Source organism: Enterocloster citroniae, assembly GCF_040545455.1.
GTDB lineage: Bacteria > Bacillota > Clostridia > Lachnospirales > Lachnospiraceae > Enterocloster > Enterocloster citroniae.
In genome coordinates this window covers 230,685-273,709 of the sequence record NZ_JBEPLZ010000008.1, presented here as the reverse complement: position 1 = coordinate 273,709, position 43,025 = coordinate 230,685, and the positions used below count along the sequence as shown (strand labels likewise).

Annotated in this window: 30 protein-coding genes (1 of these 30 only partly in view); 25 read left to right on the top strand and 5 right to left on the bottom strand. The window is 49.8% G+C overall.

What is annotated here, in order from left to right:
• The first annotated feature begins 98 nt into the window (after window positions 1–98).
• The 7 genes from ABID13_RS13655 to ABID13_RS13625 are packed head-to-tail and all read left to right on the top strand — an operon-like array spanning window position 99 to window position 7,254.
• On the top strand, window positions 99–1,445 hold the full coding sequence (locus tag ABID13_RS13655) for an ABC transporter substrate-binding protein (protein WP_048930805.1): 1,347 nt from the start codon (window positions 99–101) through the stop codon (window positions 1,443–1,445).
• A gap of 11 nt (window positions 1,446–1,456) precedes the next feature.
• On the top strand, window positions 1,457–2,215 hold the full coding sequence (locus ABID13_RS13650; protein ID WP_048930804.1) for an SDR family NAD(P)-dependent oxidoreductase: 759 nt from the start codon (window positions 1,457–1,459) through the stop codon (window positions 2,213–2,215).
• A 23-nt stretch (window positions 2,216–2,238) separates the two neighbouring features.
• A complete protein-coding gene (locus ABID13_RS13645) occupies window positions 2,239–3,171 on the top strand; it encodes an RraA family protein (protein WP_007868640.1) in 933 nt (310 codons plus the stop codon).
• A 22-nt stretch (window positions 3,172–3,193) separates the two neighbouring features.
• Entirely contained in the window at window positions 3,194–4,021 is an 828-nt protein-coding gene (locus ABID13_RS13640; protein WP_007868631.1) for an SDR family oxidoreductase, read from the top strand.
• On the top strand, window positions 4,002–4,796 hold the full coding sequence (locus tag ABID13_RS13635) for an SDR family NAD(P)-dependent oxidoreductase (protein WP_007868629.1): 795 nt from the start codon (window positions 4,002–4,004) through the stop codon (window positions 4,794–4,796). Before ABID13_RS13640 ends, ABID13_RS13635 begins: the two co-directional genes overlap by 20 nt.
• A 45-nt stretch (window positions 4,797–4,841) precedes the next feature.
• Entirely contained in the window at window positions 4,842–6,206 is a 1,365-nt protein-coding gene (locus ABID13_RS13630; RefSeq protein ID WP_007868627.1) for a mandelate racemase/muconate lactonizing enzyme family protein, read from the top strand.
• A complete protein-coding gene (locus tag ABID13_RS13625) occupies window positions 6,163–7,254 on the top strand; it encodes a lactonase family protein (protein WP_197092206.1) in 1,092 nt (363 codons plus the stop codon). The genes ABID13_RS13630 and ABID13_RS13625 overlap by 44 nt, the downstream gene beginning before the upstream one ends.
• A gap of 14 nt (window positions 7,255–7,268) precedes the next feature.
• Here ABID13_RS13625 and ABID13_RS13620 read toward each other — a convergent pair whose 3' ends face one another.
• Complete coding sequence (locus ABID13_RS13620) at window positions 7,269–8,132, bottom strand: AraC family transcriptional regulator (protein ID WP_048930802.1); 864 nt, start codon at window positions 8,130–8,132, stop codon at window positions 7,269–7,271.
• Between the two features lie 193 nt (window positions 8,133–8,325).
• Here ABID13_RS13620 and ABID13_RS13615 point away from each other — a divergent pair, with 193 nt between their 5' ends.
• The 6 genes from ABID13_RS13615 to ABID13_RS13590 all read left to right on the top strand — a co-directional run bounded on the left by ABID13_RS13615 (window position 8,326) and on the right by ABID13_RS13590 (window position 14,701).
• A complete protein-coding gene (locus ABID13_RS13615) occupies window positions 8,326–9,426 on the top strand; it encodes a TRAP transporter substrate-binding protein (RefSeq protein ID WP_048930801.1) in 1,101 nt (366 codons plus the stop codon).
• 96 nt (window positions 9,427–9,522) lie between these two features.
• Window positions 9,523–10,023, top strand: coding sequence for a TRAP transporter small permease (locus tag ABID13_RS13610; protein WP_007868617.1), 501 nt, complete (start codon window positions 9,523–9,525; stop codon window positions 10,021–10,023).
• On the top strand, window positions 10,020–11,300 hold the full coding sequence (locus ABID13_RS13605) for a TRAP transporter large permease (RefSeq protein ID WP_007868615.1): 1,281 nt from the start codon (window positions 10,020–10,022) through the stop codon (window positions 11,298–11,300). The genes ABID13_RS13610 and ABID13_RS13605 overlap by 4 nt, the downstream gene beginning before the upstream one ends.
• A 22-nt stretch (window positions 11,301–11,322) precedes the next feature.
• Window positions 11,323–12,402, top strand: a complete 1,080-nt coding sequence (locus tag ABID13_RS13600) for a Gfo/Idh/MocA family protein (protein WP_048930800.1) — start codon at window positions 11,323–11,325, stop codon at window positions 12,400–12,402.
• A gap of 4 nt (window positions 12,403–12,406) precedes the next feature.
• Window positions 12,407–13,564, top strand: a complete 1,158-nt coding sequence (locus ABID13_RS13595; RefSeq protein WP_048930799.1) for a Gfo/Idh/MocA family protein — start codon at window positions 12,407–12,409, stop codon at window positions 13,562–13,564.
• A 156-nt stretch (window positions 13,565–13,720) separates the two neighbouring features.
• Window positions 13,721–14,701 (top strand): tRNA dihydrouridine synthase, encoded by a 981-nt coding sequence (locus tag ABID13_RS13590; protein WP_048930798.1) that lies wholly within the window; start codon window positions 13,721–13,723, stop codon window positions 14,699–14,701.
• A 146-nt stretch (window positions 14,702–14,847) separates the two neighbouring features.
• Here ABID13_RS13590 and ABID13_RS13585 read toward each other — a convergent pair whose 3' ends face one another.
• Window positions 14,848–15,360: a superoxide dismutase family protein gene (locus tag ABID13_RS13585; RefSeq protein ID WP_007868598.1), complete on the bottom strand. Its 513-nt coding sequence runs from the start codon at window positions 15,358–15,360 to the stop codon at window positions 14,848–14,850.
• 302 nt (window positions 15,361–15,662) lie between these two features.
• On the opposite strand from ABID13_RS13585, the gene ABID13_RS13580 reads away from it, so the two are divergent.
• From ABID13_RS13580 to ABID13_RS13565, 4 genes are all read left to right on the top strand, one after another.
• On the top strand, window positions 15,663–16,778 hold the full coding sequence (locus ABID13_RS13580; RefSeq protein ID WP_048930797.1) for a hypothetical protein: 1,116 nt from the start codon (window positions 15,663–15,665) through the stop codon (window positions 16,776–16,778).
• Window positions 16,779–16,819: 41 nt separating this feature from the next.
• Window positions 16,820–17,323 (top strand): transcription elongation factor GreA, encoded by a 504-nt coding sequence (gene greA / locus ABID13_RS13575; protein WP_048930796.1) that lies wholly within the window; start codon window positions 16,820–16,822, stop codon window positions 17,321–17,323.
• Window positions 17,324–17,360: 37 nt separating this feature from the next.
• The gene (locus tag ABID13_RS13570; protein WP_007868585.1) at window positions 17,361–18,686 is read left to right on the top strand and encodes an MATE family efflux transporter; all 1,326 of its coding nucleotides are present in this window, start codon (window positions 17,361–17,363) and stop codon (window positions 18,684–18,686) included.
• Window positions 18,687–18,856: 170 nt separating this feature from the next.
• Window positions 18,857–20,074 (top strand): AfsR/SARP family transcriptional regulator, encoded by a 1,218-nt coding sequence (locus tag ABID13_RS13565; protein WP_007868583.1) that lies wholly within the window; start codon window positions 18,857–18,859, stop codon window positions 20,072–20,074.
• Window positions 20,075–20,090: 16 nt separating this feature from the next.
• Here the strand turns inward: ABID13_RS13565 and ABID13_RS13560 are convergent, their stop codons facing one another.
• Window positions 20,091–21,368: an AAA family ATPase gene (locus tag ABID13_RS13560; RefSeq protein WP_048930795.1), complete on the bottom strand. Its 1,278-nt coding sequence runs from the start codon at window positions 21,366–21,368 to the stop codon at window positions 20,091–20,093.
• Window positions 21,369–21,822: 454 nt separating this feature from the next.
• On the opposite strand from ABID13_RS13560, the gene ABID13_RS13555 reads away from it, so the two are divergent.
• The 6 genes from ABID13_RS13555 to ABID13_RS13530 all read left to right on the top strand — a co-directional run bounded on the left by ABID13_RS13555 (window position 21,823) and on the right by ABID13_RS13530 (window position 39,880).
• Entirely contained in the window at window positions 21,823–28,149 is a 6,327-nt protein-coding gene (locus ABID13_RS13555) for a doubled motif LPXTG anchor domain-containing protein (RefSeq protein WP_354021041.1), read from the top strand.
• Between the two features lie 279 nt (window positions 28,150–28,428).
• Window positions 28,429–35,256: a doubled motif LPXTG anchor domain-containing protein gene (locus ABID13_RS13550; RefSeq protein WP_048930791.1), complete on the top strand. Its 6,828-nt coding sequence runs from the start codon at window positions 28,429–28,431 to the stop codon at window positions 35,254–35,256.
• A 246-nt stretch (window positions 35,257–35,502) separates the two neighbouring features.
• Window positions 35,503–35,715, top strand: coding sequence for a ferrous iron transport protein A (locus ABID13_RS13545; protein ID WP_007868571.1), 213 nt, complete (start codon window positions 35,503–35,505; stop codon window positions 35,713–35,715).
• A gap of 257 nt (window positions 35,716–35,972) precedes the next feature.
• Window positions 35,973–37,304, top strand: a complete 1,332-nt coding sequence (larA, locus tag ABID13_RS13540) for a nickel-dependent lactate racemase (RefSeq protein WP_082082640.1) — start codon at window positions 35,973–35,975, stop codon at window positions 37,302–37,304.
• Window positions 37,304–38,347 carry an alcohol dehydrogenase gene (locus ABID13_RS13535; RefSeq protein ID WP_195415740.1) on the top strand — a complete coding sequence of 348 codons (1,044 nt, stop codon included), beginning with the start codon at window positions 37,304–37,306 and terminating at the stop codon, window positions 38,345–38,347. Before larA ends, ABID13_RS13535 begins: the two co-directional genes overlap by 1 nt.
• A gap of 102 nt (window positions 38,348–38,449) precedes the next feature.
• A complete protein-coding gene (locus tag ABID13_RS13530; RefSeq protein ID WP_007868561.1) occupies window positions 38,450–39,880 on the top strand; it encodes an MATE family efflux transporter in 1,431 nt (476 codons plus the stop codon).
• A gap of 133 nt (window positions 39,881–40,013) precedes the next feature.
• On the opposite strand, the gene ABID13_RS13525 is transcribed toward ABID13_RS13530, so the two are convergent.
• Together ABID13_RS13525 and ABID13_RS13520 are read right to left on the bottom strand one after the other, a co-directional pair.
• Window positions 40,014–41,279, bottom strand: coding sequence for a sensor histidine kinase (locus ABID13_RS13525; protein WP_045093165.1), 1,266 nt, complete (start codon window positions 41,277–41,279; stop codon window positions 40,014–40,016).
• On the bottom strand, window positions 41,279–41,950 hold the full coding sequence (locus ABID13_RS13520) for a response regulator transcription factor (protein ID WP_045093164.1): 672 nt from the start codon (window positions 41,948–41,950) through the stop codon (window positions 41,279–41,281). Before ABID13_RS13520 ends, ABID13_RS13525 begins: the two co-directional genes overlap by 1 nt.
• A gap of 177 nt (window positions 41,951–42,127) precedes the next feature.
• Here ABID13_RS13520 and ABID13_RS13515 point away from each other — a divergent pair, with 177 nt between their 5' ends.
• Window positions 42,128–42,655 carry a hypothetical protein gene (locus ABID13_RS13515; protein ID WP_045093163.1) on the top strand — a complete coding sequence of 176 codons (528 nt, stop codon included), beginning with the start codon at window positions 42,128–42,130 and terminating at the stop codon, window positions 42,653–42,655.
• Between the two features lie 64 nt (window positions 42,656–42,719).
• A protein-coding gene (locus ABID13_RS13510; RefSeq protein ID WP_048930790.1) for a hypothetical protein crosses the window boundary here: on the top strand, window positions 42,720–43,025 show its 5' end (the start). It continues 432 nt past the right edge of the window; the window shows 306 of its 738 coding nt (coding positions 1–306); its start codon is at window positions 42,720–42,722; its stop codon lies beyond the right edge, outside the window.

Here is a 43,025-nt window from a genome sequence, read left to right as displayed (position 1 = left end):
TTGCTCTTACATTCTAACAGCTTAAGCAACAAGATGGATAATTCCTTACTGGATGTAAGGGATATTAACCATAAATATATTGTAGTAGGAGGAATATTATGAGGAAAAAACAAATTGGTCAAAAGGTCGCGGTGGCTCTGTTTGCTGCAATGCTGGCACTGTCAGGCTGTTCAAAGCCGGTTGATAGTCCTAAGCAGGATCCGGGGGCACAAAGTTCTCCAGGCGCAAAAACAGAGGGGCAGCCGTCAGGCGGCGCTTCCAACCTTTCTATTTTCTGGTGGGGCTCGGACAGCAGGCATGAAGCCACTCAAAAGGTACTGGATCTTTACTCTCAGGATACAGGCGTTACCTTTGATGTGGAATTTACGGGATGGGATGGATACTGGCAGAAGCTGCCGGTGTTAGCTGCCTCAAAGGAGGTTCCTGATGTTCTCCAGATGGATGCAGCCTACATAGAGCAGTATGTTGACAATGGAACGCTGGCGGATCTGTCGCCCTATATTGATCTGGCAGAGTTTGTGGGCGAGGATGAAAAACAGAATTATCTGATCGATGGAAAACTCTATGGAATCCCCCTGAGCCGCAACGGACAGGGCGTTGTCTTTAGCAAAACCAGATTGGCGCAGCTGGGCATTGAAGAGCCGAAAAACGGATGGACCTGGGAGGAGATGATCGCCTGGGGCCGTGAGGCAAAGAAAAAATGCCCGGACGGAGTGTATCCTTTATGGGATATGTGTAACTGGTACCAGTATTACCAGGAATATGTGCAATCCCACGGGGGAGAAAAGACACTGGCAGGAAATGAGTTCAATTTTAATAAAGAAACCTATAAGGAGTACATGCAGCTCTATCTGGATCTGGTAGAAGAAGGGGTATGCCCTCCTCCTGAGGTGATCCTTTCCTTTGTGGAGTATGATCCCATGAACGATTATTTCCTGAATGGGAAAGTGCTGACCCGCAGCATCTCCGTGGGATCTGTTATGACCATTGGGAAAATGCTGCCGGATGATGAACTGGGAGGTGTATGCCTGCCTCAGGGCGAGGGCGGTTCCGGATGGGTACAGTCCACGATCTTCTTCTCGGTAAGCGCCCAGTCTGAGCACATCCAGGAAGCGGCGGACTTTATCAAATGGTTCCTCTCCGATGTGGAGGCAGGGAAGATCCTTAAAACCACCCGGGGACTTCCGCTTTCGGATGAGGTATATGGATCCATTGAGCCGGATCTGGATACTTATGAGAAGCTGAACATGATGCTGTATAAGATCATCACAGCGGATGAGGTAAATCCCACCCCTTACTGGAGTGATGTTCCGCCTGCATTTTCCACATGGAATACGGAGTTTAAGTCCACGGGAGAGGCGGTTATGATCGGAGATATGTCTGTGGAAGACGCGGCGGAGTATCTGTATTCCCTGGGAGCGGAAGCTGCCGCAGAGGCAAAATAAAAGGAGAAGGAATGGACGGACAAAATTTGTCGGGGAAGGTTGCTCTGGTGACAGGTTCCACGTCCGGGATCGGACGGGGGATCGCCCTGGAGCTGGCCAGACAGGGGGCATATGTTCTGGTGACAGGACGCAGACACCAGCGGATCCAGGAAACGATCCGGATGATACGGGAAATGGGAGGGGATGCAAGGGGATGCCCTCTGGATGTCACTGACAAGGATGAGATTTTCAGGTTTTTTAATACCTTTGTCAAGGAAACGGGTATTGATATTTTTGTAAATAATGCAGGAATTACCACGGTAAAGGATTTCCTGGAGAATACATCAGATGAGATCGAATCCATTTGCCGGACAAATCTGCTGGGGGCGGTTTACTGCACCCAGCAGGCCGCCAGACTTATGACTGACCAAAAGAGGGGCGGGACGATTATTATGATCACCTCATGCAACGCCCATGCCCCTCTTCCCGGGCAGTCGTTCTATTCAGCCATCAAATGTGCTCTGGAGGGGTTGGTAAAAGGGATCGCCTGGGAGCTGGCCCCTTACCGGATCCGGGTAAACGCAGTGGCGCCCGGCGCGGTGGTATCGGAATTAACGGGAATAAAGACGGAAGAAGAACAGACAGCGGCTGGAAAAGGGATCCCGATCCCCAGAATGGGACAGCCGGACGAAATCGGAAAAGCAGTCTGTTTTCTGGCCTCAGATGACGCTTCATACATAACGGGGACTTCTTTGTTGGTAGACGGAGGGATTATCCTCCGGAACGCATAATAAAAAAAGTGAGGGTAATAGGTATGAGATTTAACAGGAAAGAGGATATTGAGTTTCTCACAAAGGATTGGCAGGGGGAGCGCTTTGAGGACGGCCGTCCAAAGGTCAGCGACCAGCTTTTAGACCGCCTGAAGGAAGTGACAACCGAGGAGGCTGTCATGGCCCTGATCAATAAGGGTTACATGCATCAGTTTGAGGGCGATCTGCAAAGAAGCAATCAGGACAAAGAAAAGGGCCGTCTGATCGGGCGCGCGGTGACAACGGTTATGGTCCCCACAAGGATTGATGTCCACAACAATCTGCTTGACGAGGGGCGCAATGTAGAGGGAAAACGGGGATTCTTTAATCAATGGGTGATTGAAACCCTGGTAAAGCGGGATGTGATCGTGGTTGATATGTGCGACCAGATCTTATTTGGAACTTATGTGGGAGGGAACCTTTCCACGGCAATCAAAACCCGGACGGAAACAGGCGGCGCTGTGATCTGGGGAGGGATCCGTGATCTGGAGCAGATTGTGGAGATGGATGATTTCCAGGTGTATTACCGCGGGGTTGATCCCACGCCCATTGGCGATGTCATGATGAGCGGGATGAACACGCCGGCACGGATCGGCCGTGCGGTGTGCCTTCCGGGGGATGTGGTGCACGGAACCATCAGCGGGATCACATTTATCCCGGCCCATTTGGCGGAGCATGTGGCGGCAACGGCGGAAAAGTCCCATGTAAAGGATATCTTTGGTTTTGAGCGGTTAAAGCAAGGAGTGTATACATCCGCCCAGATCGATAATGCATGGACCATGGAGATGATGGAGGATTTCCTGGGGTGGTACGGGAAGTCTGAGGAGGCTGAAAAATATCGCGGCTATGGACTGGATTGGACAGAGGAACTGGGGATTGCGAAAAACCCGGAAAGACCCAAGCAGTCAAATGGGCTTGTTGACTATAAACTGCACTGACCCTATGAGAGGAAAGGACATAATGGATGATCAGCGTCTGAAGACGGCGGTTATTACAGATGTTACAACTGAAATTGGAAGGGATGCCGCAATGCTGCTGGCTGAAAATGGGTATCGGTTAATGCTCTGCGTCCCCAAGGGAAAGAATGTTAGACCGGAGGACCGGTTTCAGTTGGAGGACCGGTTTCAGTCAAAGGACCGGTTTGGGGAAAGGAGCTGTTTCTGTCAAACGGAGGAGGTTGACTTTGCGGATGAGGCAGAGGTGCTGCGCCTGTTTCAAAGCCTTACATCAGTTCGGGTGCTTTTCTATAATAACCTGCCCGAGATCCTGTGCAGACCGGTGAGCCAAATCTCCCATGAGGAGTTTGGCCGCTTGGTGGAGGAGGATATTACATCAGTTGTTACAACTGCAAAGGTGTTTGGCTCTTTGATGAAAAACGGCAGCCTGATCTTTCTGGGGTCGGTCCATTCTGACAAACCAAGTGCTGCAGCGCCTTTGAACAGCATGTACATGGGAGCGTTAAAAAACATGGTCCGGGAAGGGGCGGTCAGCTTTGGGACCGGAGGAAACCGCTGCAACCTCATTGAAGTGGGGGCCATGGGAGGAGAAGACCGGCTGTACCAAAATGAAATTTCTCATTTTTATGACGGATATTCCTTCAAAATCCCCAACGGACATATCCCTGTCTCTCGGGATATTTCTCAAATTGTATGTTTCCTGGCCGAGGATGCTGCTGCCGTCAATGGGGAAGCAATCCGGGCGGACAGCGGATTGGTCCTGGAATATTTAGACAAACTGGCCAATGCACGGGCTTATGAAAGGATGAGCGATGAAGGATGTGGAGGTTAAGAGCCTGAAAGGGAAGACAATACTGGTGACCGGATCGGGAAAAGGACTGGGCAGCGCCATCGCAGTGGAGGCGGCGCGGCAGGGGGCAAAGGTTGCGGTCCACTACCGGTCAAGTGAGAAAAACGCGTATCAGGTATTTGAGGAAGTCAGGGCCTTCGGTCAGGACTGTACCCTGATACGGGCCGATCTGTCCATCCCGGAGGAAGCCGAGCGCCTGTACCAGGAGACGGTCCGGGCATTGGGGGAAATTGATATTCTGGTGAATAATGCTGCATTGCAGTATAATCTTGACTTTTCAGGTTATGACGCGGCTAAGATCCGCACGATTTTCCAGGTCAACCTGGGCGGATACCTGCGGATGAGCCAGAGGGTGCTTTCGCCTATGCGGCAAAAGGGCTGGGGAAGGATCATTCATATTTCTTCCGTACACGCAAAGCGGCCAACAACCTTTGACTTCTGTTATTCCATGACAAAGGGGGCGATCAAAATGCTGACCCGGGAATTGGCGCTGGAGTGCGGAGGGACGGGAATTACAGTCAATTCCCTTGAACTTGGAGCAGTGGAGATCGGAGTTAAAAGCGGGAACCCGCAATCAGTGATCACTGGTGAACAGGCGGGCCTAAAACCCCTGTTTCCCTACCGGCCGGAACGGCCGTGGGGACGTATCATCCAGCCGGAGCAGGTGGCTCCTGCTGTCATGTTCCTGGCTTCGGAGGGGGCAGACTGCATCAATGGCGCTGCATTGCGTCTGGATGATGCCGCCATGTTGTTGTGAGAGATCAATGTGAGAGATTAAAAAGAATTGGGAGGTTAATAAACTATGTTGGACGAGCGAGAGGCATTAGACCATGTGAAGACAGGATCGCGGCCATCTGATTTAAAGATTACGGATATCCGTTTTGCGGATATCTGGAAAGCTCCTATGCAGTGTATTATGGTGAAGGTATACACCAATCAGGGACTGGTGGGATATGGAGAAGTGCGGGATTTTGCCGACAAACGTTATGCTCTGATGCTGAAAAGCCGCCTGATCGGAGAGAACCCATGTAATGTAGACAGGATTTTCCGTAAGATCAAGCAGTTTGGCGGGCAGTCGCGCCAGGGCGGAGGCGTGTCCGGGATCGAGGTGGCATTGTGGGACCTGGCAGGCAAGGCATACGGGGTCCCGGTATACCAGCTTTTAGGCGGCAGATTCCGCGATGAGATCCGCCTTTACTGCGACACGGATGTGGCTGGAAAACCGGACGGAAAAAAGATGGGAAAGGCATTAAAATCAAGGATGGAAAAAGGTTTTACAATGCTTAAGATGGATTTGGGCATTGACCTTCTCTATGATGTGCCGGGAGCCCTGAACGCGCCTCTGGGGTTTGTGGAACAGCTTGCAGCGGCAGGGGAACAGCACGAGCATATGCACGGAACCATGGATACGCGCGTTGCAGCCCAGAAGCGCAGGGAGATCACCTGTGTGGAGCATTGCAGGACCGGGATCCAGATCACACAAAAAGGAATGGAGTGGCTTGAGAATTATGTGGCGGAAGCGAGAAGCGAGATCGGTTATGAGATACCGCTGGCGGTTGACCACGTGGGGCATATCGGACTGACTGAGTGCATTAAGCTGGGAAGAATGCTGGAAAAATATAACATTGCCTGGATGGAGGATGCGCTTCCCTGGCATTATACGGATCAATATGCGATCTTAAGAAGGTCGGTCAATGTGCCGGTCGCCACTGGCGAAGATATTTACTTAAAGGAGAACTTTAAACCGCTTCTGGAAGCCGGCGGAGTGTCTTTGATCCATCCGGATATCCTCACTTCAGGAGGAATTTTGGAAAACAAGAAGATTGGAGACCTGGCCCAGGAATACGGGGTAGGAATGATCGTCCACATGGCGGAGACGCCTATTGCCTGCCTGGCTGCAGTCCACAGCACGGCTGCTACGGAGAATGTTCTGGCGCTGGAGTTCCACTCCAATGACATTCCTTGGTGGCAGGACCTGGTTGAATATCCCTATAAACCTATTGTAAACAATGGTTATATTAAAGTGCCGGATCTTCCGGGACTGGGGATTGAAGGGCTGAATGACGAAGTGATTAAAGAACACATTGACAATGACCGTATTCCTGGATTATGGGAGGCAACGGATGAATGGGATTCCACATTTGCGCATGACCGGTTATGGAGCTGATGATAAGGAACTGATCATAACCGGTTCCTACACTGCTCCGGGGCAGCCTGGAGGGATACGGATCTATGAGCTGGATGAAAAAAGCGGGGAACTGACCCCGCTTTTTGAAGGCGGACGGGACATCAATCCTTCTTTTCTTGCAATCCGGGACGGCATGATCCTTGGGGTGAGCGAAGTCAGCCGCGACAGCCAGATCACTCTGTACCGCTGGCTGGAACATGAAAAGCGCTTGCTGCCTGTGGATCATCTCCATGTTCCGGGCGCATCGCTTTGCCATATTACCCCCTGGCCGGGTACGCCGTATTTCACCGTATCCGGCTATAACAGCGGAAGCTTTTTGCTCTGCCGGGAGGAACATGGAAAATTATATCTGGACAGGGAAGAATTTCCCGGGGATGATTATTTTGAACCCGGGTTTGAGGGAAGGGTCTCCCATGTCCACTCCACGCTTTTAAGCCCTGACAATTGTTTTTTATATGTCGCGGACCTGGGGCTTGACCGGATCTTCTGTTACGGAGTCCATGAGCAGGGAGGCATAAAGCTTCTGGAAAAAAAGCGGCAGATCATATTTCCTTGGGGTGAGGGGCCCCGTCACATGGCCGTTTCAAAGGACGGAAAAAATCTTTATGTTGTCACGGAACTAAACAACCATGTTTTTACATTTTCCATGGACGAAGAACGGAATGCACAGCAGCGGCAGGTATTGCCTGTTGGGCATGAGCTTTTTTCACAGGAAGCAGCAGCCGGGGCGGATATTAAGATCAGTGATGATGGGCGCTGTGTTTATGTATCTGACCGTGGGCCGGATACGGTCACGCTGTTCGCCCGGGATAGAGAAACCGGAGACCTGAGGCACGTTAAAACGTATGACAGCGGCGGACACTGGCCGAGAAACATCTGCCTGTCACGGTCGCAGCGCTTTTTGCTGGCTGCGAATGAGCGGAGCGGGGATTTGGCTGTGTTTGCGCGGGATCCCCGGACCGGTGTTTTAAAGGGGCGGGTTTGCAGCATTCATGCACAGCAGATTTCCTTTGCTGCCCCCATGTGATCCCTTCCCTGTCCTTATCCCGGCTCGCTTTTAAAATACTCCCGCGGGGATACCCCGTATTCCTTTTTAAAGCACCTGTAATAATTGGAATAATCCCCGAACCCGCACTGCTGGCTGGCAAAGATAAAAGAGGCTCCGCCGCGGACCATGGCTTCGGCTTCATTTAAACGCAGGCGCAGGATATATTGGTAAATGGTCATTCCGGAAATCTCCTTGAACCGGTGCATGAAGTAGTACCGGTTCATATAAAAATATTCAGACAGCTGGGCCACGGTGATCTGCTGGTCCATGTGGTCCTTAAAATATTGGTCCACCAGGGCCATAAGGCCCATTTCCTTGTTGTCCCGGCTGAATGAGAAGATGTGAGGGTCGTTGTTGTGTTTGTTGACTTCCACAAAGAATTCGGCAAGGCAGCTGCGGCCCAGGATCCGTTTACCGTAAATATCCTCGCTGTTGTACAGGAAGGTCAGCTGGTCCAGAAGGCTGCTGAGCCGGGAACGGATGGGATGGGGATAATGGTAGACCCGGAAGGTGTCTGTTGTAAAACATTCCGACAGATCCACCCCGTCCATGGACAGTTCCTTCAGTACCTGGGGGGACACCTGGAGCGCCATCCTTTCGTAGGGAATGGAGAAATCCAGCATTTCCGGAAAATGCTCCTGATGCCTGTTGATAAACAGAAAATCACCGGGCTTCAGATAGAAGGAAGTTCCCGCCGTATTGTATACGATTCTGCCGGAGATCAGCAGGAACATTTCAAAAAAGTTATGGGAATGACTGTAGATATTCTTGTTGCTGGTATCGGAGTAGAGCATGACCCGATAATCGCAATCTAATTCATATAAGTGTGCTAAAAATGGATGCTTTTCAAATTTCATCTCATAAGAACCCCCTGTTTATTATATAATTTATCACTTAATCTCAACAAATACAACTAAATACTATAGAACTTGGCTAAAAATCAAAGCACGAATCACAATGTTTTCCGCATTAATAACTATGGGATTCGTTCCATTGGGTTGTTATAATTATGTCAAACAATTGAATGCAACATAAACAAAGGAGGACATTATGAGAAAAGCAGTATTACTGTCGCTTTCAGTGGCCGTTACAGCAGCCCTGATGGCTGGATGCGCATCCAAGCCGGCACAGACCCAGACCTCTGCGGCGCAGACCCAGGAGGCACAGACCCAGGCGGCCGGTCAGTCGGAGGCGCCAAAGGAAGAATCCAAGGAAACAGAGGCAAAGGCGGATGACGGCAAGGTCTATGAGCTGCGCACCTCATCCAACCAGGCCCAGTCAGGAACCATAGGGCGTGCCCTGGAGTTTTTCTGCAAGACAGTGGAGGAGAAATCCGGGGGAAGGATCAAGACCACGGCTAACTTTGGGAATGAGCTGGGAAGCCAGTCCGAACAGGTGGAAATGTGCCAGGCAGGCGCTCTGGAGATGGTGGCGGCAGCGCCGGGAACCGGACCAGGAGTGTGGGTGCCTGAGCTTCAGATGTTTGAGTTCCCATTCCTGTTCAAGGACAATGAGGAATACCGCGAAGTTATCAAGGCCATGGAGCCGGAGGTATCCAAACGCCTGGAGCAGCATGGATTTGTAGCCTGCGGCGGACAGTCCATGGGCGCAAGGGACATGCTTACCGTTGCCCCTGTTACCAAGCTGGAGGATATGAAGGGGCTTAAAATGAGAGGTCCCAACAACATTTACATTTCCATGTTCGACTGCCTGGGAGCGTCCGGCACCACCATGGACTGGAACGAAGTTTATACAGCTCTTCAGACAAAGGTAATGGATGGGATGGAGGCGTCTCCGTCCATGATCAACTCTATGAAATTCCAGGACAACGCCAAAAACCTGGCCGTGACCAACCACTGTATGGCCTGTATCATGTATTTCTTTAATAAGGACTGGTATGATAGCCTTCCCCAGGATCTGCAGCAGATCATCATGGAGTCGGTGGATGAGACGGTTGCCTATCAGGCGCGTATTGATGATGAGGACAATGATAAGGCGCTGGAAGAGATGAAGGCAGAGGGCGTTGTGATCACTGAGATCCAGGACATCGACAAGTGGAAGGAAGCGTGCGCACCAATGCTGGAAGAATACAGGGCAAAGGGAGACAACTGGAATTCCTTTATTGATATGATCCTGGAAGCGCAGAAGTAAGGAGTGGACTTTAATGGATTGCCGCCCGGCTGGCTCTGGCCAGTGATACCGGGCGGCAATTTTTAAAAACAGTGCTCAATGTATGGGAGGCAGGACATGTTTAAGAAAATATACTGGATATTGGATAAGATCCGGTCCGTTGCAATTATCGGTATGCTGGGATACATTGTGATCCTCAGCTTTGTGCAGATCGTTTTGCGGTATTTTACTTCCGCGGACTTAAAGCCCTTTGCCTGGGGGGATGAAATCATACGGCTTATGGCCATCTGGGTGGCATTTCTGGCGGCCAGCGTGGGAGTAAAGCAGGAATCCCACTTAAGCGTACAGTTTTTCCTGGACCGTTTTCTCTCGGAGTCCCAGATGAAGATCGCCAAGAAGTGCGCCACCGCGGTGGTGATCGCTGCCCTTGCTGCGGTGACCTATGCCGGGGCCATGCATGTGATGAAAAATACCACCAACATGCTGCAAAATCTTCCTGACATAACCATTGCCTGGTTCTATGCGGCTGTTCCCGTGGGAGGATTTTACCTGATACTGGAGTATGCAGTGCAGCTGTTTGGATGGAAGGACGGCGCCGAAGAGGAGGTGGGAAAATGATCCAGGCCACGCTTGTGTTTTTAGTGCTTTTATTTTTTATATTTCTGGGCTTTCCCATTTTTATGTCCACCCTTATCACGGCCATTATTTTTATCGTAGCAATGGACATCCCCTTTTCGCTGGTGATCATCCGCATGTTTGGAAGCATCAACTCCTTTTCCCTGATGGCCATTCCCTTTTTCGTACTGGCGGGAAATATCATGATGAAGGCCCAGATCACGGATAAGCTGGTGGACTTTGCCAATGCGGCCGTGGGGCAGTTTAAGGGCGGATTGGGATATGTAAATATCCTGACCTCCATGCTTTTTGGCGGTATCCAGGGCTCCGGCGCCGCGGATGCCTCGGCCATCGGGGGAATGCTGATTCCTGCCATGGAAAAACAGGGATATGACAAGGATTATGCGGTTGCTGTTACAGCGGGATCATCCATGCTCAGCCCCATCATTCCGCCCAGCATTGCCATGATCCTGTATTCCTTTTACACTGAGACACCGGTTGCAAAGCTGTTCCTGGGAGGGCTGGTGCCCGGAATCCTCATTGGTATCATGCAGTGCGGTGTCAACTATGTATCCTACAGGAAACGGGGATATGACATTCCTATTACCCGCTTTTCCATGATCCATTTCATAAAGACCTTTTGGAAGTCCCTGGGTGCCCTGATCATGCCCCTCATTATCCTGCTGGGTATTGTGTTCGGTATCGTAACCCCCACTGAGTCAGGAGTCCTGGCAATTGCCTACGGCCTGATCTACGGATTCTTTGTATCCAGGAAGCTGAAGGTAGGGGACCTTCCAAAGATCATTGTAGATTCCGCTGTGACCACCGCCGTGGTATTCATGACCATTTCAGCCGCAGGCGTCCTTGCCAATGTGCTGGTGCGCATGCAGCTTCAGCAGGAAGTGCTGAACTTTGCGGTGAACACGCTGGGCAATCCCTATCTGGCCACCCTGTTCCTGATCATTGTGTTCATGATCCTGGGATGTTTTCTGGATCCCACCATACTCATTGCCATGTTTGCGGGAATCGTGGTATCGGTTGGGGGTGCATTTGGGTTTGATCCCATCCATTACGGCGTTATCATGGTCATTGTGATGCAGATCGGCGCCATCACGCCGCCGGTGGGAACCTTCCTGTTCATCGCCTGCGGAGTGGCGGGCCTGCCGTTGGAAAAGAGCGTTAAGCCATTGATGCCATACATATTGGTGATCCTTGCGGCTATTGCACTTATGATATTTGTGCCGGGCATTGTGACATTCCTGCCCGGACTTATGAGATAGAAATGGGATAAGGGAGGACATCATGCAGATAAAAGCAGACGGACAAAATTATGCGCCCAGGGGACATGCGGCCCCTGTGTGCGGCAAGGATGATTTTCATGTGGGAGTAGTGGGACTGGACCACGGACATATATTCGGAATGAGCAACGGACTCACTGAGGCGGGTGCTGTGATCGATCTGGTCTATGACCCGGACACGGAAAAAGCAGAGGCATTCTGCAAAAGATACCCTGGGGCCAGGACCGCTTCCTCCCTGGAGGAGATCCTGGACAATGAGAGGATCAAGATGATCGCCTCGGCCTCCGTGCCGTCAGAGCGCTGTGACCTGGGGATACAGGCCATGGCCAGGGGAAAGGATTACTTCACGGACAAACCGCCCCTGATCAACAGGGAACAGCTGGACAGGGCCAGACAGGCCGTGAAAGCATACAACAGGAAATACGCGGTGTATTACAGCGAAAGGCGTCACGTGGAGGCCGCGGTATATGCTGAAAAGCTATTGAAGGAACAGGCCATCGGACGGGTGATCAATATCATGGGCTGGGGACCTCACCGGGCCTCTGTCTCCACCAGGCCGGGCTGGTTCTTTGACAAATCCAGGTATGGGGGGATCCTGGTGGACATCGGCTGCCATCAGATTGAACAGATCCTGATTTATGCGGGAGCCAGGGACGCGGTGGTGGAAAAGAGCAGGGTTGCCAACTATGGTCATAAGGAGACTCCCGGATTTGAGGATTTTGGGGACATGATGCTGACCTGCGACAACGGGACCACGGCTTATTCCCGTCTGGACTGGTTTACGCCGGACGGCCTGGGAGCCTGGGGAGACGGGCGGACCCTGATCGTGGGAACGGACGGATACATTGAGATACGCAAATACCTGGATGTGGCAAATGACAGGGAGGGGGATCACCTGTACCTGGTCAACCACGAAGGGGAGCGGCACATAAAGGCAGCCGGACTCATCGGCTTCCCATTCTTTGGAAGACTGATCAGGGATTGTCTGGACAGGACAGATACGGCCTTTGACCAGGATACGGAATTTAAAGCCATTGAACTGGCCATTGAGGCGGAATTGGCGGCAGAGAGAATTGAGGGGTGAGCGGATGTTGGGTATTGCAATCGTGGGAGCCGGAGCTATCGCAGGCGTCCATATTGATGCGTACAAAGAGTTTGTCGGGGACTGCGAGATCAGGGCGGTCTGCGATCTCTATGTGAATAAGGCGGAGGAACTTCTGGAAAAAAAAGGAATACAGAACGCCCGGGCGTATAAGAGTCTGGAGGAAGCCCTGGATCAGGGGGGGATCGATGTGGTATCTGTCTGCCTTCCTCCTTCGGCCCACTGTGAGGCGGCCATCCATGCCCTAAACCATGGGTGCCATGTGCTGGTGGAAAAGCCCATGGCCAGCTCCCTGGAGGAATGTGATAAGATGATCCGCGCTGCAGGGGAAAACAACAGGCTTTTAAGCGTGGTGTGCCAGAACCGCTTTAAGACGCCTATGGAGAGAGTCCACCGCATGCTGGAGGAAGGGACGGGCGGCAGGGTGACCCATGCGATCGTCAACTCCCTGTGGTGGAGAGGAGAGAACTACTATGACCTGTGGTGGAGGGGAACCTGGGAGAGCGAGTGCGGGGGAAGCTTTACCAGCCACTCGGTCCATCACATCGACCTTCTCCAGTGGATGATGGGAATGCCGGAATCAGTGATGGCATGTATGAGAAATGTGGGACACCACAATTCGGAACTGGAGGATGTGGGGGTAGCCGTATTCAATTACCCGGAAGCAATGGCCCAGCTGACCACCTCCATTGTGGACCACGGGGAGGAGCAGGAACTGATCTTCCAGACAGAGAAGGGACGTCTCTCCATTCCCTGGGAACCGGCTGCCTCCAAGCCCCTGCCCAACGGTTTCCCTGAGCAGGATGAGGAAGGGCTGAAGATGCTGGAGCAGGCATACCTGAGCATACCGGAACTTAAACGTGAAGGCCATGAGGCCCAGATCGGAAATTTCCTGGGAGCCATCCAGGGCGGGGAAGCGCTTCTTACCAGCGGTGAGGAGGGCAGGAAATCCATTGAGCTCATTGCCGCCATCTATAAATCAGCGGCCACCCAAAGGACCGTAAAACTGCCGCTGGCCTGCGATGACCCGTTTTACAGCAAATCCACCATGATCCGGGAAATGCCCCACTTTTTCGAGAAGACAAAGAGTGTAGAAAATTTTGAGAAGGTGGAGATCACGCTGGGAAGGGATGTTGGTAAGTAAGGAAACAGACAACCGAGAAAAAAATCCGTGCCCGGGCTGTAAAGTTAAAACAGTCCGGGCATATTTTTGCATTTGGGGTCCGGATATGCTATACTTGCTATGCGCCCGGCAGGATGCCGGGGGACCATAAACCAAAGACAGGACGGATCTCATAGAATGGAATTTTACATGGCTCCCATGGAGGGGCTTACAGGATATATATACAGGAACGCGTACCACGCCTGTTTCCGGCCCATGGACCGGTACTTTACACCCTTTGTATCGCCCAGGGCACAGGGAGGGATGAAGGGCGGACTGAGCTCCCGGGAGATAAACGATATACTGCCCGAACACAACAGGGGGCTTTGCGTGATACCTCAGATCCTTACAAACAGGGCGGAAGACTTCCTGAGGGCGGCCCTGATATTAAAAGAATACGGTTACAGGGAAGTGAATTTGAATCTGGGGTGTCCCTCGCCGACTGTGGTATCCAAGAACAAAGGGGCGGGATTTCTCAGTATGCCCCATGCGCTGGATATGTTTTTGGAAACCGTGACAGAAGAACTGGACAAGATGGGGATGGAAATGTCGGTCAAAACACGGCTGGGCATCTATTCCTCAGATGAGTTTTACCACCTTTTGGAAATCTATAACAAATATCCCCTGACCCAGCTGATCATCCATTCCAGGGTCCGCACGGATTATTACAAGAATACCCCTGACAGGGAAATGTTCGGCTATGGCCTGGAACACGGCAGCAGCCCGGTATGCTATAACGGGGACCTGTTCACGGCAGAGGATTTCAGGGGGCTGACTCAGCAATACCCGAAACTGGGGTATGTGATGATGGGGCGGGGGATCATAGCCAATCCTGGTCTTGTGGAAGCCATAGAGACAGGGACACCTCTGGATAAGGTCCGGTTAGAGGAATTTCACCAGCGGATCTATGAGGGATACAGGGGGATCATGTCCGGGGACAGGAATGTGCTGTTTAAAATGAAAGAGATATGGGCATCCATGATCCGGATATTCTCTGATGACGGGAAATACGGCAAAAAGATAAAAAAGGCCCAGCGGCTCGGCGAATACGAAGCCGCGGTCAGCCAGGTGTTCAGGGATCTGGATATTGTGGAAGGGGCCGGGTTCAAATTGTATTAAACTGGAATTTGTGTTATACTCCAGAGTGTGTCTGGAGGTGGTATTCAGACACACTCCGGGGAGCTTTGTGCATACTCCGGGAAGCTTTGTGCATACTCCCGGAAGTTCCGTACACACTCCGGAAAAACGGCCCCCAGATGTAAGAATCAGACCTGATCCGTATAATCCGCTTTCATAATGGTGCCGCAGGCGATCTTTCCGCCCGAATTGCCGGAGGGCTGGGTGGTAAAGTCATCGGGATGGCTGTGGATGACAACGGACCGCCCCAGGATATCTTCTATTTTAAAGCGTTTGTCATAGAACGCCGTCCATGCATAGCCCTCATTTCCAAGAAGGGGGACCATGTCGCCCGCATGGTTGGGGTGGGCGGCGTTGGTGGGATTATAATGCTCTCCCGTGTTGGCGAAATTGTCTGAGCAGTCGCCGTTCTGATGGATGTGCATGGCGTAGAAATCCGTGGCGCCAGGCATATTCTTGTTGGGAAGGTTGAATATCTCAGCTTCCACCAGCACACCGCCGTAAGGTGTGTGATAGAATTTCACAAGGCCGCTTATTGCGGGAGCGGATGCCCCGCCTCTTACCCAGGCAACGGCGGAAGGGGCCCGAAAGCGCAGTAGATCTGCGAAGATATCAGCAGGAGTGACAGATTGGTTATCCATAATGGTCTCCTAAAAAAGTTTATTCTTTACAGCATATGCAGATAAAAAAAGAATGTGACCAAACATGCGCTGCCATAGCATGTCCTGGTCACATCCGGCTTATAAAATGGAGGGGGCCGGCAGAAGGGGAACTGCCGGCCAATAGGTATGAAAAAGTGTCTTCCTGTATATTTAAAAGGTCTATCACCTTACAAGTAATACTATACAGGGAAAATGTGGCCAAAGTTTGAGCACACGCTAAAGAATCGATAAAGAAACTAAAGTGAAAATAAAGAATTTATAAAAGGCAGGAGTGAATTGCTATGAAAAGACATTTTTTAAAAATCCTTGCCGTATCAGCGGCATTGAGTATCTTTATTTCAAACGCAGCGTATGCCGGAACCTGGACAACGGAATCTGGTCAGTGGAAATACAGACAGGATGACGGGACCTATGCAAAGGGATGGCTTCAGGACACAGATGGGCGGTGGTATTATTTTGATGCCAACGGCCGGATGCTTTCCAATACCGCCACGCCGGACGGATACCAGGTAGGGGAGGACGGAGCCTGGGTGAACCATGACCCATATGCTTCGTACGATGCGGATTATCCCCTAAAGGATTATGCGGACAAGGCCGGGCTGCAGTATGTGGATGTGATCATGAGCTATAACTCAAAGGGGGATCCCGTGATGGAGCGCCGCCTGAGACAGGACTACAATTATGGGCTGTACAACTACTTCGGCCTTTCCGATAACCTGTGCAAAGCGTTATACGGGGAGAGCGACCAGATCGGGACCGGGGAAATGGCGGTGGATGGCGACAGCCTTCTGGTGCTGGCCGGGGTGCCCCTCTACCAGGAAGGGGTGGGGAGCGATACCTATAAGCAGCAGCGCAACCGTATTGCCCTGGTGATACGGGAGTATCTTAACAGTTATCAGTGGAGAAATGCAAGCGAACTGGAGCGGGCCAGGAATGCGGCCTTTTATATTGCCTCCGGCTGTACCTATGATAAGGATCTTTATAACCGGTTTGTGGCGGGAGAAGACACCACGGGCGATCCCTCCTTCACGGCATATGGGTGCCTTGTGAACCATAAGGCGGTGTGTGAAGGGATCTCCGTGGCCTACCAGCTTCTTGCCAGGTCCATGGGACTGAACTGCTTCTGTGCTCCGGATGATGAGGACAAGGACCATATGTTTGTCTATGTACAGGCGGATGGAAACTGGTACAAGGTGGATCTGTCCGTTACAGGCCTGGCCCCCCAGGCCATGGTAAGGCGCTGCTTTACTGACACGGCCAACCAGGAGGTGGAACGGATCATGAAGGCATATTATAATGAGGAAAATCCTCACATCAAACACATCCAATACGACAGTCTGGCTCCCGGAGCCGTATACCAGCTAAAAGGCGGATGGCAGTACCGGGAATACCAATAAAAACTGATGGAAACATTTTTGGGGAAAGGCAGTGGCAAATCATGTATGATAATCTGACGAAAAGTGATATTAAGAAAATGGAAGAGGAGATAGAGTACCGGAAACTGGTGGTGAGAAAAGAAGCGCTGGAAGCGGTGAAGGAGGCCAGAGCCCACGGGGACCTGAGCGAGAATTTTGAATACAAAGCAGCCAAGCAGGACAAAAACCGCAATGAAAGCCGCATCCGTTACCTGGAGAAAATGATAAAGACGGCCAGGATCATCTCCGACCAGTCCGGGGCAGATGAGGTAGGGCTGGGAGACCGGGTGAGCGTATACATTCCGGATGATGACGAGACGGAGGAATACAAACTGGTTACAACCGTCCGGGGAAATTCCCTTCAGGGCCTGATCAGCATAGATTCACCTCTGGGAAAGGCCATCAGGGGCCATAAAGTGGGGGAACGGGTCCACGTTAAGGTGGACGACCGCTTTGGGTATGAAGTGGAGATACGCTCCATCGATAAGACTGCGGCAGATGAGGACGACAAGCTCCGCAGCTTCTGACAGGAAAAAATCAGTACCGGTATAAGGAGAGATCATCATGGCTGCTGTAAATATGACAGAAGGAAAAATAACAAATCATCTGGTCAGGTACTCGGTACCGCTGATCCTTGGAAACCTGTTCCAGCTTACCTACAATGCTGTGGACTCCATCATAGCGGGGCGGTTTATCGGAAAACAGGCATTGGCGGCGGAAGGGACTGCCAGCCCGGTCATGAATATTGTGATCCTGGGCATTTCCGGTATTTGTATGGGGGCCTCCGTCCTGATGAGTGAGTTTTTTGGCGCAGGCCACCAGGATAAACTGAAAAGGGAAATGTCCACCACCGTGATATTCGGCTGTTATTTCTCGGTTATTGTTGCGCTTCTCGGAGTTTTTTTCTCACGACCGCTGCTTAAAGCGCTTCAGGTGCCGGAAGAAATACTGGGCATGGCTTCCACCTATCTGTCCATTATATTCCTGGGAGCTCCATTTACATATTTTTACAATGCAGTTTCCGCTGCCTTAAAAAGTGTGGGGGACTCCAAGACGCCCCTTAAATTCCTGGCATTCTCATCTGTTCTCAATGCCCTGTTGGATCTGATCTTTATAGGCGGCCTGGGCTTTGGCATCGTGTGCTCGGCCACCACCACGGTGATCGCAGAGGCGGCCTCGGCGATTCTGTGTATCACCTATGTGTATAGGAAGATACCCATGCTGCAGCTGAGAAAAGGGGAGTTCACCATGGACCGCCAGCTGCTGCGCCAGACACTGCGCTACGGCAGCGTCACAGCGTTGCAGCAATCCTGCCAGCCCATTGGAAAGCTGCTGATCCAGGGAGCGGTCAATCCTCTGGGGGTTGATATGATCGCGGCCTTTAACGCAGTGAACCGGATTGATGATTATGCCTTTACGCCGGAGCAGAGCATTTCCCATGGCATCACCACCTTCGTGGCACAGAACCGGGGAGCCGGAAAAAAGGAGAGGATCCGGAAGGGCTTTCGCCATGGGCTGACCCTGGAGTTTTGCTACTGGGTATGCATTGCTCTTGTGATCCTGCTGTTTAGAAAACCGCTGATGGGACTGTTTGTCACTGCCGGGAACCAGGGCATCATAGGACTGGGCAGCAGCTATCTGGGACTTATGGCCCTATTCTACATTTTCCCGGCCTTTACCAATGGAATACAGGGCTTTTTCCGCGGCATGGGGAATATGAGCATAACCCTTCTGGGAACCTTTGTACAGACCAGCCTTCGTGTGGTATTTGTGTATCTTCTGGCGCCTGTTATGGGAATGCAGGGCGTTGCCTATGCCTGTGCTGTTGGGTGGAGTGTAATGCTCCTGGTGGAGATTCCGTACTATTTCTGGTTTATGAGAGGAAAGTGATGGGGCATGGGAAGTCCGTGGGGAAGTCCATGGGAAATTTATGGGAAGTCCATAGGAAGTCCGCGGGGAATATGTGGAAAATTGGAAAAATCTGTGGAAATATCAGATGGAATGTTGTAAAATAGCGTTATGAGGCGTGTAACGCTCTTGCAACGGGGGTAGGGGAAACAATGAACGCAGATCAGGGGAATGCCCGTATATTGGGCGAAAGTGAAGGCTTAAATGTATTTATGATGGGAACGGTTATGGTGGAGTATAACAGGAAACCGCTGTCCGTCATGGCAAATCCGCTGGGTAAGATGCTTCAGCTCTTTCTTATCCTTTTATATGCCGGTGAGAAGGGGGTCCTGAGGGAAGAACTGCTGGATATGCTCTACGGAAACGGTGAGAACACCAACCCATCGGGAAGCCTTAGGGCGGCTGTGTTCCGGCTCCGCAAAATACTGGAGGGCAGCGGTCTGCCGGAACATGAGTATATCCGGACCGAGGGCGGGGTGTACCGGTTTGACAAGGGCAGCCTTTCTGTGTACATAGATGCAAAGGATTTTGAGGAAACTGCCAGGAAAGCGCTGAAGACAAGGGATGAAAACCTGTTAAAGAGGGCCTGCCGCCTGTACCAGGGGGAATTTATGGCCCAGCTGGCAGGAGAGAAATGGGTGTCTGTTATCGAAGTGCGGTGCCAGGAACTGTACTTCCAGTGTCTGAGGGTGGCCAGCCATCTGATGAAGGCCAACCGCGAGTACACGGAACTGCTGGAGCTGTGCTCCGCTGCCTGTAATCTTTATCCCTATGAAGAGTGTCAGATCATGAAGATCGACTGCCTGATCGCCATGAAACGCTTTAAGGACGCCATGCAGGTTTACGACCAGGCGGTTGCCCAGTATTTTGAGGAACAGGGTCTTCCTCCCTCTGAGAAGATGCTGGAGCGGTTTAGGACCATGAGCGGCCAGATCCGTTATACTTCAGACACCCTTAAGGACGTAAGGGAAAGCCTGCAGGAGCGGGACCGGGTCAATGGACCTTACTATTGTTCTTATCCTGCCTTTATCGACTGCTACCGACTGCTGGTACGCATGTCGGAGCGGATCGACTTCACCAGCGTGATGCTGTGCTGTACGCTGCTGGATGCAAAGGGAAAACCCCTGGATGCCGCTGGGGATTTGCTGAAGACAGCTTCGGCCAGGCTTCATGAGGCCATCGGAACGTCCGTGAGAAAGGGAGATTTATTTACCTGCTACAATCCAAGCCAGTACCTGGTAATGCTCAACGGCACCTCCCAGGAGTATTGTCTCAGGATATTTGAACGGATAGACCGCACCCTCCATCTGTGGGACGGAGGGCGCAAGGTGAAACTGAACTATCAGGTAATGCCTGAAAGTCTGCTATAAGGTATTCCGCTAAGAATTAACCGGTTATCTTGGGACTGGCCCCATAACGGCCTTCCAGATACTGCTTGCCATAGGCCTCATCATTTCTTGGGATGAGGCCGTTTTCTTTTTTGTACCAGGAAAGAGGATAGAGCTGCGCATCCTCTCCTGATGGATGGCAGCAGAGCCAGATCTCATCCCGGCGGAGAACAGTGGGCATCAAAACAGCGGTATTATGGCTGGAGAATATAAGCTGAGCACCGTGAGGATTTTTCTCTGCATTTGTATAAAGGCTTATGATATAACGCAGCAGATGGGGATGCAGCCGGCTGTCCAGATCATCCGCCACGATCAGGCTGCCCTGCTTTAAGCTGGCGATGACAGGGGGGAGGACGGATAAAAGTTTTTTTGTGCCCTCTGATTCATCCTCATATGGGAGTTCGTAAGGTTCAGAACCTTCCGGCGTATGGGTCAGCCATAGCCCGGAAGCGGTTACGCCTCCCTGGGGAACGGACCTGATATTGGTGATATCCAGTCCCATGGACTGGAGCAGGGTACAGATGTCTTTGCAGATGCCGTCATAGATGCCGCCGGAGATACCGTCACCGATATGACCATATGCATTGCCATCGATATCGCCGTATGTATTGCCGCCTATAGCATCATATATATTGCTTCCGATCCTGCCGGCCTGTTCCGCTGATTTTGGTAACGGAGCATCCGAAGGAGAGGAGGAAAGAAAATGCGTCTCCTCAAACCAGGAGTATGCGGCCTGGATGGTTTCGGACTGGGATGAACGTGCCAGGAGAGAGAGCAGCGGCTCTGAGGGAGACACGTGATTAACCGGACAGGATGATACGATCTTGCCCAGATGAAAATCGGATTCCTTCCTATTAAAAAGTATTCCGGCATCATCCTTTCCAACACGGCCGTAAAAAAGGGTCTCTTCTGCAATGATCCCCTTTAGGAGGCGAAGCTGATAACGGAACAGGAAGCCTCTGTGCCGGTACAGTACATCAAACTCAGAGGGCATGCCCGAGCAGACCGGTGACATGCGGTGATGGACTGGCCGGGAAGCAACGGTTTCCGGCCTGGCGGCGGTAAGAAGATCTGTTAGGAATCGTAAGCCGTACAGCACCGTTGATTTGCCACCTCCATTGGGGCCGTAGATAGCAATAACCGGGAGAAACTGTTCCCCATCCAAAGCATCCTTGATCAGGGATGCTTTGTGTTCGTTTATGGGACCAGGTAAACAATCTAATAAAGTTTCTTCTTTGAAAATCTTGAAATTCTTTAAAATCAGCTGAACCAGCATAAGACACCTCCATATCTGCGAGAAAAAAACTCATAATAATCCATTGGATTCATTGTACCATGGAGAGGGGAGAAAATGCAAGATGAAATGAGGAAAAATCTCGCAAGAAATCTTAAGAATTGACGTTAGAAACAGGCGGAAGAAGTATGGAAAAATCCAAAGAAAAGCTGTCTGATAATATTACAAAAAAATGAAAAATAGGTTAAAAATAAAATCGAAAAATGCAGATAAAAAAAGAAATAGTAACGAAAAAAGTGGTCGAAATAACGCTTTTGGTAACGCCCCATCTGATATGATAAGGGCATAGGTTAAAAGCGGGGAATAGATTATTTAAGAAAAATTTTAATAAATCTTAATTTGTAACCCGTTTGTAACTGCCATTTGATATACTTGTTCCAGACAATAGCAAATTATCCCTGTTTTGGAAAAGAAATATCTTGAGAGGAGAATATGTATGGAAGGAAGAAAAAGGTCTAGGGCGCTGTCGCGGACAGTGTACAGTGCTCAAAAACGACTTCTGGCGTTCCTGCTTGCAATGGCCATGATCCTAACCAATGTTGGTGCGGATATGAATACGGCCCTGGCAGCCAGTTCGTCAGAATCCGTCACCTTCACGATGAGCGGTTCACAGCTTGTCAAAGCCATTGATGAAGCAATCGCTGATGGCAATGAAGTGACGGCAGAGGATCTCGATTTCACCAATGGAAAGATTGCTGAATTTGAGAAACTCTTCTTCGGTGAGGGAAAGATCTATGAAGTGTTCCCTGATCCGGAAGGCGGAAGTATGGACGCAGAACTACGCGTGTTCGTTCGGCTGCCGGAAGATGCTGATGACATGTATATGGTAACCGGCGATGAGGAGATTATCTTCTTATACGTAAATAACGGGGAAGATACCATCAGCTGCACCACTGAGATCACAAGAATGGATGATGGTGTAGAGAAGGTTAAAAAGACCAAACGCGTTACTGTAAAGAGTTATGAGGCAGCATACGGCGATGAGGAAGTGAATCATATTTCCAAGCCGGCAGAAACACCCGCACCTGCACCTGAAGATACAAACGGGCCAGGGGCACAGGAGACAACTGCTCCATCAGAAACCGAGAGCCAGGTAGAGACCACGGCGCCAGCAGCGGATGAGACCACGGCAGCGGATGAAACAACAGAAGCTCCTGATGAAACAACATCTGATGAAACAACAACACCTGATGAGACTCAGGAAACCGATGAGACCCAGGCTGCTTTACCGGAGGATACAACAGAGGCCCCGGCTGAGAGTGAGACTGAGGCTTCCACAGAAGAACCGGCCACAACGGAAGCAGCTGAGGAAAAAACTCAGGAAGCAACCGAACCAGAGAAGACCGAGGCCCCTGAGACGGAAGCTCCTGAACCAGAGGCGACCGAACCTGTGGCGTCCATCATTCGTCACTACGCACCGGTAGTTGCTGATAATGAGAATAATGATGGGGCAGATGCAGCAGAAGTTAAAGAAGAGACAGAAGCTCCCGAACCTGAGAAAGAGGAAGAACCAAAGGAGACCGAGGCTCCCACAAAGAAAGAGGCAACAGAAGCAGAGCAGACGGAAGCAACTGAGGCTCCCAGCAAGGAAGAGTCAACAGAAGCAGACCAGCCAACTGATCCAACCGATTCCACACAGGCTTCGGAAGATGAGACTACCACGGCAGCTGACGGCGAGACCGCTGTACCTGATACAGACGAGACAACGGCAGCACCGGTAGAGAGCAGCACTGCAGACGAGAGCGAGGGCAAAGCCGAGACTCCCACCCAGAAAGTTCCTGACGTGGCTTCCTCATCAGAGGCAAAGCCGACACAGGCGCCTGAGAAAGAAGACAATGTTTCAGCAGCAGGTTCAACGGATCTGGTTGGAATAGGCTATTGTTCCACAGCTAAGATTTATGTGACTACGATCAATCAGCTGAAGGCTTTGGATGACTTTGAGGGGTATAAGATCTCTTATGCAATCTATCCGGAAGCCAGCGCCCGTATCGTGGAAGGGCCGAGAGGCGTTGAGGAAGGTCAGGCATTAACATTCGGCGTTAAGAACCAGATTGGTTATGCGGTAGAGAATGTGACTGCGAATGGAGAGATCCTTTCGGTTGATTCTGTGGCGGATAATGATGACGGTTCACAGACTGCCTGGTACTCTGTTCCTGAGATTTATGAGGAGCAGGAAGTTGAAGTCTATATGACGGAGACGGGAGAGCATCCGGAGTTTGATTTAACCTTGCCTCCTATGAAGGATGGTATGATTATTCATATTCATGCCGATGAAGGTGTTTTACCTGCATATGTGACGGCTGTTGCAAGTGCTGTTCCAGGAATCGAAGATGCTGTAAAAGCAAATGTTGAGGCAGATGCAGTGGCATCTGGTGAAGAAAAGAAAGTTATTTCAGCATTATCGTATAATATTGATCTGCTTGATCAGAATGGGAATAAACTTGACGATCAGATTTGGAGTGGATCAGTAGAAGTTACATTCACTGGAACTCCACTAGAAGAAAATAGCAAAGTGGCTGATACAATAGAAGTTATGTATGTGGCTACTGGAAAGGAGAATGTACCTCAGGCCAATATTACTGCGAATGATGTAATTTCGGTAGAACCGGTTCCTGAGATGATTAATGTTACTGAAAACCAAGTTACATTTGCAACAGAACATTTTTCTATCTACACTGTTGTAACATCTGTTACTCCACCTGTAACTGGAGATGTTAAACTTATTACCGTCCAACCACTTTATGAAAATGGATTGGTTGCGGGAGAAACATACAAAGAGGAAGTGATAGCTGTTGATGGCGAGTATAACTTTAGTTACTCAGTACCCGCTATTGAAGGCTATTACGTAGAATTAGCAGAAAACTCCCCAAGTGGTTTTGAAGTATCTGATTGGAAGTTGACGGGTAGCTTTTCAGATAATTCATCTGTGACTGTGACTGTAATATATATAGCGAATGCAGCGGATTATACAGTAAAACATTTTTTTCAGAATTTGGATGATGAAAACTACACTGAAGATACAGGGGCAGAAGCCCATGTAAACGGAAAAAACGGTGAATTGACAGACGCGCAGCCAATTCATAAAGCGGGATTTACTGTTCAGAGGCCAATTGAGCAAAAAGAGATATCGGCGGATGGACAGACGGTAGTAAATGTATATTACAATAGGAATGCATATAGACTAACCTATGAAACAGATGGCGGTTCTTATGTGCCATATCAAAAGGGGCTGTATGAAAGTAAACAGTCTGTTGCTGCTGGATCTGAGAAAGAAGGGTATACCTTCGGTGGATGGTATGCAAATCCGGAAGGTATAGGTAATCAGATAAGAGGTACAATTGATTTAATATCAGATATTACATTGTATGCAAAATGGACGCCTACACTTGTTGATTATACAATCGTATATTTGATAGAGAATGCAGATGATGTTAATTATTCTTACCTTACCAGTAGTGTGAAAAAAGCTGAGACAGGGTCAACTGTTACTGTTAAGGCAGGAGATGGTAATCCGTCACAGTTGGATTCGGCTAATTTTACATTTAAGGAAGCTTCAAGCGCGGTGGTTAAGCCAGACGGTAGTACGGTTATTTATGTACGGTATTCAAGAAATGAGTATACAATATGGTGGCCGTCTGGAAATGCTACATGTGGATTGAGTGAACATAACCATGGATCATGGTGTTACGACCGGCGTGGGAATCTAACATGTAGGAAAACAGAACATACACATAGTGACAGCTGCTATGAAAGTGTGACTTTAAGTGCAAAATATGGTGCAAACATTACACAGCTTTGGAAGGATACATTCAATATTCCATATCCTCAGCATGCATGGTCTTTTACAAATGTAAATAACGATAAATTTGTTAATATTGATACCATGCCATCGGGGAACAGAAGGCTATACTCTCACACTTTTTCAACCAATAAAGTACAGACACTTCATTATTGGCTGGAGAATTACAGCGGTGATGGAGTTGAAACCAAACTGTATAATGGGGTGACCTATGGGCTGTATAAGGCCATAGATGTTAGATTCAATTATCTGTATAGAGATTCTGAATTTTATGATATAGTAGGATATACGCAAGGAGATCATGAAGGGTGTACGTTTGGAAATTCAACGAGAGATGGACAACAGGTACACTTCTACTACAAGGCAAATTCATATGCTTTGGATTTATACGGATATAATGGTCAGAAAATAAGCAGTAATTCAGTAAAGATAGGAACTGATTTAACTAAATACTTATCAGAACCTTCAGTTCCGATTGAAGGGGCCGTGTTTAATGGATGGTATGTGGATCCGGAGCATACAGAACTTAATACTATAACAAAAATGCCGGCCGGCCTTGCTCTTTATGCTGATTGGGTATTGCCCAATTTTACAGTTACTTTTATGAACCAGTCCGAAGTTGCTGCGGTGAAGGATGTAGAATATGATAATACGGTAGAAGCACCTGCAACACCATCTCGCCAGGGATATATATTTACTGGATGGTTTGATAATGAGGATGGTACAGGTAGGGAATTTGATCCGGCAATGAAATTTACTAGTAGCGCTGTTTATTATGCTGGTTGGGATGAGGACATTAATACTACGTACTCTGTACATTATATTGCATCAAATGGAGATAAAATAGCTGATGATAAGCAGGGGAGCGGTGTTATAGGCGAATCTATATTAGAAAAAGCTATTGTTCCTACAGGTGAATTTGCAGGATATGTAGTGGATGCAGTGAGTAAACATTTTGTGTTAAAGAGCATCGCATCTGAAAATGTTATTACATTCACTTATTATGCACCAGGTGAATTATCATTCAATTATACAATACAGTATGTAGATGATGATGGGGATGTAATTCATAGTGTGCCTAATCTTACTAGTGAGGTAAATAAAATTACTGTTTACCCGGATTTGAGCTTATCGGAAATCGGTGGGTATGAGGTACAAGAAGGATTTGTTGTATATGAATTGAGCAAGGAAGAAGATAATATTGTGATTTTCCATTGTATTTCAAAAACATTTTCAATTACTTATGAAAATGTTGATGGCGTAACATGGGGAGAAGATAATGATGTTGACAATCCTAACCCAAATCAATATACACATAAGAGTCTGCTTGGTAATCCAATAACATTGATCAATCCTAACAAAATCGGATATGTTTTTACCGGTTGGGAATATGATGAAAATATGGTTGTAAGCGGAAGGCCTCATGATGAGATAACAACCATCATTGAATATGGTTCTTATGGCGATTTGATTTTTACTGCAAACTTTGAGAAAGATTTGAGTCAGAAGAAAACCATCAGTTACACGGTAGAGCACTGGGTGGTAGGAGAGCAAACAGCCCGCGATACTGAAACTGTAAGCGAGACCAAATGGGTGAACGAACCTGATACTTTAACAGTACAGGAAATCACGCATAAGGACTACACCGGCTACAAGTTCGGAAGCTATGACCCGGAGACCCTGCCAGAGATGATTGCAAAGGACGGCGTGATCAAGGTTAACTATGTGAAGGACGACAGCCAGACAAAGACTATCAGCTACACAGTAGAGCACTGGGTGGTAGGCGAGCAGACAGCCCGCGATACTGAAACTGTAAGCGAGATCAAGTGGGTGAACGAACCTGATACCTTAACAGTACAGGAGATCACGCATAAGGACTACACCGGCTACAAGTTCGGAAGCTATGACCCGGAGACCCTGCCAGAGACGATTGCAAAGGACGGCGTGATCAAGGTCAACTATGTGAAGGACGACAGCCAGACAAAGACTATCAGCTACACAGTAGAGCATTGGGTGGTAGGAGAGCAGACAGCCCGCGATACTGAAACTGTAAGCGAGACCAAGTGGGTGAACGAACCTGATACCTTAACAGTACAGGAGATCACGCATAAGGACTACACCGGCTACAAGTTCGGAAGCTATGATCCGGAGACCCTGCCAGAGATAATTGAAAAGAATGGCGTGATCAAGGTCAACTATGTGAAGGACGACAGCCAGACAAAGACTATCAGCTACACAGTAGAGCACTGGGTGGTAGGAGAGCAGACAGCCCGCGATACTGAAACTGTAAGCGAGACCAAGTGGGTGAACGAACCTGATACTTTAACAGTACAGGAGATCACGCATAAGGACTACACCGGCTACAAGTTCGGAAGCTATGATCCGGAGACCCTGCCAGAGATGATTGCAAAGGACGGCGTGATCAAGGTTAACTATGTGAAGGATGACAGCCAGACAAAGACTATCAGCTACACAGTAGAGCATTGGGTGGTAGGCGAGCAGGCAGCCCGCGATACTGAAACTGTAAGCGAGACCAAGTGGGTGAACGATCCTGATATCTTAATGGTACAGGAAATCACACATAAGAGTTATTCGGGTTATAGGTTTGGAAACTATAATCCAGAGCAATTACCAGAGACAATTGCCAAGGATGGAATTATTAAGGTTAACTATGTAAAGACATCCTCTGGCGGTTCCTCCGGAGGCGGCGGTGGTTCTACCCCAGGCCGTGTAACCCCATCTGAAGGTGGCCCAGGCGTAACCATTATGCCGGAAGACGTACCATTGGCACAGCTTCCAGGATCACCAGTTGACACAACGCTCATTGATGACGGAGAGATTCCGTTAGCAGGGCTGCCAAAGACAGGACAGAGTTCTGTTAAGTCAACACTTACAATGATGATGTCCGGTATCTTCCTTGTGCTGACGGCTATGAGCAAGAAGCGAAAAGAAGAGGATTCCTGATAATCGGAAGGTAAACAAAAATTAAGTATTAAATAAGAAAGAAGGCGGCATCTGACGGCTGAGAAATCAGCCGGAGGGTGCCGCCTTCTTTGCGCTTTGAGGTGAAAAAATCTCATATTACTCATACAAAAATCAACACATGTCTAATAATACGATTACAAAACAAATTTACGTTTTTCCTAAAAATGTAACTGATTTGTAACTGTGGTTTGATATACTGTTTTTAGAAAATAAAAACCTGTTTTTGGAAAATAAAGATCTTAAGAGAGGAGAAACAATATGGAAAGAAGAAGTGGAGCCAGGGCAATTGTAAGAAACATGCACAGTGTGCAGAGAAGATTTCTTGCATTTGTACTTGCGGCAGCGATGATCTTCACAAATGTGGGCGCAAATATGAATACAGCATATGCAGCCGGCTCATCGGAATCAGTTACATTTTCAATGAGCGGTTCACAGCTTGTGAAAGCCGTTGAAGAGGCGATTGCCGATGGTAATGAAATTACAGCGGATGACCTCGATTTCACCAATGGAAAGATCGCTGAATTTGAGGAATTATTATTTGGGGAAGGTAAGATATACGAGGCGTTCCCCGATCCGGAAGGCGGCAGCATGGATGCTGAACTGAGAGTGTTTGTACGTCTGCCCGAGGATGCCGATGACATGTACATGGTAACCGGCGATGAGGAGATTATCTTCTTATATGTAAACAACGGAGAGGGGACCATCAGCTGTACCACAGAGATCACAAGAATGGATGATGGTACGGAAAAGGTTAAAAAGACCAAGCGGGTAACTGTAAAGAGTTACGAGGCAGCATACGGTGATGAGGAAGTCAATATTATTTCCAAACCGGTTGAGACACCTGCCCCCGAGGAAACACAGGAACCATCTGCAGAAGAGACAACTTCTCCCGCAGAGACCGTGAATCCGGAAGAAACAACCGTACCGGATGAGAATGTAACCGTACCGGAAGAAACAACTGTACCGGAAGAAACCACTGCCGCAGAAGAAAGCACTTCTCCGGATGAGAGTACAACTGCTCCGGAAGAGACAGATGCAGCAGATGCAACCACAGCAGCTCCGGAAGAAAGCCAGACAGAGGCGCAGCCGGAAGAAACAACAGAAGCCGCTGAGGAAAATACTCCTGAAACAGAGGCTCCCGAAACAGAAGCTCCTAAGACTGAATCAGCTGAACCGGTGGCATCCATCATGCGTCATTACGCTCCGGTAGTTGCAGACAGCGAGAACAGCGAAGCAGCACCTGAGGCAAAGGAAGAGACAGAAGCTCCTGAACCGGAAAAAGAGGAAGAACCTAAGGGTACAGAAACTCCTGAAAAAGAAGATGCAGCCGAAGTAACAGAAGCAACAGAAGCAACCGAGGAGATTACAGACACTTCGGAAGCAGCTGATCCCACCGAGTCCGCACAGGCTCCCGAGGAATCAGCAGAAGATACAATCGCTGAAGCTGACGAAGAGACCACTGTACCGGATACGGAGGACACAACACCGGCAGAAAGCGATTTTGCAGACAGCAGCGAAAGCAAGGCAGATGTGCCTTCAGAGCCGGAAGAAACGGTTGGAACCGCTACATCATCCACCGCAGAGCAGACAAAGGAAGCTCCTTCAGAGGAGACCCATGTTTCCAAGGCCGGAACAGCGGATCTGGTTGGAATGGGGTATTGCTCCACTGCAAAGGCATATGTAACTACCATCAACCAGCTGAAGGCTTTGGATGATTTTGACGGGTACAAGGTTTGTTACGCTGTTTACCCCGAGGCAAGCGCACGGATCGTGGAAGGACTCAGGGGCGTGGAAGAAGGCGGAACATTAACCTTTGGCGTTAAGAACCAGCTTGGTTCCGCAATTGATTATGTTTCTGTCAATGATGAGATCATTGAGGCTGACGCAGTTGTTGATAATGACAATGGTTCTCAGACAGCATGGTATTCTGTTCCGGATATCTATGAAGAGCAGGATGTACAGGTTTATATGAATGAAACCATGGCGCATCCGGCAGTTGAGCTGGAACCCATTGTGATGGAAGACGGCGTGATCATTTATATCAGTGCAGACGAAGGCGTTCTCCCTGTTGGAGTGACGGCATCCGCTGCAAGGGTAAATGAAGATGTTGAAAATGCAGTAAAAGAAACCGCGCAGGCAGATGCGGATGGCGCAGTTGTTTCATCCGTTATGGCTTATGATATTAACCTCTGGTTAGGCGATAAGCTGCTGGATTCCGACATCTGGGGCGGAAGCAAACGGGTAAAGGTAACATTTGCGGGAGCTCCTGTACAAGAGCAGAATGCCCAGTCCGACAACGTTGAGGTTATGTATGTTGAGACTGTTCAGGACAATGACAAGAATGAGAAAGAAAAGGCAGCTGCACAGGAGATCGATATTACGGCAGCGGATATTGTGAATGTGGAAGCGGTTGGTACATCCGTTGATGAGGCATCCGTATCATTTGAAGCAAAACATTTTTCCATCTATGCAATTGTTGGTACAGAATATCATAAGGACTCCTATACAATGTATGCGGGGCAGACCATAACCCTTCAGGCACGCAATGCCTTCACTGGGGGAACATGGACTTCATCTGATCCCAGTATAGTGAGCGTGACAAAGAGCGGAACTGACTGGTATCCATATGCGCTTGTTCATGCCAATGATGCCGGCAGCAAGAAGGTGACTATTACCTATTCATATTATGCATGGGGAAGCCGGCGCACACAGGAATTTGAAATTACCGTTAAACGGAATGAAGTAAAAGCATATTTCTATGTTCAGAGGCCCGGCATGGATCCTGGTTCATTGCTGGATAAGGATTGGAAGTATGTAGGGCAGGGAAATATTGATGTAAGCGGTATTAAGAATCAGTATGGAACGGATATGGCAGGAGGAAAGGGACATTACAGTCTTGATGATCCGGCCAGCAGAGTCATTACCTACCCGGCTGATGCCAATATTAAGAAAGTCATAGCAGACCTTTACGGAGTTTCGGTTAATGACATTGATGTGGAAATTTCATACGCACCTTACAAAATAACCTATCCCATGGGATGGGTGGATGCAAATGGAACAGGACATGACGCAAACAAGGCAGTCTACCATGTGGATATGACAGCCAGCGTAACCACCAAAGAGAAGGCTACGGCAACCTATTGGCTGTGGGATGCAGGTGAAAGCGGATACCAGCCCGTGGAGAGCTATGATGTAAAGATTGGTGATACTACATCACCTAAGAAGAACTATCCTGCTTCTAAGACAGCAGACGGTGTGGAGTATGTATTCAGCGGATGGTACACAGACGCTGACCGCAGCCAGACAGCCGAATTCCCGTATCAGGTTGACAAGATGGCTAACTTCTATGCCAAGTATATTCCGAATCCATCCATAACGGTTCATTACGAGGCCATAGGGGGAGGAAGCGTATCTCGAACCAAGGAACATTTTAAGGCGTATACTGAAAATCCAAAGGGATCAACAGGAACAACACCTTCAGGATACGTGTTTAAGGGATGGTTTGACAATGACGAGGGTGCGGGAGAACCTATTTCTGCCGACCTTAAGTTCACACCCAGCAAGCCGGAAGGCGGATGGATTGACGGAATGACCTTCTACGCAGTGTGGGAGGGAGCTATGGATACCCTTACCTACGATGCAAATAAAGGCGCCGGAACCATGGAACCAAGTAAAGGAAACGTGGGCGGTGGTGTCATTGTAAAGGAAAATGAGTTTACCAGAGACGGATACTACTTTGCAGGTTGGAAAACAGAAGCAGACGGAACAGGCGCCGCCTATGAGCCGGGTGAAACATATACTCTGACCGCAGGGGATGACATTCTGTTCGCAGTGTGGAAGGAAGTAGGAACCTTTAAGGTTTGGGCATATTATCCTGATATAAATCCTGATCTCAGCTATGGCGACTGGATTGAAATGTATGAGGACTACGGCCCTGATAATGCTCCATTGACCTACAAAAAGAATGGAACCCAGAGCGGTGAGGACCTGACCCTTGATGGGGTAAATGAAATTCTGGCATACAGCAAAGCTCAGACTGAATTGGCCCATGAAGGGGCTCAGATCAGTTCCGTATACCTGCAGTATGAGACAGATGAAACAGACACAGGGTGGTCTGCTGCAATTTATGCCACATTAAGAGACAGCAAAGCTATTGCATTTGAAGGATTAAGTGACGAAGTATTCCATGAAGGCAAAGAGTCGCGCCTGCACATCACCTACAGACTTCCAAGAACCGTTGAGGTGGAATACTGGAAGAGTACGGGAACAGGCTATGAACAAGTGGCTGATGAAGGATACAAAGTAGGTCCGGCATATGTATATGCGTATGATGATATTAACATTTCAGAGACCTCCACGTCCCAGCAGGATATCTTAAAGATAGTTCCGGATTCCCTGCCAGGATACAGTGTGGATAAAGCAGTCTATCTGACGGGAGACAGCGTTCCCACAGGAACAGAGAATGCATTAGCTGGTAAGTACCGCGTGAAGGATACCAGAGCAGTCCAGAGGATCTGTATATTATTAGAAGAAAATGAGGATGTAACCTTAACTTATGTGGCAGGCATTGGCGGCAGTGTGAACCCTGAAAGCGAAACGGTCGCTCCGGCAACCGGTATTGCAGAAGGTTCCGAAGCAACACCATTGCCAGGTTACCACTTTGTGAACTGGACAGTGAATGACCGGGAGGTGGGAACCACCCCAGTCTTAGACACTCAGGAAATCGATGCAGTGGCAAAAGCCGGCGGCATTTATAAAGCAACTACGTTTAAGGCTAATTTTGAAGAGGATGCGGATGTAACCATCAATTATGTGGCAACAGCGGGCGGAAATGTCAGTGTACCAAGTGAAACCCTTGCCCCTGTTACCGATGACGCGGCTGGCTCCACCGCAAGCTCCCTGCCCGGATATCACTTTGTGAACTGGACCAATGAAAAGGGAATCGAAGTCAGCAAAGACTTAAAGTATGTGCCGGCGCGGGTGAATGGCTTGAATGTAGCTGCTACCTATACGGCGAACTTTGCAGAAGATTCTAATATTACCATTTTATACAGGGCAACAGAAGGCGGAACTGTGAAGCCATCCTATGAAACCCTTGCACCTGTAAGCGGTAATGCAGCAGGTTCCGTGGCGGAAGCGCTGCCCGGTTACCATTTTGTAAAATGGACCAACACAGCAGGCGATGTAGTGGGCGAAGACCCGGCATATGTGCCTGCCAAGATAAACGGAATGAATGTGGCAGCTATTTACACAGCCCATTTTGAAGAAGATGCGGATGTTACCATCAAGTATGAAGCAACAACAGGCGGAAGCGTAGATCCTGAAAGCGAGACACTTGCACCGGTGAAAGATGATGCAGCAGGTTCCGAGGCAAAGGCACTGCCGGGATATCATTTCGTAAACTGGACCAATGCGGACGGAGAACAAGTCAGCACGGATCTGAATTATGTACCTGCCAAAGTAAACGGACTGAATGTGGCAGCTACTTACACAGCCCATTTTGAAGAGGATGAAGACGTAACGATTGAATACAGAGCAACAGCAGGCGGAAATGTAGATCCTGGAAGCGAGACACTTGCACCGGTGACAGATGATGCAGCAGGTTCCACAGCAGCAGCATTGCCGGGTTACCATTTCGTGAAGTGGACCAATGCAGCCGGAGAAGAAGTCGGCACAGACCTGAAATTTGTACCTGCCAAAGTAGATGGACTGAATGTGGCAGCCGTTTACACAGCCCATTTTGAAGAGGATGCAGATGTTACCATCAAGTATGAGGCAACAACAGGCGGAAGCGTAGATCCTGAAAGCGAGACACTTGCACCGGTGACCGGTGTGGCAGCAGGTTCCGAGGCAAAAGCACTGCCGGGTTACCATTTTGTAAACTGGACCAATGCGGCTGGAGAAGAAGTGGGAACGGATCTGAACTATGTACCTGCCAAGGTAAACGGGCTGAATGTAGCAGCCACTTACACGGCACACTTTGAAGAAGATGAATCAGTGACAGTCAACTATGTGGCTGACATTGGAGGAACCGTTAACCGGGCAGAGGAGACTCTGGCACCGGCAACCGGCAAACCGGAAGGCGCAAAGGCAGCTGCGGAAGATGGATATGTATTTACCCATTGGACTAATGAGGCCGGTGAGAAGGTAGGAGTGGATGAAACCTTTATTCCAAAGAAGAATTCTGAAACTCAGGTATTTGAAGCAGATACCTATACAGCCCACTTTGCCATGAGAGGCGATTTAAGCTACAGGGTTGAATACTACTATGACGGAGTCTTAGGTGAAGTTGATACCAAGGACAATGTAACATTCGGAACAGAAATTCCATTTACCACAGTGCCAAGAGACTTTAACGGCAGGAACTATATCTTTGAAAGCGCCAACGGCCCCAGGACAGCAGGTTCTGACAGCAACGCCAATCTTGTGAAGGTATATTATGTATTAGATGATATTGGCGGGAAGGACCCGCAGACCCCGGATGGAATACCTGATAAATATCAGATCACCTTTACGTATGTGGCAGGCAATAACGGAACCGTCAGCGGGACCACCAGTGAGGTTCACACCATCCAGCAGATCACCAGGGATCCGGAGACCAATGAGATCATCAAGGTTGGCAGTGTAACACCGGCTCACCCAAGGGCAGATGTTACCACAGGCGCCAACAGCGGATACACGTTCAACAACTGGAGTATTGATGGAAATGCAGGTAAGACCTACATTAATACAGATGCAGTGAAAGCTGATTCATTTGTACAGGATACCACATTTATTGCAAACTTCAGATCCACCGGTGGAAGCGGCGGAAGCAGCGGCGGTGGAGGCGGAAGCACTTCCGGCGGAGCCGGACGCTATACTCAGACAGACGGAGGACCGGGAGTAGTAAGCATTAATCCCCAGGATGTACCATTGGCACCACTTCCCGAAACACCATTTACTACCATCGAGGATGATGAAGTACCGCTGGCACCACTGCCCAAAACCGGTCAGGGTTATGCCAAATCAACATTAACCATGGTGATGTCCGGTATCTTACTGATGCTGACAGCCATAAGCAAGAAGCGGAAGGAAGAAGAGTCCTGATAATCGGTAAAAATGGAATCAAACATGGAGTGAAATAAAATACAGGCAGCGCCCAATGGCTGGAAAACCAGCCGGAAGGCGCTGCCTTTTTGCCGCCAAGATATCCAAAAAAAGATTAAAATCGCCTAACCCATATTGCCATTGACTAACAGCCGTTGTGAGAATTAAACTATAATCAGACCAGGATAATACCGGAAAAGCAGGGCACAATAAATCTGACAGATCAAGATACATGGAGGTAGGGCTATGCAGTCATTGACAGAAGTTAAGGCAGGAACTGAATGCACCATTAAGTGGATGTTTGGGGCGCCCCAGGTGATGGAGCTCATGAACCAATATGATATAAAGGAAGGAAGCACCATCAGCGTGTTTGGCCAGGGATGGAACAGCACCATCATCGGACGGGATGATGTACGCCTTGCCATCGGAAGTGAGATCGCGGCGCGCATTAAGGTGTAAAGCCGGATGGAGCGTTTATAAGAAGAGATAAGCTGATACAGATATTGCGGATGCCGGGTTCATATCCCTTTCAGGATATGGATCCGGCAATCTTGTTGTCCCTGTCTTTCCCGCCATAGGGATGGAACGGATGTAATCTGATGACATATCATCTATAAAAATACGGGATTTAATGCTATAATTGAACACAGGTACGAATTTGGAAAGGGCAGGAGTGAGATCCGGTCCGGGAATCGCCGCAATAAAGGAAAAGGGGTATGGAAGGTATGGAAGAAATTACAGAACAGATCAGCCTTCCCTATGGAAGGGGATTGCTGCAGGCAGACATTTCCAAGAAACGGATCAGGGCTGTGCTGAACACAAAGCTTAACCGGTATGTGCCGGAGTTTTCTGAGGAGGAGCTGGTCAGGAAATCCCTGGAGCATCCCATAGGGAGCAAACGGTTAAGGGAACTGGCCCGGGGCAGGCAGAGGATCGTGGTCATTACCTCGGACCACACAAGGCCGGTGCCCAGCAGGATCACCATGCCTTTGATCCTCAGTGAGATCCGGGAAGGGAATCCCGGGGCGGATATAACCATATTGGTGGCCACCGGCTGCCACCGTGGCATGACGGAGGCGGAGATGAGCGCAAAATTCGGCGGGGACATTGTGGGAAAGGAAAAGATCGTGGTCCATGACTGTGACGACAGGGAACAGCTGGTGGATCTGGGTTATCTTCCTTCAGGAGGGCGTCTGATTCTGAACCGGCTGGCAGCGGAGGCGGATCTGCTGGTTGCTGAGGGGTTCATTGAACCCCATTTCTTTGCCGGATTTTCAGGGGGACGAAAAAGCGTGCTTCCCGGCGTGGCGGCCAGGGAAACAGTACTGTATAACCACAATTCCGCCTTTATTGCTGACAGCTGTGCCAGGACCGGCCGGATCCAGGGCAATCCCCTGCACCGTGACATGCTTTACGCTGCCCGCAGGGCAGGGCTGGCTTTTATTGTTAATGTGGTCCTTAACTCAGATCATATCATTCTCAACTGCTTTAGCGGGGATTGCGACCAGGCCCATATTGAGGGGAGGAAATGGCTGCTGCCGCTTTGTAAGGTCAGTGCGGATCCGTCTGATATTGTGATCGTGACCAATGGCGGGTATCCCCTGGATCAGAACATGTATCAGGCGGTAAAGGGAATGACGGCGGCAGAGACCATTGTAAAGAAAGGCGGAGTGATCATCATGGCAGCCAGATCAGAGGACGGCCATGGCGGGGAGGCGTTTTACCGCACCTTCAGGGAGGAAGCGGACGAGGACAGGATTCTGGAAAAATTTTTGAAAACGCCGGCAGAGCGGACCATTGTTGACCAGTGGCAGTCACAGATATTTGCCAGGGTGCTTAAGAAGGCCAGGGTGGTATATATTTCTGATATGCCCGGTCAGCTGGTCAGGGAAATGCACATGATACCTGCGGGAAGCGTGGAGGAAGGGATCCGCACAGCGGACCGCCTTCTGGGGCGGGAGGATTCCCTGATCACTGTGATTGTGGACGGGGTATCTGTAATAACAGAGTGCAGCACCATGAAAGGAGACATATGTCAGAACAATTAATGACAGCAGCCGTATATCAAGGCAAAGGGAATATTGTCCTGGAGAAGCGCCCGGTTCCAAGGCTTTTGCATCCCCAGGATGCCATTATCAAAGTAACCCTTACCACCATCTGCTCCAGCGACATACATATCAAACACGGAGCCGTGCCAAAGGCTGTGCCGGGTACTATTCTGGGACATGAGTTTGTGGGGATCGTGGAGAAGATAGGAGCAGGGGTCAAGGGGGTCAGGCCGGGAGACCGGGTGGCTGTCAATGTGGAGACTTTTTGCGGGGAATGCTATTTCTGCAAAAGGGGCTATGTGAACAACTGCACGGACGAACACGGCGGATGGGCGCTGGGATGCCGCATAGACGGCGGGCAGTCGGAGTATGTAAGGATCCCCTTTGCCGACAATGGGCTGACAAAGATACCCGACCTTGTGACGGATGAGGCGGCATTGTTTACCGGGGATCTGCTTTCTACCGGCTACTGGGGCGCTGCCCTGGCTGAGATCAAGCCTGCCGATACCGTGGCCGTCTTAGGGGCAGGACCCACGGGGCTGTGCACCCTTATGTGCGCCCGGCTGTATGGCCCGGCCCGGGTGATCGCAGTGGATGTGTCGGATGAGCGTCTGGAGCTGGCCAAGGCCCGGGGGCTTGCGGACGTGACCTTAAATCCCCTCAGCCGGAATGTGGAGCAGGAGATCCTACGGCTGACAGATGGACGGGGGGCGGATGCTGTTTTAGAGGCGGCCGGAGGCAGGGACACATTCCAGACCGCCTGGAAGATTGCCAGACCTAACGCAGTGGTGTGTGTGGTGGCCATGTACGGGGAGGCCCAGACACTGCCTTTGCCGGATATGTACGGTAAGAATCTTGTGTTTAAGACAGGCGGCGTGGATGCGTCCTGCTGCGGACAGATCATGGAGCTGATCCGGGTGGGCCGCCTGGATACCGGCTGCCTGATCACCCACAGGACAACGCTGGATCATATAATGGAAGCATATGATGTATTTGAGAACAAAAAGGATCATGTGATCAAGTATGCGATCAAAGTGGAATAGGGGGAAATGCAGAGGGCTGAATTTCTCTGTAAATAGCTAGGAATAGCGGGAAGTATGGCTGAAACAGTAAGATGGGGATAGAAAATACTGGAAAAATGATGTATGATAAAAGGAATGGCAAAAACAGAAAGACAGGTAGGCCATAGGCATGGCAGACCGGGGAAATGGGGTGTAGTATTGCAACAGTCAGATACGGATATGATTGAGGGTGGTATATTTAAGTCCATACTATGGTTTTCAATTCCACTGCTCATAGGAAACTTCTTTCAGCAGCTTTATAACACAGTGGATTCCTATGTGGTTGGAAATTTTGTGAATACCAATGCGCTGGCCGCTGTGGGGGCGTCCACGCCGGTGATCAACATGCTGGTGGGGTTCTTTATGGGGCTTTCAGCAGGCGCCGGCGTGGTCATATCGCAATATTTTGGGGGAAAGCAAAAAGAGGAGATGAGCAGGGCGGTTCACAGCTCTGTGGCTCTCACAGCGCTTCTCAGCATAGTGTTCACGGGAGCGGGCATGGTTCTCACCAAACCTCTGCTGCGGGCCATCGGGGTGCCGGAAGAGGTGCTGCCCCATTCTTCCCTGTATCTGCTGATCTATTTTGGCGGAATCACATTTTCCCTATTCTATAATATGGGCGCAGGCATCCTGCGGGCAGTGGGGGATTCAAAACATCCCCTGATCTATCTGGCTGTGGCCAGTCTCGTGAATATTGCCCTGGATTTTCTGTTTGTATGTGGGTTCCACATGGGGATTGCAGGTGTGGCCATTGCCACCATCATTGCCCAGGCAGTCAGCTCGGCCATGGTCCTGTATAAACTGATGCACACTCAGGAGGATTACAGGATCGAGCTGCGCAAGGTGCGTTTCCATAAAAAAATGGTCCGCCGGATCGTGTCCCTGGGATTTCCCGCAGCCCTTCAGCAGAGCATCACATCCTTTTCCAATGTGGTGGTGCAGTCCTATATTAATTTCTTTGGCGCGGCAGCCATGGCCGGGTATTCCGCCATGCTGAGGATCGATGGATTCCTGCAGCTTCCGCTTCAGAGTTTTAATATGGCCATCACAACATTTGTGGGCCAGAACATAGGAGCACGCAAGTATAAAAGGGTAAAAAAGGGAATCTGGGCCGCCTGGGCCATGTGTTCCCTGGTGATTCTTGTGGGTTCTGTCTGTATGTATTTCTTTGCATCATTCCTCATCAGCATCTTTACGGATGATGCCCAGGTGATCGCCAATGGAAGCGGTATGCTCCGGATATTCTCCACAGCCTACATCATCCTTCCTGTGATCCAGATACTCAACGGTGCATTAAGAGGGGCAGGGCTTTCCAAGATCCCAATGTTCTTTATGCTGGGCTGCTTTGTGGTCCTGAGACAGATTTATCTCATGATCGCGGTCCCCATGACCCACAACATGTTTGTGGTTCTTACAGGCTGGCCGGTTACCTGGGTCATCTGCGCCATCGGTATGCTGATCTATTATGTGAAAGCGGATTGGCTGCCCAAGGAGGCGGAGGAGCAGGGAAGGTAAAAATCAATCAGTGTGAGCAGATATAAAAACAGATATTAAACAAACATAAAAAGTATGAATAAATGGAACACCGGATTTATGCAGTGAACGCTGCTGGTCCGGTGTTTTTATCTGATACCATGGTCCCGCAGCGTCAGCCCAATGTATTAGGTAAGCATACAGGGATCCTGACTGAAAAATAGTTTCTCTTTACGCCGTCTGTTGTCACATCGATCCGGGCTCCGTGTTCCGATGCAATGCTGCGGGCAATGGATAGTCCCAGTCCATAGCCGGGGATACCGCCCCTGGAGGGGTCGGCCCGGTAAAACCTTAGAAAAATATGCTGCATTTCATCCTCGGACAGGGGACATCCTTCATTGGAGACAGAGAGAAGGGCCTCCTTGGGGCCGCTGCGCGATAGGCTTACCAGGATGGTGCTGCCTTCGGCACTGTATTTGCAGGCATTATCCAAAAGAATATCAGTCAGCTGCCTTAATTTCTTTTCGTCCCCGTCCATCTCGATGGAATCCTCCACCTGGCTGGAAATATATTTGCCCATATCAAATGCAACCGGTTCAAATGAAAGGATACTGCTGTTTACAATGAAACTGAGACTTATGCGGGAGTGTTCCCAGGGCTGCTCACCGGAATCGCTTTTGGCAAGGGTGAGAAGGCTTTCAAGCAGTTGCTTCATGCGTATGGCTTCGGCTTGGATGTGCTCGATTCTCTGGTGGTTCCTGCCTGAGGGGATATCGGGTGTGTGGACCAGCATATTGGCATTGGACAGGATGACGGTCAGAGGGGTTTTAAGTTCGTGGGAAGCGTCCGCCACAAACTGCTGCTGTCGTTTCCAGGCGGTTTCCACAGGTTTTACCGCCCATTTTGACAGGAGGACGGAGAAGATGAAAAATGCTCCAAAGGCGCAGCCGCCAATGATGACAGAATGAATGGCCTGCCAGTACAGGGAGTTCTGCTCCGCGTAAATATCCACAAATGCGTACCGCACAGCGCCGCCCGGCCGTTTCTTATCACAGAGAAACCGAAGATGCCGGTCCTTCATAGTGCCGGATGATCCTTCCTGCTGATCAGCCAGGGCAATAAGCATTTCCAATTCACTGTTGTCCACACTGAAGATCCTGTTTTTTACAATGGAAATGGAGCCGTCTGTTTTTACATCCGCCACCAGAATGGGGGAGGCCTCTCTTGCGGGCAGAGGAGGCCCGGATCTTGGGGCAGGAGGAGGGGGATTGCCGGATGAGGCTTCCTTGACTTCCTTGATGGCTGAGTGCAGGGTGTCCATGCTTTGACTGCGGTAGTTAAGCTGGGCAGAGTAATAAAGGGTCGTCAAAATAAGAACCAGAAAAATGGTGATGATGGTCATCATGATGCCAACGAATTTCCAACGCAGCTTTCTTATCATTATGACACCTCCAGCCGGTAACCGATATTCCGGACAACGGTAATGCGGACAGAAGAATCCAGCAGGGAAAGCTTTTTGCGGAGAAAGGAGATATAGGCTTCCACACTGTTTGCATTTACACTGGAATCATATCCCCACACCTTCATCAGCAGCATTTCTTTGGGAAGAAACTGGCTGCAGTTCTGGATCAGGAGACGCATCAGTTCCAGTTCCCTGGCGCTTAGGGAAACCGCCCGCCCGTTGCATGACAGCTGTGAGGTGGAGGGGGTGAGGAGCAGATCACCATATGTAAATGAGTCGGGGGTGATGTCGGCCTGCCTGCGCAGCACCGCCCGAAGGCAGGCCAGGAATTCCTGATTCTCAAAGGGTTTGGTCAGATAATAATCCGCTCCCGCGTCCAGGCCCCTGACACGGTCGGCCAGGGCTGATTTGGCGGTGAGCATAAGTACCGGCGTCATAATACGGCTGCCTCTCAGGCGGCTTAAGACATCCAGTCCGCTGAGCCCGGGAAGCATGACATCCAGAACAATGGCGTCATAGATGCTGCTTTTTGCAAGGTCCAGCCCTTCCAGCCCGTCATATGCGATATCAGTGCAATAGCCGGAATCCCCGATCATGTCGGCAAGGGTGTCGGCCAGTCTTTTTTCGTCCTCAATAATTAAAATGCGCATGGGTACGTTTTGTTCCTTCCTGTTTTTATTTACCAGTATATTATACCATGCTGAAACGTGACTGAAATTTGAACATTCTGTGAAATCCTGTGAATTTAAGCTTTATTTCAGAATAGCCCTTTATACTCATGCCATCAGATGATCATCTGAAACAACTGACAGAAAGAAGGAATGTATATGAAGAAAAATTCAGCAAGGGTATTCCTGTGCGCAGGATTGTGCGCGGCAGTCATGGCGGGAACAGGGCTGACAGGATTTGCAGACACAACAGAAGCCGGGAATATGCAGCAGATGCAGGGCCGGGGGATGAGACAGGATGACGGAAGCGTCATGGCGAAAATAACCGCTGTCACCAGCAGTACATTAACCGTGGTCATGGCTGAAAAACCCGAAATGCAGAATGATGGAACCATGCCGGAGAAGCCGGCGGATGGGGAGACCCCTCCGGAGAAGCCGGCGGACGGAGAAAACCCGCCGGAAAAGCCGGAAGACGGGGAAACGCCGCCTCAGCGTCAGGAGGGACAGATGGAACAAAAGGAGATGAATTTCTCAGACGAGGAAAGCTCCCTGACCCTGACATCGGATACTGTTGTTACAAAAGGAACGGACCATGAATCTTCATCAGTATCCCATCTGGCGGAGGGCAGTGTTGTCAGGCTTGTGCTGGATGGGACCACGGTTGTAAGTATTGACATTCTGGAGTAAGGTGGGGTGTTCGGCGGATCGCTTAGGGCATTTAGAATGTTTCATTTATGAAGGAGAGATCGGATTGAAAAGAGATGTGATTTTAGGGATCGTTCTGGCAGGAGCCCTTCTACTGTCCGGCTGCGGAGACAAAGGCGAAAGGAGCTCCACAGATGCATCAGCGCCTGAGACAACAGTCAGTGATACCGTAAGTACGGATGAGGACGATAAAGTGACGGTGGTCACCGGTTTGGTAACAAAGATTTCCGAAACAGAGATCATTGTATCGGCAGGCGGCCCAGGCTCCGGGAGCAGGGGAAAAGAAGGCGGACCGGGGAACGGACCGGGAAGAGACAGGGATAGACGGGAGGGAGACAGCAGGCCGGATTCG

Coding starts and splice junctions, on each gene's coding strand:
- ABID13_RS13640 (WP_007868631.1), top strand. CDS start 3,194: ATGGATGATCAGCGTCTGAAGACGGCGGTTATTACAGATGTTACAACT.
- ABID13_RS13545 (WP_007868571.1), top strand. CDS start 35,503: ATGCAGTCATTGACAGAAGTTAAGGCAGGAACTGAATGCACCATTAAG.
- ABID13_RS13525 (WP_045093165.1), bottom strand. CDS start 41,279: ATGATAAGAAAGCTGCGTTGGAAATTCGTTGGCATCATGATGACCATC.
- ABID13_RS13605 (WP_007868615.1), top strand. CDS start 10,020: ATGATCCAGGCCACGCTTGTGTTTTTAGTGCTTTTATTTTTTATATTT.
- ABID13_RS13520 (WP_045093164.1), bottom strand. CDS start 41,950: ATGCGCATTTTAATTATTGAGGACGAAAAAAGACTGGCCGACACCCTT.
- ABID13_RS13555 (WP_354021041.1), top strand. CDS start 21,823: ATGGAAGGAAGAAAAAGGTCTAGGGCGCTGTCGCGGACAGTGTACAGT.
- ABID13_RS13530 (WP_007868561.1), top strand. CDS start 38,450: ATGATAAAAGGAATGGCAAAAACAGAAAGACAGGTAGGCCATAGGCAT.
- ABID13_RS13630 (WP_007868627.1), top strand. CDS start 4,842: ATGTTGGACGAGCGAGAGGCATTAGACCATGTGAAGACAGGATCGCGG.
- ABID13_RS13610 (WP_007868617.1), top strand. CDS start 9,523: ATGTTTAAGAAAATATACTGGATATTGGATAAGATCCGGTCCGTTGCA.
- ABID13_RS13635 (WP_007868629.1), top strand. CDS start 4,002: ATGAAGGATGTGGAGGTTAAGAGCCTGAAAGGGAAGACAATACTGGTG.
- ABID13_RS13615 (WP_048930801.1), top strand. CDS start 8,326: ATGAGAAAAGCAGTATTACTGTCGCTTTCAGTGGCCGTTACAGCAGCC.
- ABID13_RS13565 (WP_007868583.1), top strand. CDS start 18,857: ATGAACGCAGATCAGGGGAATGCCCGTATATTGGGCGAAAGTGAAGGC.
- ABID13_RS13620 (WP_048930802.1), bottom strand. CDS start 8,132: ATGAAATTTGAAAAGCATCCATTTTTAGCACACTTATATGAATTAGAT.
- ABID13_RS13625 (WP_197092206.1), top strand. CDS start 6,163: ATGAATGGGATTCCACATTTGCGCATGACCGGTTATGGAGCTGATGAT.
- ABID13_RS13650 (WP_048930804.1), top strand. CDS start 1,457: ATGGACGGACAAAATTTGTCGGGGAAGGTTGCTCTGGTGACAGGTTCC.
- ABID13_RS13590 (WP_048930798.1), top strand. CDS start 13,721: ATGGAATTTTACATGGCTCCCATGGAGGGGCTTACAGGATATATATAC.
- ABID13_RS13550 (WP_048930791.1), top strand. CDS start 28,429: ATGGAAAGAAGAAGTGGAGCCAGGGCAATTGTAAGAAACATGCACAGT.
- ABID13_RS13535 (WP_195415740.1), top strand. CDS start 37,304: ATGACAGCAGCCGTATATCAAGGCAAAGGGAATATTGTCCTGGAGAAG.
- greA (WP_048930796.1), top strand. CDS start 16,820: ATGTATGATAATCTGACGAAAAGTGATATTAAGAAAATGGAAGAGGAG.
- ABID13_RS13560 (WP_048930795.1), bottom strand. CDS start 21,368: ATGCTGGTTCAGCTGATTTTAAAGAATTTCAAGATTTTCAAAGAAGAA.
- ABID13_RS13655 (WP_048930805.1), top strand. CDS start 99: ATGAGGAAAAAACAAATTGGTCAAAAGGTCGCGGTGGCTCTGTTTGCT.
- ABID13_RS13645 (WP_007868640.1), top strand. CDS start 2,239: ATGAGATTTAACAGGAAAGAGGATATTGAGTTTCTCACAAAGGATTGG.
- ABID13_RS13580 (WP_048930797.1), top strand. CDS start 15,663: ATGAAAAGACATTTTTTAAAAATCCTTGCCGTATCAGCGGCATTGAGT.
- larA (WP_082082640.1), top strand. CDS start 35,973: ATGGAAGGTATGGAAGAAATTACAGAACAGATCAGCCTTCCCTATGGA.
- ABID13_RS13595 (WP_048930799.1), top strand. CDS start 12,407: ATGTTGGGTATTGCAATCGTGGGAGCCGGAGCTATCGCAGGCGTCCAT.
- ABID13_RS13515 (WP_045093163.1), top strand. CDS start 42,128: ATGAAGAAAAATTCAGCAAGGGTATTCCTGTGCGCAGGATTGTGCGCG.
- ABID13_RS13585 (WP_007868598.1), bottom strand. CDS start 15,360: ATGGATAACCAATCTGTCACTCCTGCTGATATCTTCGCAGATCTACTG.
- ABID13_RS13600 (WP_048930800.1), top strand. CDS start 11,323: ATGCAGATAAAAGCAGACGGACAAAATTATGCGCCCAGGGGACATGCG.
- ABID13_RS13570 (WP_007868585.1), top strand. CDS start 17,361: ATGGCTGCTGTAAATATGACAGAAGGAAAAATAACAAATCATCTGGTC.